This window comes from uncultured Dietzia sp. (assembly GCF_937873725.1).
Classification (GTDB): domain Bacteria; phylum Actinomycetota; class Actinomycetes; order Mycobacteriales; family Mycobacteriaceae; genus Dietzia.
The window spans coordinates 1-56,817 of record NZ_CALMYY010000088.1; the positions used below are offsets into that span (position 1 = coordinate 1).

50 protein-coding genes, 5 tRNA genes and 1 pseudogene (1 of these 56 only partly in view) are annotated in these 56,817 nt (G+C 71.5%); 20 read left to right on the forward strand and 36 right to left on the reverse strand.

Annotated features, from left to right (window positions below; translation table 11 throughout):
• From Q0444_RS08795 to Q0444_RS08830, 8 genes and pseudogenes are all read right to left on the reverse strand, one after another.
• Positions 1 to 368, reverse strand: a pseudogene (locus Q0444_RS08795) (ribonuclease E/G); the annotation flags it as partial.
• Between the two features lie 332 nt (positions 369 to 700).
• Complete coding sequence (gene ndk, locus Q0444_RS08800; protein WP_291081478.1) at positions 701 to 1,111, reverse strand: nucleoside-diphosphate kinase; 411 nt, start codon at positions 1,109 to 1,111, stop codon at positions 701 to 703.
• A 30-nt stretch (positions 1,112 to 1,141) separates the two neighbouring features.
• Positions 1,142 to 1,561 (reverse strand): DUF4233 domain-containing protein, encoded by a 420-nt coding sequence (locus Q0444_RS08805; RefSeq protein ID WP_291081476.1) that lies wholly within the window; start codon positions 1,559 to 1,561, stop codon positions 1,142 to 1,144.
• Positions 1,558 to 3,150: a folylpolyglutamate synthase/dihydrofolate synthase family protein gene (locus Q0444_RS08810; protein WP_299023017.1), complete on the reverse strand. Its 1,593-nt coding sequence runs from the start codon at positions 3,148 to 3,150 to the stop codon at positions 1,558 to 1,560. The genes Q0444_RS08805 and Q0444_RS08810 overlap by 4 nt, the downstream gene beginning before the upstream one ends.
• On the reverse strand, positions 3,147 to 5,858 hold the full coding sequence (locus tag Q0444_RS08815; protein WP_291081472.1) for a valine--tRNA ligase: 2,712 nt from the start codon (positions 5,856 to 5,858) through the stop codon (positions 3,147 to 3,149). The genes Q0444_RS08810 and Q0444_RS08815 overlap by 4 nt, the downstream gene beginning before the upstream one ends.
• A 63-nt stretch (positions 5,859 to 5,921) precedes the next feature.
• Complete coding sequence (locus Q0444_RS08820; protein ID WP_299023018.1) at positions 5,922 to 6,911, reverse strand: malate dehydrogenase; 990 nt, start codon at positions 6,909 to 6,911, stop codon at positions 5,922 to 5,924.
• A gap of 142 nt (positions 6,912 to 7,053) precedes the next feature.
• On the reverse strand, positions 7,054 to 7,683 hold the full coding sequence (locus tag Q0444_RS08825) for a 3-oxoacid CoA-transferase subunit B (RefSeq protein WP_291080789.1): 630 nt from the start codon (positions 7,681 to 7,683) through the stop codon (positions 7,054 to 7,056).
• A complete protein-coding gene (locus Q0444_RS08830; RefSeq protein WP_291080787.1) occupies positions 7,680 to 8,447 on the reverse strand; it encodes a CoA transferase subunit A in 768 nt (255 codons plus the stop codon). Before Q0444_RS08830 ends, Q0444_RS08825 begins: the two co-directional genes overlap by 4 nt.
• A 127-nt stretch (positions 8,448 to 8,574) precedes the next feature.
• Between Q0444_RS08830 and pcaD the strand changes: the two genes are divergently transcribed.
• The 3 genes from pcaD to Q0444_RS08845 all read left to right on the forward strand — a co-directional run bounded on the left by pcaD (position 8,575) and on the right by Q0444_RS08845 (position 11,470).
• Entirely contained in the window at positions 8,575 to 9,366 is a 792-nt protein-coding gene (gene pcaD, locus Q0444_RS08835) for a 3-oxoadipate enol-lactonase (RefSeq protein WP_291080785.1), read from the forward strand.
• Complete coding sequence (locus Q0444_RS08840; RefSeq protein WP_291080783.1) at positions 9,363 to 10,151, forward strand: IclR family transcriptional regulator; 789 nt, start codon at positions 9,363 to 9,365, stop codon at positions 10,149 to 10,151. Before pcaD ends, Q0444_RS08840 begins: the two co-directional genes overlap by 4 nt.
• A 107-nt stretch (positions 10,152 to 10,258) precedes the next feature.
• Positions 10,259 to 11,470 carry an acetyl-CoA C-acetyltransferase gene (locus Q0444_RS08845; protein ID WP_291080794.1) on the forward strand — a complete coding sequence of 404 codons (1,212 nt, stop codon included), beginning with the start codon at positions 10,259 to 10,261 and terminating at the stop codon, positions 11,468 to 11,470.
• Positions 11,471 to 11,776: 306 nt separating this feature from the next.
• Here the strand turns inward: Q0444_RS08845 and catC are convergent, their stop codons facing one another.
• The 3 genes from catC to catA form a co-directional block, all read right to left on the reverse strand.
• On the reverse strand, positions 11,777 to 12,058 hold the full coding sequence (gene catC / locus Q0444_RS08850; protein WP_291080781.1) for a muconolactone Delta-isomerase: 282 nt from the start codon (positions 12,056 to 12,058) through the stop codon (positions 11,777 to 11,779).
• Between the two features lie 34 nt (positions 12,059 to 12,092).
• The gene (locus tag Q0444_RS08855; RefSeq protein ID WP_291080779.1) at positions 12,093 to 13,214 is read right to left on the reverse strand and encodes a muconate/chloromuconate family cycloisomerase; all 1,122 of its coding nucleotides are present in this window, start codon (positions 13,212 to 13,214) and stop codon (positions 12,093 to 12,095) included.
• An 89-nt stretch (positions 13,215 to 13,303) separates the two neighbouring features.
• Positions 13,304 to 14,170: a catechol 1,2-dioxygenase gene (gene catA / locus Q0444_RS08860; protein WP_291080777.1), complete on the reverse strand. Its 867-nt coding sequence runs from the start codon at positions 14,168 to 14,170 to the stop codon at positions 13,304 to 13,306.
• 286 nt (positions 14,171 to 14,456) lie between these two features.
• On the opposite strand from catA, the gene Q0444_RS08865 reads away from it, so the two are divergent.
• Complete coding sequence (locus tag Q0444_RS08865) at positions 14,457 to 17,162, forward strand: LuxR family transcriptional regulator (RefSeq protein WP_299023021.1); 2,706 nt, start codon at positions 14,457 to 14,459, stop codon at positions 17,160 to 17,162.
• Between the two features lie 21 nt (positions 17,163 to 17,183).
• Here the strand turns inward: Q0444_RS08865 and clpX are convergent, their stop codons facing one another.
• The 5 genes from clpX to Q0444_RS08890 all read right to left on the reverse strand — a co-directional run bounded on the left by clpX (position 17,184) and on the right by Q0444_RS08890 (position 21,747).
• On the reverse strand, positions 17,184 to 18,452 hold the full coding sequence (gene clpX, locus Q0444_RS08870; protein WP_291080771.1) for an ATP-dependent Clp protease ATP-binding subunit ClpX: 1,269 nt from the start codon (positions 18,450 to 18,452) through the stop codon (positions 17,184 to 17,186).
• A 147-nt stretch (positions 18,453 to 18,599) separates the two neighbouring features.
• A complete protein-coding gene (locus Q0444_RS08875) occupies positions 18,600 to 19,223 on the reverse strand; it encodes an ATP-dependent Clp protease proteolytic subunit (protein WP_291080769.1) in 624 nt (207 codons plus the stop codon).
• Positions 19,224 to 19,294: 71 nt separating this feature from the next.
• Positions 19,295 to 19,915 carry an ATP-dependent Clp protease proteolytic subunit gene (locus tag Q0444_RS08880; protein WP_291080792.1) on the reverse strand — a complete coding sequence of 207 codons (621 nt, stop codon included), beginning with the start codon at positions 19,913 to 19,915 and terminating at the stop codon, positions 19,295 to 19,297.
• A gap of 307 nt (positions 19,916 to 20,222) precedes the next feature.
• Complete coding sequence (gene tig / locus Q0444_RS08885) at positions 20,223 to 21,617, reverse strand: trigger factor (protein WP_291080767.1); 1,395 nt, start codon at positions 21,615 to 21,617, stop codon at positions 20,223 to 20,225.
• Between the two features lie 53 nt (positions 21,618 to 21,670).
• Positions 21,671 to 21,747, reverse strand: a tRNA-Pro gene (locus Q0444_RS08890).
• Between the two features lie 199 nt (positions 21,748 to 21,946).
• Here Q0444_RS08890 and Q0444_RS08895 point away from each other — a divergent pair.
• A tRNA-Gly gene (locus Q0444_RS08895) sits at positions 21,947 to 22,020 on the forward strand.
• Between the two features lie 44 nt (positions 22,021 to 22,064).
• On the opposite strand, the gene Q0444_RS08900 is transcribed toward Q0444_RS08895, so the two are convergent.
• The 3 genes from Q0444_RS08900 to Q0444_RS08910 form a co-directional block, all read right to left on the reverse strand.
• Positions 22,065 to 22,889: an Fpg/Nei family DNA glycosylase gene (locus tag Q0444_RS08900; RefSeq protein ID WP_291080765.1), complete on the reverse strand. Its 825-nt coding sequence runs from the start codon at positions 22,887 to 22,889 to the stop codon at positions 22,065 to 22,067.
• A gap of 33 nt (positions 22,890 to 22,922) precedes the next feature.
• Positions 22,923 to 23,396 (reverse strand): ribose-5-phosphate isomerase, encoded by a 474-nt coding sequence (locus tag Q0444_RS08905; protein WP_291080763.1) that lies wholly within the window; start codon positions 23,394 to 23,396, stop codon positions 22,923 to 22,925.
• Positions 23,397 to 23,591: 195 nt separating this feature from the next.
• Positions 23,592 to 24,218 carry a DsbA family protein gene (locus Q0444_RS08910; RefSeq protein WP_299023024.1) on the reverse strand — a complete coding sequence of 209 codons (627 nt, stop codon included), beginning with the start codon at positions 24,216 to 24,218 and terminating at the stop codon, positions 23,592 to 23,594.
• Positions 24,219 to 24,312: 94 nt separating this feature from the next.
• On the opposite strand from Q0444_RS08910, the gene pepN reads away from it, so the two are divergent.
• Positions 24,313 to 26,925: an aminopeptidase N gene (gene pepN / locus Q0444_RS08915; protein ID WP_291080091.1), complete on the forward strand. Its 2,613-nt coding sequence runs from the start codon at positions 24,313 to 24,315 to the stop codon at positions 26,923 to 26,925.
• Between the two features lie 128 nt (positions 26,926 to 27,053).
• Complete coding sequence (locus Q0444_RS08920; RefSeq protein ID WP_291080089.1) at positions 27,054 to 28,490, forward strand: hypothetical protein; 1,437 nt, start codon at positions 27,054 to 27,056, stop codon at positions 28,488 to 28,490.
• A gap of 15 nt (positions 28,491 to 28,505) precedes the next feature.
• Here Q0444_RS08920 and Q0444_RS08925 read toward each other — a convergent pair whose 3' ends face one another.
• Positions 28,506 to 29,117, reverse strand: coding sequence for an HNH endonuclease (locus Q0444_RS08925; RefSeq protein ID WP_291080087.1), 612 nt, complete (start codon positions 29,115 to 29,117; stop codon positions 28,506 to 28,508).
• Positions 29,118 to 29,314: 197 nt separating this feature from the next.
• Here Q0444_RS08925 and Q0444_RS08930 point away from each other — a divergent pair, with 197 nt between their 5' ends.
• From Q0444_RS08930 to Q0444_RS08940, 3 genes are read left to right on the forward strand one after another with little or no spacing between them, the layout of a single operon-like run.
• A complete protein-coding gene (locus Q0444_RS08930) occupies positions 29,315 to 29,710 on the forward strand; it encodes a globin (protein WP_291080085.1) in 396 nt (131 codons plus the stop codon).
• 35 nt (positions 29,711 to 29,745) lie between these two features.
• Positions 29,746 to 31,311 (forward strand): glycoside hydrolase family 13 protein, encoded by a 1,566-nt coding sequence (locus Q0444_RS08935; protein ID WP_291080099.1) that lies wholly within the window; start codon positions 29,746 to 29,748, stop codon positions 31,309 to 31,311.
• Between the two features lie 15 nt (positions 31,312 to 31,326).
• Positions 31,327 to 32,070 carry an SDR family NAD(P)-dependent oxidoreductase gene (locus Q0444_RS08940; RefSeq protein WP_299023027.1) on the forward strand — a complete coding sequence of 248 codons (744 nt, stop codon included), beginning with the start codon at positions 31,327 to 31,329 and terminating at the stop codon, positions 32,068 to 32,070.
• On the opposite strand, the gene Q0444_RS08945 is transcribed toward Q0444_RS08940, so the two are convergent.
• From Q0444_RS08945 to Q0444_RS08980, 8 genes are all read right to left on the reverse strand, one after another.
• Positions 32,057 to 33,247: a site-specific DNA-methyltransferase gene (locus tag Q0444_RS08945; RefSeq protein WP_291080081.1), complete on the reverse strand. Its 1,191-nt coding sequence runs from the start codon at positions 33,245 to 33,247 to the stop codon at positions 32,057 to 32,059. The genes Q0444_RS08940 and Q0444_RS08945 overlap by 14 nt on opposite strands.
• A complete protein-coding gene (locus Q0444_RS08950) occupies positions 33,244 to 33,924 on the reverse strand; it encodes a hypothetical protein (RefSeq protein WP_291080079.1) in 681 nt (226 codons plus the stop codon). The genes Q0444_RS08945 and Q0444_RS08950 overlap by 4 nt, the downstream gene beginning before the upstream one ends.
• A complete protein-coding gene (locus Q0444_RS08955) occupies positions 33,921 to 34,406 on the reverse strand; it encodes a thioesterase family protein (RefSeq protein WP_291080077.1) in 486 nt (161 codons plus the stop codon). The genes Q0444_RS08950 and Q0444_RS08955 overlap by 4 nt, the downstream gene beginning before the upstream one ends.
• On the reverse strand, positions 34,403 to 34,864 hold the full coding sequence (locus Q0444_RS08960; RefSeq protein WP_291080075.1) for a thioesterase family protein: 462 nt from the start codon (positions 34,862 to 34,864) through the stop codon (positions 34,403 to 34,405). Before Q0444_RS08960 ends, Q0444_RS08955 begins: the two co-directional genes overlap by 4 nt.
• Positions 34,861 to 35,331 (reverse strand): thioesterase family protein, encoded by a 471-nt coding sequence (locus Q0444_RS08965; protein ID WP_291080073.1) that lies wholly within the window; start codon positions 35,329 to 35,331, stop codon positions 34,861 to 34,863. The genes Q0444_RS08960 and Q0444_RS08965 overlap by 4 nt, the downstream gene beginning before the upstream one ends.
• A gap of 6 nt (positions 35,332 to 35,337) precedes the next feature.
• Entirely contained in the window at positions 35,338 to 37,011 is a 1,674-nt protein-coding gene (gene ettA / locus Q0444_RS08970; protein WP_299023030.1) for an energy-dependent translational throttle protein EttA, read from the reverse strand.
• A gap of 129 nt (positions 37,012 to 37,140) precedes the next feature.
• A complete protein-coding gene (locus Q0444_RS08975; RefSeq protein WP_291080067.1) occupies positions 37,141 to 37,653 on the reverse strand; it encodes a single-stranded DNA-binding protein in 513 nt (170 codons plus the stop codon).
• Positions 37,654 to 37,819: 166 nt separating this feature from the next.
• Complete coding sequence (locus Q0444_RS08980; protein WP_299023031.1) at positions 37,820 to 39,850, reverse strand: cytochrome c oxidase assembly protein; 2,031 nt, start codon at positions 39,848 to 39,850, stop codon at positions 37,820 to 37,822.
• A gap of 107 nt (positions 39,851 to 39,957) precedes the next feature.
• Between Q0444_RS08980 and Q0444_RS08985 the strand changes: the two genes are divergently transcribed.
• Positions 39,958 to 40,030, forward strand: a tRNA-Arg gene (locus Q0444_RS08985).
• 240 nt (positions 40,031 to 40,270) lie between these two features.
• Positions 40,271 to 41,089 (forward strand): mycolate reductase, encoded by an 819-nt coding sequence (cmrA, locus tag Q0444_RS08990; protein ID WP_291080063.1) that lies wholly within the window; start codon positions 40,271 to 40,273, stop codon positions 41,087 to 41,089.
• Between the two features lie 4 nt (positions 41,090 to 41,093).
• Here the strand turns inward: cmrA and Q0444_RS08995 are convergent, their stop codons facing one another.
• The gene (locus Q0444_RS08995) at positions 41,094 to 42,689 is read right to left on the reverse strand and encodes a helicase HerA-like domain-containing protein (protein ID WP_291080061.1); all 1,596 of its coding nucleotides are present in this window, start codon (positions 42,687 to 42,689) and stop codon (positions 41,094 to 41,096) included.
• A 72-nt stretch (positions 42,690 to 42,761) separates the two neighbouring features.
• Between Q0444_RS08995 and orn the strand changes: the two genes are divergently transcribed.
• Both orn and Q0444_RS09005 read left to right on the forward strand, forming a co-directional pair.
• Entirely contained in the window at positions 42,762 to 43,418 is a 657-nt protein-coding gene (gene orn, locus Q0444_RS09000; RefSeq protein WP_291080059.1) for an oligoribonuclease, read from the forward strand.
• 84 nt (positions 43,419 to 43,502) lie between these two features.
• Positions 43,503 to 43,575, forward strand: a tRNA-His gene (locus tag Q0444_RS09005).
• A 123-nt stretch (positions 43,576 to 43,698) separates the two neighbouring features.
• On the opposite strand, the gene Q0444_RS09010 is transcribed toward Q0444_RS09005, so the two are convergent.
• From Q0444_RS09010 to Q0444_RS09020, 3 genes are all read right to left on the reverse strand, one after another.
• A complete protein-coding gene (locus Q0444_RS09010) occupies positions 43,699 to 43,824 on the reverse strand; it encodes a hypothetical protein (RefSeq protein WP_291080057.1) in 126 nt (41 codons plus the stop codon).
• Positions 43,825 to 43,882: 58 nt separating this feature from the next.
• Entirely contained in the window at positions 43,883 to 44,536 is a 654-nt protein-coding gene (locus Q0444_RS09015) for a hypothetical protein (RefSeq protein ID WP_291080055.1), read from the reverse strand.
• A gap of 135 nt (positions 44,537 to 44,671) precedes the next feature.
• Entirely contained in the window at positions 44,672 to 45,661 is a 990-nt protein-coding gene (locus Q0444_RS09020) for a DUF2804 domain-containing protein (protein ID WP_291080053.1), read from the reverse strand.
• A gap of 187 nt (positions 45,662 to 45,848) precedes the next feature.
• Between Q0444_RS09020 and efeU the strand changes: the two genes are divergently transcribed.
• The 3 genes from efeU to efeB are packed head-to-tail and all read left to right on the forward strand — an operon-like array spanning position 45,849 to position 49,259.
• Entirely contained in the window at positions 45,849 to 46,739 is an 891-nt protein-coding gene (gene efeU / locus Q0444_RS09025) for an iron uptake transporter permease EfeU (protein WP_299023032.1), read from the forward strand.
• On the forward strand, positions 46,736 to 47,926 hold the full coding sequence (gene efeO / locus Q0444_RS09030; protein WP_299023034.1) for an iron uptake system protein EfeO: 1,191 nt from the start codon (positions 46,736 to 46,738) through the stop codon (positions 47,924 to 47,926). The genes efeU and efeO overlap by 4 nt, the downstream gene beginning before the upstream one ends.
• A 1-nt stretch (position 47,927) precedes the next feature.
• Positions 47,928 to 49,259: an iron uptake transporter deferrochelatase/peroxidase subunit gene (efeB, locus tag Q0444_RS09035; protein ID WP_291080048.1), complete on the forward strand. Its 1,332-nt coding sequence runs from the start codon at positions 47,928 to 47,930 to the stop codon at positions 49,257 to 49,259.
• Position 49,260: 1 nt separating this feature from the next.
• On the opposite strand, the gene Q0444_RS09040 is transcribed toward efeB, so the two are convergent.
• A complete protein-coding gene (locus Q0444_RS09040; protein ID WP_291080095.1) occupies positions 49,261 to 50,376 on the reverse strand; it encodes an Ig-like domain-containing protein in 1,116 nt (371 codons plus the stop codon).
• A 317-nt stretch (positions 50,377 to 50,693) separates the two neighbouring features.
• Here Q0444_RS09040 and Q0444_RS09045 point away from each other — a divergent pair.
• Positions 50,694 to 50,766, forward strand: a tRNA-Lys gene (locus tag Q0444_RS09045).
• 66 nt (positions 50,767 to 50,832) lie between these two features.
• Here Q0444_RS09045 and Q0444_RS09050 read toward each other — a convergent pair.
• Entirely contained in the window at positions 50,833 to 51,105 is a 273-nt protein-coding gene (locus Q0444_RS09050) for a DUF3618 domain-containing protein (RefSeq protein WP_291082135.1), read from the reverse strand.
• 150 nt (positions 51,106 to 51,255) lie between these two features.
• On the opposite strand from Q0444_RS09050, the gene Q0444_RS09055 reads away from it, so the two are divergent.
• A complete protein-coding gene (locus Q0444_RS09055; RefSeq protein WP_291082137.1) occupies positions 51,256 to 51,762 on the forward strand; it encodes a peroxiredoxin in 507 nt (168 codons plus the stop codon).
• Positions 51,763 to 51,770: 8 nt separating this feature from the next.
• On the forward strand, positions 51,771 to 52,556 hold the full coding sequence (locus Q0444_RS09060; protein WP_299023036.1) for a TetR/AcrR family transcriptional regulator: 786 nt from the start codon (positions 51,771 to 51,773) through the stop codon (positions 52,554 to 52,556).
• Here Q0444_RS09060 and Q0444_RS09065 read toward each other — a convergent pair.
• Together Q0444_RS09065 and Q0444_RS09070 are read right to left on the reverse strand one after the other, a co-directional pair.
• Complete coding sequence (locus tag Q0444_RS09065; protein ID WP_291082141.1) at positions 52,510 to 53,034, reverse strand: holo-ACP synthase; 525 nt, start codon at positions 53,032 to 53,034, stop codon at positions 52,510 to 52,512. The genes Q0444_RS09060 and Q0444_RS09065 overlap by 47 nt on opposite strands.
• On the reverse strand, positions 53,031 to 56,817 hold the end of the coding sequence (locus Q0444_RS09070; RefSeq protein WP_299023037.1) for a type I polyketide synthase. It continues 5,570 nt past the right edge of the window; only the last 3,787 of its 9,357 coding nucleotides appear in the window; its start codon lies off the right edge, out of view; its stop codon occupies positions 53,031 to 53,033. The genes Q0444_RS09065 and Q0444_RS09070 overlap by 4 nt, the downstream gene beginning before the upstream one ends.

Consider the following 56,817-nt stretch of genomic DNA (forward strand, 5'->3'; position numbering starts at 1 on the left):
GCGGGGGCCTTCTTCTCGGCGGCGGTCTTCTCCGCGGGGGCCTTCTTCTCGGCGGTGGCCTTCTTCGCGGGGGCCTTCTTCTGCGTGGTCTTCTTGGCGGGGGCCTTCTTCGCCGGCGCCTTCTCGACGGGCTCCTCCGCGGCGGGCTCCTCCACGACGGTCGCCCCGCCGTCTCCGCGGCCGGCGAACCAGGTGAGCAGCACCTCGCGCGTCACCGCGGACTGGGCGCTCTTGACCTCCACGCCGATTCCGGCCATGGCGGCCAGGAACTCCTTGCTGGTCATGCCCACGGCCTTGGCCGCCGCGTGCGCGCGCATCTTCTCGGGAAGCGCATTGAGATCGTCGATGGTCAGGTTCGAATCCGACACGTGTCTCCTCTGGCCGGACTCCGGGCGCGATCACGTCACCGGGGATTCCGGTGACCCACGCCGCCGCACGGGGTCGGCATTTCTCTCTGGGCCCCACCTCGGGGTGGGGCTATGTCTTGTGTCCGCGATACCGGTTGTGATCCGGGCCGCGGGTGGCGGGCGCCCATCCCGGGGCGAACCGATGGTCCGTTCGCCCGGAAGGAGGGCTCCGGCCATTGTCCCACACCCGCGGGCGATCCGTCGCCGCGCGGCCGACGGAGGACGCAGAACACGCCCGCCGGTCCGGGGACCGACGGGCGTGCTGAGCGCGGTGTCTGCGGGGTTGGACCAGATCAGAGGGCGGGGAACCAGAGCGCGATCTCGCGCGCCGCGGACTCCTCGGAGTCCGAGCCGTGGACGAGGTTGAACTGGGTCTCAAGGCCGAAGTCGCCGCGGATCGAGCCCGGGGCGGCCTTCTCGACCGGGTCGGTGCCACCGGCGAGCTGGCGCCACGCGGCGATCGCGCGGGGCCCCTCGACGACGCCGGCCACGACCGGACCGGAGGTAATGAACTCGAGGAGGTCGCCGTAGAACGGGCGCTCGGAGTGCTCCGCGTAGTGCTCGGCCGCGGTCTCCTGCGGCACGTGGCGCATGTCCATGGCGACGAGCCTGAGGCCCTTCGCCTCGATTCGCGCCAGGATGGTCCCGGTGAGTCCGCGCTGGACGCCGTCGGGCTTGATGAGGAAGAAGGTTCTCTCGGTCACGGCGGTAATGCTACAAGCCCCCGACCGGAGCTAGTCGTGCTGGCTGGGCAGGTAGCCCCCGGCCATCCGCTGCCTCAGATCCCGTCGCAGGTACAAGATGTATCCCCACACCGCGGCAAAGAGGAGACCGCACACACCCATCGACCAGTGCACCGCCCAGCCCGCCACGGCCAGGCCCGCGAGGGTGAGATTCAGCGGGATCGCCCACGGGCGCCGCTGCAGACCGCTGGCCACGACCATCGCCACGGCGAGCAGGCTGACGAACCACACCTTCCAGGCCTGGAAATGGGCTCCGTCGTCGACCCGCGCGATCACCGTGAGCACCAGGCCGATCACGATCGCCTCGAGCACGAGCGTGCCGGCCATGATCCCGCGCAGGCCCTTCCACAGGTCCACGGAGGGTTCGTGCGCGCTGTCCAGCGGGCTTCTGACGGGGGTCGGGTCGGTCACTGCGCGTCCTTTCCGAACAGGTCCCGGGCGGCACCGGCGGTCACCACGGAGCCCGTGACGAGGACTCCGACGCCGGACACGTCGTCGTCGGCGGTGGGATCGGGGACCCCCACCAGGTCGAGCGCGGCACTCAGCGCCTCGGGGAGCGAGTCCACCACGTGGACCCGCTGGGCGGTGAACCGCTCCTCGGCGATGCGGGTGAGCTCGTCGAGGTCCATCGCCCGCGGCGACGCGGCGCGGGTGACCACGACCTCCTCCACCACCGGCTCCAGTGCGGCGAGGAAGGCGTCGGCGTCCTTGCCGTCGAGCATCGCGACCACGGCCACGAGCCGCTTGAAGTCGAACTCCGAGGTGATCGCCGCGGCCAGAGCCCGGCCACCGTGCCCGTTGTGCGCGGCGTCCACCAGCACGGTCGGGCTCGAGCTCAGGCGTTCGAGTCGGCCGGGACTGTCGACGGCGGCGAAGCCGGCGCGGATGAGCTCGGGATCCAGCGACCGCTCCGGCCCTGCCCCGAAGAACGCCTCGACCGCGGCGGGCGCGGTCGCCGCGTTCTCCGCGTGGTGCTCACCGACCAGCGGCAGGAAGCCCTCCGGGTGCTCGCCCCCCAGGCCGCGGAGGGTCAGCAACTGCCCGCCCACCGCGAGCCGCCGGTCCACCACGTCGAACTCCGATCCCAGGCGGGCCACCACCGCACCCACCTCGACGGCCCGGCGCAGGAGGACCTCCATCGCCTCGGGTTCCTGACGGCCGATCACGGCGATCGGGTCGCGGGGCAGCAGCTCGTCCTCGGTTCCGGGTTGGATGATCCCCGCCTTCTCCCCCGCGATCGCCGCCAGGTCCTCTCCGAGGTAGTCGGTGTGGTCCAGGCCGACGGGGGTGACGACGGCGACGGCCGGCCGCACCACGTTGGTCGCGTCCCAGGTCCCGCCCATCCCGGTCTCCACGACGGCCACGTCCACCGGCGCGTCGGCGAACGCCGCGAACGCCATCGCGGTCAGCACCTCGAAGTAGCTCATGCGGGGCCCACCGCCGGATTCCGACCGCTGGTCCACCAGCTCGAGGTAGGGCTGCAGCTCGCGGTAGGTGTCCACGAACAGCCGCGCCGTCACCGGCTCGCCGTCGAGCGCGATCCGCTCGGTCACACTCTGCAGGTGGGGGCTGGTGTTGCGACCGGTGCGCTGGTGCAGCGCCCGCAGCAGCGCGTCGATCATCCGGGTGACGGAGGTCTTGCCGTTGGTCCCGGCGACGTGGACCACGGGATAGGTGTGCTGGGGGTCGCCGAGGATGGACGCGAGTTCGGCGATGCGGTCGAGGCTCGGTTCGAGCCTGGACTCCGGCCAGCGGGTGGCCAGCTCCTCCTCGACCGCGGCGAGCTCGGCGGTGTCGGCCTGCCACTCGGGGCTTCCGATCTCGGGGATCGGGCGCGGCGGCTGATGATCGTCGCCGTCCTCGTCCCCGGGGAGCGGTCCGCCCAGCGACACCCCGGCCACGAGGCCCTCCTCGCCGAGCATCTCGGCGACGTCCTCCTCCGTCGGGGTGTCCCACCCCTCCGCCGGGTCGTGCGGCGGGAGCCACTGACGGCCGGTCATGCCGGGTCCCCCGCGGCGGGCAACGCCTCGAGGCGGGCGGCGATCCTGGCGACCTCGGCCTCCGCCAGGTCGCGGCGTCCGCGGATCTTGTCCACCACGTGATCGGGGGCCTTGCCCAGGAACGCCTCGTTGCCCAGCTTGGCCCCGGTGGTCTCGAGCTCCTTGCGGGCGGCCGCGAGGTCCTTCTCCAGCCGCCGTCGCTCGGCGGCGAGGTCGATCGTCCCGGAGGTGTCGATCTCGACCCCCACCGTGGACAGCCCCAGACGGACCTCGAGCGAGGCGGTGGCGGTGAACCCGTCGCCGGCGGGGGTGAGCCTAGCGAGCGAGGCGACCTGGTCGAGCAGGTCGGCGGGCAGATCCGCGGCGTCGACCCCGGTGATGCGGGCGGGGACCCGCTGGCCGGGCTTGAGACCCTGATCCGAGCGGAAACGCCGGATCTCGGTGACGAGGGTCTGGGCGTCGCGCACCCGGCGGACGGGCTCGGCGGCGTCGGCGGACGGGACCACGTCGGAGGGCCAGTCGGCCACCACCACGGACTCCCGGCCGGTCAGGGCCGTCCACAGCACCTCCGTGACAAAGGGGATGACCGGGTGCAGCATCCGCAACACCACGTCGAGGACGTGACCCAGCACCAGTCGTGTGTGCTCGGCCCGCGCGGAGGCGCGGGACTCGTCGTCGTGACCGAACTGGACCTTCGCCAGCTCGAGGTACCAGTCACACACCTCGTCCCAGGCGAAGTGGTACAGGGCCTCGCAAGCCTTGGAGAACTCGTAGTTCTCCAGCGCGTCGTCGACCGACACGCGGACCTGGCCGAGCCGGTGGAGGATCCACCGGTCGGCGTCGGTGAGCGCGGACGGCTCGGGCAGCTCCCCCACCGTCGCGCCGTTCATCAGCGCGAAGCGGGTGGCGTTGAACAGCTTGGTGGCGAAGTTGCGGGAGGCCTGGGCGGCGTCGTCGCCGACCGACAGGTCGCCGCCGGGGTTGGCGCCGCGCGCGAGCGTGAACCGGAGCGCGTCGGCGCCGAAGCGGTCCACCCAGTCGAGCGGGTCGATGCCGTTGCCCTTGGACTTGGACATCTTCTGGCCGTGCTCGTCGCGGACCAGGCCGTGGAGGAACACGTCGGTGAAGGGGACCTTGCCGGGGGCGGCGTTCCCGCCGGTGAGGGTGCGGCCGACGAAGGTGCCGAACATCATCATCCGGGCCACCCAGAAGAACAGGATGTCGTAGCCGGTGACGAGCACGGACGTGGGGTAGAACCGCTCGATGTCGGCGGTCCGGTCGGGCCAGCCCATGGTGGAGAACGGCCACAGCCCGGAGGAGAACCACGTGTCCAGGACGTCGGTCTCCTGGGTGTACCCGGCGGGCGGCTGCTCGTCCGCCCCCACGCAGACCACCTCGCCGTCCGGCCCGTACCAGATGGGGATGCGGTGGCCCCACCACAGCTGGCGGGAGATGCACCAGTCGTGCATGTCGTCGACCCAGTCGAACCAGCGCGGCTCCTGGCTCTTCGGGTGGATCACGGTGTCACCGTCGCGCACCGCGTCGCCGGCCATCCGGGCCAGCTCCTCGACCCTGACCCACCACTGCAGCGAGAGCCGCGGCTCGATCGGCTCGCCCGAGCGCTCGGAGTGGCCGACCGAGTGCAGGTACGGGCGCACCTCCTTGACGATCCGGCCCTGCGCGGCGAGGTCCTCGCGGACCGCCCGACGCGCCTCGAACCGGTCCATCCCGTCGTAACGGGTGCCCGTGTCGGCGATGTGGCCGGTGGCGTCCATGATCGTGGGCATGTCGAGCCCGTGACGCTGGCCGATCGCGAAGTCGTTGGGGTCGTGCGCGGGCGTGACCTTGACGGCGCCGGTGCCGAACTCCGGGTCCACGTAGTCGTCGGCCACCACGCGCATGGTCCATCCCTCGCGGAACGGGTGCGGGATCTCGGCGCCCACCAGGTGGGCGTAGCGCCCGTCCTCGGGGTGCACCGCGATGGCGGTGTCGCCGAGCATCGTCTCGAGCCGCGTCGTGGCCACCACCAGGTGCGGCTCCGAGTCGTCCATGGAGCCGTAGCGGAAGCTCACCAGCTCGCCCTCGACGTCCGAGTACTTGACCTCGATGTCCGAGATCGCGGTCTGCAGGGTCGGCGACCAGTTGACCAACCGCTCGGCGCGGTAGATCAGGCCCTGGTCGTAGAGCTCCTTGAAGATGGTCTGAACGGCCCGGGACAGGCCCTCGTCCAGGGTGAATCGCTCGCGGGACCAGTCCACCCCGTCGCCGAGGCGCCGCATCTGCTCGCCGATGGTGCCGCCCGACTCGCGCTTCCACTCCCAGACCTTCTCGATGAAGGCCTCCCGGCCGATCTCGTGCCGGTCGATCCCCTCCGCGGCGAGCTTGCGGTCCACCAGGGTCTGGGTGGCGATGCCGGCGTGGTCCATCCCCGGCAGCCAGAGCACCTCGTACCCCTGCATCCGCTTGCGGCGGGTGAGGACGTCCATGAGCGTGTGGTCGAGCGCGTGTCCCATGTGCAGGCTGCCCGTGACGTTGGGCGGCGGCAGCACCACCGAGTACGCGGGCTTGTCGCTGGAGGGGTCGGCCTCGAAGTACCCGGCGTCCACCCAGCGCCGATACAGCTCGGCCTCGACCTCACCGGGATTCCATGAGGCGGGGAGGGAGTCCGCACGGTCGGTGTCGTGGCCGGGAGCAGCTGGAGTCGTCACCCGACCATCCTAGGCCGTCGACCTCCGGACCCCGAACCGCCGTCGGGGGCCCACCCCGGGGGGTCAGTCGATCAGCCCGAGACCCCGGACGGCGTCGCGCTCCTCCACCAACTCCGCGACCGAGGCGTCGATCCGCGCCCGCTGGAACTCGTCCAGTTCCAGCCCGTCCACCACCTCCCAGTCTCCGCCCCGACTGCGGCAGGGCAGACCGGTGACGACGCCCGGAACGGTGCCGTACTGCCCCTCGGACGGAAGCGCGACCGTGGTCCAGCTGTCGCCGGGGGTGCCGAACACCCAGTCACGCATCTGGTCGACGGCGGCACCGGCGGCGGACGCCGCCGACGACGACCCCCGCACCGAGATGATCTCGGCGCCGCGGCCGGCGACCCGCGGGATGAAGGTGTCGACCAGCCACTCGTGGTCGAGGCCCGCGGTGACGGGCCGACCGGCGCGCGTGAGGTAGGAGACGTCGGGGAACTGGGTGGCGGAGTGGTTGCCCCACACCACCACACCGTCGAGCTCCGCCACGGGGGCGCCGAGGCGCGTCGCGAGCTGACTGAGCGCGCGGTTGTGGTCGAGCCGCATGAGGGCGGTGAAGCGGCCGGCAGGGACGTCCGGCGCGTGCCGGTGCGCGATGTAGGCGTTGGTGTTGGCGGGGTTGCCCACCACCACCACCCGGACGTCGTCCGCGGCGTGCTCGTTGATCGCCCGCCCCTGGTCGCGGAAGATCGCGCCGTTGGCGGTGAGCAGGTCGGCCCGCTCCATGCCCTTGCCGCGAGGCTTCGCGCCGACGAGGAACGCCGCGTTGGCGCCGTCGAACGCCGCGACCGGGTCGTCGGTGATGTCGATCCCGGCGACCAGGGGCAGCGCGCAGTCCTCGATCTCCATGGCCACGCCCTCGGCGGCGACCACGGCGGACGGGATGTCGAGAAGCCGCAGTCGGACCGGGGTGTCCGGGCCGAAGACCAGGCCCGAGGCGAGCCTGAACAGCAGCGAGTAGGCGATCTTGCCGGCGGCGCCGGTGACGGTGACGGTGACCGGGGTGGTGCTCATGCGCAGGGCCTTCCACAGACGACGACGGGGTCGGCCCCCACAGTAGTGAGGAACCGACCCCGGACCCGTCGCGGGCCGGGGTCGGGAGGCCGCGCCGGTCGAGGACAGCGTCAGTCGAGGACCGCGTCAGTCGAGGACCGCGTCAGTCGAGGACCGCGGCGCCCGTCTTCTCGCGGACCTCCCCGAGGGTGACCCCCGGCGCGAGCTCCACCAGGCGGAAGCCCTCCGGGGTGATGTCGAGGACGCAGAGGTCGGTGACCACCCGCTGGACGCAGTGGCGCCCGGTGTACGGCAGGGTGTTCTCCGCCAGGAGCTTGAGGTCGCCCTTGCGGGTGACGTGGTCCATCATCACGATCACCCTGCCGGCGCCGTGGACCAGGTCCATCGCGCCGCCCATCCCCTTGACCATGGCGCCGGGGATCATCCAGTTGGACAGGTCGCCGGCCTGCGACACCTGCATGGCCCCGAGCACGGCCACGTCGACGTTGCCGCCGCGGATCATGGCGAAGGACTCCGACGACGAGAAGAACGCCGCCCCCGCAGCCGCGGTGATGGTCTCCTTGCCGGCGTTGATCATCTCCGGGTCGAGCTGCTCGCGCGTGGGGTAGGGACCCACGCCGAGGATGCCGTTCTCCGAGTGCAGTGTCACCTCGACGCCCTCCGGGACGAAGTCCGGGATCAGGGTCGGCATCCCGATCCCCAGGTTGACGTACTGGCCGTCGACGAAGTCGGACGCGATCCGCGCCGCCATCTGCTCGTGGGTCCAGCTCATGACCTCTCCTCCCCGTTGGCGCTCAGCTTCTCGATCTCCACGCCGGTCTCCTGCCGCCCGACCTCGACGAGGCGGTGGACGAAGATCCCGGGCAGGTGGACGTCCGCGGGATCGATCCCGCCGGCCGGCACGATCTCCTCGGCCTGCACGATCGTGATGCGTCCGGCCATGGCGACGTCCGGGTTGAAGTTGCGGGCGGTCCCGTAGAACTGCAGGTTCCCCGCGGTGTCCGCCCGGTGGGCGTGGACGAGGGCGAAGTCGGTGACGATCGAGCGCTCCAACACGTACGGGATGCCGTCGAACTCGCGCACCTCCTTGGGCTCGGAGGCCAGGGCGACCCCGCCGTCACCGTCGTACCGCAGCGGCAGACCGCCGTCGGCGACCATCGTGCCCACGCCGGCCGGGGTGTAGAAGGCGGGGATGCCGGCGCCGCCGGCCCGCATGCGCTCGGCGAGCGTGCCCTGGGGGGTGAGCTCCACCTCGAGCTCACCGCCCAGGTACTGCCGGGCGAACTCCTTGTTCGCCCCGACGTAGGAGGCCGTGGTCCGCGTGATGCGGCGGGCCTCCAGGAGCTTGCCGAGCCCGAAGCCGTCGGTCCCGCAGTTGTTGCTCACGGTCTCGAGGTCGGTCGCTCCCTGCTCGAGGAGGGCGTCGATCAGGACGGCGGGGATGCCGACCAGGCCGAAGCCCCCCACGGCGAGGGAGGCGCCGTCGGGGATGTCCGCGACCGCCGCTGCGGCCGACGAGAAGATCTTGTTGGTCATGTCACACACGGTAGGCGACGTTCGCTAGATGCACAAGCGTTCGCCTTACGCACATCAAGGGGGTATCGTGGTCCACGTCACCGGGATCCGACCCGTTCCGGCCTCGACCCCACGGAAAGGACCGACCATGCCCGCCACCCTGTCTTACGAGGTCAGCGGCCCTCAGTCCGCCGACACCCCCGTCGTCGTCCTCCTCGGCTCCCTGGGGTCCGACCGATCGATGTGGGACGCCCAGGTCCGGGACCTCTCCCGCGACCACGACGTGGTCGCCGTCGACCACCGCGGCCACGGCGGTTCCGAGGTCGTGGCGGGGCCCTGCACCGTCGCCGACCTCGCCGGCGACGTCCTGGCCCTCCTCGACGCCCTCGGAGTGGACCGCTTCCACGTGGTGGGGCTCTCCCTCGGCGGCGCGGTGGCGCAGTGGCTCGCCGTGCACGAGTCCTCCCGGGTCCGGTCGGTGGCGCTGCTGTGCACGGCCGCGAAGTTCGGGGAACCCTCGGGGTGGACCGAGCGCGCGGCCGCGGTCCGCTCGGGGGGCACCGCGGCCGTGGCCGACGCGGTGGTGGCGCGGTGGCTCACCCCCGCCCGCGCCGGGTCCGACCCCGCCCTGGTGTCCCGGCTCCGCGACATGGTCCTGGCCACCAGCGCGGAGGGCTACGCCGCCGCCTGCGACGCGCTGTCCGGCTGGGACGGCCGCCCCGACCTCGGACGCATCTCCTGCCCCACCCTCGTGGTGGCCGGCGACGAGGACCCCTCCACCCCGCCGGAGGTGCTCCGCGAGATCGCCGACGGCGTCCCCGGCGCCGAGTTCGTGATCCTGTCCCCCGCCGCGCACGTGCCCACCGTGGAGCTGCCCGCTCGTGTCAGCGAGGTCCTCCGCGCGCACCTGACCTCGGCCGCCGCCGCGGATCCGGCGTGACCGCGGCACCGGAACGGTCGGCCTCCCCGGACTTCGTCCAGTCGCTCGCCCGAGGCCTGGCCGTCATCACCGCCTTCGACGCGGACCACCCCCGGCAGACCCTCAGCGACGTCGCCCGCACCACCGGCCTCACCCGCGCCACCGCCCGGCGATTCCTCCACACGCTGGTCGAGCTCGGTTACGTCGACACCGCCGGATCCGCGTTCTGGCTCACCCCGCGGGTGCTCGACCTGGGGTACAGCTACCTCTCCGCCATGCCGCTGTCCGACCTGGCGCAGCCGCACCTCGAGCGGCTGAGCGCCCGGCTGGACGAGTCGTCGTCCGTGGCCGTCCTGGACGGTAGCGACATCGTCTACGTCGGCCGGGTGCAGGTGCGCCGGATCATGAACATCGGGATCACCATCGGCACCCGCTTCCCCGCCTTCGCCACCTCGATGGGCAGGGTCCTGCTCGCCGCGCTGCCCCCGGAGGACCTCGACTCCTCCCTCTCCGGAACCGACCTCCGGGTGCTGACCCCCCACGGCCTCGCCGACGAGGCGGCGCTCCGCTCCGAACTGGCCGCGATCGCCGAGCGGGGGTGGGCGCTGGTCGACCAGGAGCTCGAGCCCGGGCTCCGCTCCCTCGCCGCCCCGGTCCGCGACCGTGACGGCCGGGTCGTGGCCGCCCTCAACGTCTCGACCCACGCCGCCCGGTACTCGGTCGAACAACTCCGGGACGAACTCGTCCCGGTGGTCGTGGACGCCGCCCGGGCGTTGTCCGCCGACCTGGCCACCGTCAACCGCTGACCCCACGCCACCCCACCGCGACACCCCAGCCCATCGACACCCAGCCCGACGACACCCAGCCCGACGACACCCAGCCCGACGACACCCAAGCCCAACGAGGAGACCTCATGCGCGACACCGTCATCTGCCAGCCCCTCCGCACCCCGGTCGGCCGCTTCGGCGGCGTGTTCCGCGAGCTCGACGCCAACACCCTGGCCACGTCCCTGCTCACGGCGCTCGTCGAGCGCACCGGCCTGACCGGAGCGGACGTCGACGACGTGATCCTGGGCCAGGGATCGCCCGGCGGCGAGGGCCCGGCCATCGGCCGGATCGCCGCCCTCGACTCCCCGCTCGGGATCGACGTGCCCGGGATGCAGCTCGACCGGCGCTGCGGTTCCGGCCTCCAGGCCGTCATCACCGGCGCGTTGCAGGTGGCCTCCGGCGGCGTCGACCTCGTCGTGGCCGGCGGCGTCGAGTCGATGAGTCAGGTGGAGTTCTACGCCACCCCCTCGCCCCGCTGGGGCATCAAGGGCGACGGGATCTCGCTCGTCGACCGCCTCGGCCGCGCCCGCACCACGGTCGGCGGCCGCTCCCACGTCATCGACGGCGGGATGATCGAGACCGCCGAGAACCTCCGCCGCGAGTACGGCATCACCCGCGAGGAGCAGGACCGGCTCGCCGCGCAGTCCCATCAGCGCGCGGTCGCCGCCCAGCAGTCCGGGGTGTTCGCCGAGGAGATCGTCCCCGTCACCGTCCCGCAGCGCAGGGGCGACCACGTCGTCGTCGACACCGACGAGCATCCCCGCGCCGACACGACGGTCGAGGCCCTGTCCGGGCTGCGCGCGATCATGGGTCGCACCGACCCCGAGGCGACCGTCACCGCCGGCAACGCGTCGGGGCAGAACGACGGCGCGGCGATGTGCATCGTCACCACGACGGACAAGGCGGCCTCCCTCGGGTTGACGCCGCTCGTGCGCCTGGCCTCGTGGGCCGTCGCGGGCGTGGCCCCCGAGACCATGGGCATCGGCCCGGTCCCCGCCACCGCCAAGGCGCTCGGCCGGCTCGGGATGACGCTGGCGGACATGGACGTGATCGAGCTGAACGAGGCCTTTGCCGCGCAGGCGCTGTCGGTCATGCGCGAGTGGGACATCGATCCCGCCTCCGAGCGTCTCAACCCGCACGGGTCCGGCATCTCGCTCGGCCACCCCGTGGGCGCGACCGGTGCCCGCATCCTCGCCACCCTCTCGCACGAGCTGGTGCGCCGCGACGCCCAGTGGGGCCTGGAGACCATGTGCATCGGCGGTGGGCAGGGCCTGGCCGCGGTGTTCGAGCGCGTCTGACCCACCTCGGCCGCGTGCCGGGGGGCGGTCGGGCCGCCGCTGCCCCCTGGATGCGCTGCGTCTCCGGCTTACGCTGCGTCTCCGCCGTACGCTGCCGCCGGGATGCGCTGCGTCTCCGGCTTACGCTGGCCCACTGGTCCGGTCGCCCAGCGCCACCCCGGGAATCCCGTGCAAACAGGCCGCACAGGCCGAAGAGCCAGCGCAAGTCCCGGGGTCGCGCTGCGGCTGTGCCCGCCGCTGTGGTGGGCGCCGCCGATCGGGTGCGCTCGCCCAGGGGAACAGCGTCCCACGCACCTCGACCGGGGATCAGTCGATGCGCGAGGGGTGGCGGGTCAGCGCCATCACCTCGATGTCCATGAACGGGAACAGCGGAAGGCCGGAGAGCAGCTCGTGAAGCTCGTCGGCCGACTCGACGTCGAAGATGCTGATGTTGGAGTACTGGCCCACGATGCGCCAGAGCTCACGCCACTTTCCGGAGCGCTGCAGCTCCTGGCTGTAGGCCTTCTCGCGGGCCAGGGTCTCGGCCCGTACCTGCGGGTCCAGGTCGTGCGGGAGGTGGACGTCCATGCGGACGTGGAACAGTGCCATCGTCTGACTCTCCTTGTGGGTCGGGGTGCCGCTGTCAGCGGCGGGTGAACTTCTCCACGGCGTCGTGGTCGATCTCCACGCCCAGGCCCGGCCCCTCCGGGAGGTGGACGCGGCCGGCCTCGTACCTGATCGGGGTGGTCACGTAGGTCTCGGCCAGCAGGAGCGGACCGAACAGCTCGGAGCCGTAGTTGAACCCCGGCTCCGCGCACGCCAGGTGCAGCGAGGCCATCGTCCCGATGGGGCCCTCCAGCGAGGTCGCGGCGTGGCACGCCACCCCGGCCGTGCGCGCGATCGCCACGACCTCCTTGCTGCGGGTCAGCCCCCCGAGCTTGGTGGTCTTCACCGCGATCACGCCGGCGGCGTCCCGACGGACCACCTCGAGGGCGTCGTGCGGGGACTGCACCGACTCGTCCGCCATGATGTGCACGGGCAGGGTGCGGTTGAGCTCGGCCAGGACCTCGATCTGTTCCGTGGGGGTCGGCTGCTCGATGAGCTCGATCCCCGCGTCCACCAGCGCCGGCAGGTGGGTGGTGGCGGTGAACCGGTCCCAGCGGGCGTTGATGTCCACCCGCAGCCCGGCGCGCCCGTCGAGCCGCCCGGCGAGCGCGGCGATGCGGGCGACGTCCTCGGCCGGATCCAGCGCGCCCATCTTGAGCTTGAAGGTGCGGTGCCGGTCGGTGGCGAGGAGCTCGTCGATCTCCTCGACCATCTCCTCGAGCGGCATGGCCCCCAGGGCCCACGTGCACTCGATGGAGTCGCGGACCGCGCCCCCGAGAAGGGACCGCACCGGCACGTCCAGGGTGCGCGCCCACGCATCGAACATCGCGATCTCGAGCGCTGCCTTGGCGAAGCGGCCCCGGGCCACCACCCCCTCCATGGCCTCGAGGACCGCGGGGATCTGGTCCACGCGGCGACCCACAGCCACCGGAGCGAGGTACTTCTCGACGAGCACCTGCATAGTCTCCGCCGATTCGCCGCCCCACCAGGGCCCTCCCGGGGTGACGCCCTCCCCGTGGCCGACCACCCCGTCGGCGGTGGTCACCGACACGAGCAGGATCGACTGCGCGGTCGCGGTGGTGGTCGCGAACTTGTGGGGACGGATGAGCGGGACGTCGAGGATGCGGGTCTCGACGGAGCGGATGGTCATGTCGGTCATGGTCGGTCCTCGTCTAGGTGGGGAGCACGGACGCCCCGGCCGCTCGTGGCGGCCGGGGCGGGCGGCGGCGATTCCGGAGAACGTGCCGGTCAGGCGACGTAGCGCGGCGCGGACACCGGGTCGAGCACGAAGTCGTAGACCACCTCGTCGACCCCGTCGGCGCCCGGCTTGGGGTCCAGGAGAAGCTCGGGCTTGACCGCCCCGGCCACGTCGTCCTCGACCCACTGGCCGCCCTGGAAGTAGAGCTGGGTGGTGATGAGTCGCTTGCCCGGTGCCGTCACCTTGAGGTGGAGGTGGGCGGGACGCCACGGGTGGCCGTCGTAGCTGGCGATGAACTCGCCGGTCGGCCCGTCGTGCGGGATCTGGTACGGCGCGGGCTGGATCGTGGTGATCTCGAAGCCGCCCTCGGCGTCGGTGGAGAAGGTGCCGCGCAGGTTCCACTCCGGGATGCCCAGGCCGTCGTCGAACTGCGAGTAGTAGCCGTCGGAGTCGGCGTGCCAGAGCTCGACGGTCGCGCCCTCGATGCCGGCACCGTCCAGGTCACGGACCTGGCCCTTGAACACCAGGTGGGTGCCCTTCTCGTCCTCACGCATCGGCATGGTGCCCCTGGCGCCGAGATTCGGGGCGCCGGGAACGTAGTACGGGCCCTCGATGGAGCCCTTGGTGCCGTCGAAGATCCGACTGTTGGAGTCCTCGATGAAGTGCTCGAGGAACACGTCGAGCCACAGCGGCCACTCGCCGCCCTCGCCCACGTCGATGAGCCACTGCTTGAGGACGCGGTACTCGTCGTAGGTCACCTCGTGCTGGTAGATGACCTCGGAGAGCTTGGTCAGCACGTCCTTGTAGATCGCGGCGGCGCGCTCGGGCGAGGTGTCGGAGGTGACCCGGTTGCCCTTGAACTTGTCGGTGGCGGCGTTGCCTGAGCCGGAGGCGGTGGGGACTGCGGTGGTGGACATGACGCTCCCTGGGTGAGTGGGGACTGGATCGGGCCGGGGGACCGTGGTCCCGGCGGAGTGGGTCCGCCAGCCGATGACCACCACCGTGCACCCCGGGATGCTGTGTCGTCAATCACTCACTTTACGGATGTAGTGACACAATTGTGCGCATCGCGAACCCCGGGTCCGGGTCGGTGCAGGTCACCGGCCGCCACCCGACGTGCCGTTCGCATGCCGAACCAACCACCCTGGGGCATGACTAGGGTTAACCCTGGCCCACCCGCGCGCCGCGCCCTACGCTGGACCGATGAGCCCCCAGCGTCGCGGCGAACTCCGCGGATCCCTCGACGGACTGCTCGACACCCATCGACTGGTGACGGACCGCGGGTCCCGGGTCGTCCTGGTGACCGCCCCGACCGGGGGCGGGAAGACACACACCCTCGACACGTTCCTCTCTTCGCTTCGCGGCGTCACGGTCGCGGCGGTCCGGGCGCTGCCCTGGGACCACCGACGACCGTGGTCGACGGCCGACCGGGCGCTCACCCGATTCCCCAGCGGCCCCACCCGACACCCGCTCCTCGCCTCATCGGAGACCACCGTCGCCGTGGCGCTGCGCTCCGCGCTCCGCGTGGCGGGCCCGGGGACGGTCGTGGCGCTCGACGACGCCGACCACGCCGACCCCGACTCGCTCCGGGGCATGGTCGACGCCGTCGAATCGGCCGATTCCGTTCTGCTCGTGCTGACCTCGTCGTCGTCGGATCCCGGCCCCTCCGCCGACCTGGTCGCCCGCGTCGCCGCGGTGACCCTCCGCCTGGATCGGCTCGACACCGTCTCGCTCCGCGAGCTGGTCACCGCGCGGACCGGGATCGAGCCCTCGGAGGGGTCGGTCCGGCGCCTGCTCGACCTCACCGGCGGCGACACCGCCACCGTCACGGCGATCACCGATCACGTGGGGCCGGACTGGTGGTCCGCCCCTCACGGCGCTCCCCGACTCCCTCCGACCCTCCGCGCCGACGTCGACGCCCGGCTCCGCGACCTGGCCCCCGCCCACCGGGAGGTCCTGGAGGCCGCCTCCGTCCAGATCCCGCCGGCGCCCCTCACGGAGCTGTCCGCGCTGCTGCCCGGGGCATCGGACGACGCGGTGCTCGCGGCCCTCGACGCGGGGCACCGCCTCGGACTGGTCGCGCTGACCCTCGCCCCGGGCCACGCGACCGTCGAGTTCACCAACCCGCTCCTGCGCGCGGCCGTGCAGGCGGCGGTGCCCCCGGCACGGCTGGTGGCGCTCCACACCGCCGCCGCCGGACTCGCCCGGGACCGCGACCCGGACGCCGCGCTGGCCCACCGCGCCGCGCTCGCGACGGGCCCGGATCCCGGGCTGGCGACGGAGTACCGCCGCCGCGCGGACGACCACGTGCGCGCGGGCCGGTGGGGCGCGGCGGGGGACGCGCTGCTCACCGCCGCGCGCCTCACGGACGACCCCGACCGGCGACTCGAGTGGACGACCTCCGGCATCGACGCGTTGATCGGCGCGGGTCGGATCTCGGAGGCCGGCGCCCTCACCCGGGGCCTCGACCGGGTCCGTCCCGACCCCCACCGGGACTCCGTGCTCGCGCTCCTGGCGCTGCACAGGGGGCACGCCACGGAGGCGGACACGCTGCTGGGCCTGGCCGCCCGCACGACCCCCACCCGCCCGGACGACCGGGTGGACCTGGCCCGGAAGATGGTCGTCCACGCGTTGTGCGGTTGGCGACCCGACGAGATCGCCCGCTGGACCTCCGAGGTCGTCGACGCGGCCGGGACCGGGTCCACCTCCCCCGCCGCCGCCGAGGCCCGCGCCGTCGCCATGCTGGGATCGGCCATCTCGGCACCGGGCGCGCCGGGCCCGCCCCCGCCGCCCGTGGACCCCGCCGATCCGGTGGCCCAGCGGTTCGAGATGGCGGCCGGGTGGATCGCCCTGGCCGGGGACGATCTCGAGACCGCGCGCGTCCGCCTCGAGGCCGCGATCCCCACGACCGAGGTCACCGGGTCCGCCCGCATCTCCCTGTGGTCGCAGGCCTGGCTGGCCCGCACCCTGCTGCTCCGGGGGGAATGGGACGACGCGCTGCGCGTGGTGGACACCGCGGCCCGCAGGATCGACGAGCTCGAGCTGGACCTGCTGGCCCCGGTCGTCCACTGGACGGGCGCCGTCATCCGCGCGATGCGCGGTGATCGACTCGGGGCCGCCACCCACACCCGGCACCTCACCACCAGGCCCGACGCGTACCCCGTCCAGATCCTGCCCTCGGCCATGGCCCGGATGCAGGTGGCCGCCGCCAACGGGGAGCACTCCGGCGCCCGGCGCGCGGCCGAACCGATCCTCGCCCTGGCCACCCGGCTGGACGTGGACCAGCCCGGATTCTGGCCGTGGCACGAGTTGTACGCCCACGCCCTGGTCCTGGACGGACGAACCGCGGGGGCGGAGGAGCTCATCACGCCGGTCGAGCGCCGGGCCCGCGAGATCGGCCACCGATCCACCCTCGCCCGGCTCGGGGCCGTGCGCGCCCGTATCCTCAACGCCCGTGGAGACGTGGAGGGCGCGGAGAGGCTGTTCCGCGACTCGCTCGACCACCTCGAGGGCCTGGGGATGCCGTTCCATTCCGCGCGCGTCCACCTGGCCAGAGGCCAGGCCCTCCGGCGATCGGGACGACGACGAGAGGCCCACCTCGCACTGGGTGCTGCCCGCGACCTGTACGAACAGCTCGGGGCGACCGTGTACGTCGACCGGTGCGACCGCGAACGCCGCGCGGGCGGGGTGGACGTGGCCCGCACGGTCGGACCGGTGGGCCTGACCCCTCAGGAGCGGGCGGTGGCGGACCTGGTGGCCGCGGGCCGGACCAACGCGCAGACCGCCGAGGCGCTGTTCCTCAGCGTCAAGACGGTGCAGTACCACCTCACCCGGATCTACGCCAGGCTCGGCCTGCGGGGCCGGACCGAGCTCGCCCTGTACGTGGAACGCACCGCCGGCGCCGACTGACCGCGCCCCGCGGGGCCGGGCTCAGGCCGACTTCTCCCGCGGCTCCTCCTCGGAGAACGAGACGATGGTCGGCAGGACGTTGTCCCGCACCGTCTCGCCGGCGATCACCACGCGGGCGACGTCGTCGCGACCGGGGATGTCGTACATCACCGGGAGGAGGACCTCCTCCATGATGGCGCGGAGCCCGCGGGCCCCGGTGCCGCGCAGGATGGCCTGGTCCGCCACGGCCTCCAGGGCGTCATCGGTGAACTCCAACTCCACCCCGTCCATCTCGAAGAGCCGGGAATACTGCTTGACCAGCGCGTTCTTGGGCTCGCTGAGGATGTTCACCAGCGCCTCGCGGTCCAGGCTCGTCACCGAGGCCACCACGGGGAGACGGCCGATGAACTCCGGGATCAGCCCGAACTTGACCAGGTCCTCCGGCATGACCTCCGAGAAGTTCTCGGTCGAGTGGAGATCGCTCTTGCTGGCCACCTCGGACCCGAAGCCCATGCCCTTCCGGCCGACGCGGTCGCCCACGATCTTCTCCAGACCCTGGAAGGCCCCGGCGACGATGAACAGCACGTTGGACGTGTCTATCTGGATGAACTCCTGGTGCGGGTGCTTCCGGCCGCCCTGCGGGGGCACGGATGCCTGGGTTCCCTCGAGGATCTTCAGCAGCGCCTGCTGCACGCCCTCCCCGGAGACGTCGCGGGTGATCGAGGGGTTCTCGGACTTGCGGGCGATCTTGTCGACCTCGTCGATGTAGATGATGCCCATCTCGGCGCGCTTGGTGTCGTAGTCCGCGGCCTGGATGAGCTTGAGGAGGATGTTCTCCACGTCCTCGCCCACGTACCCGGCCTCGGTCAGCGCGGTGGCGTCCGCGATGGCGAACGGCACGTTGAGCATCTTGGCCAGGGTCTGGGCGAGGTAGGTCTTCCCGCAGCCGGTCGGGCCCAGCATGAGGATGTTGGACTTGGCCAGCTCGACGCCGTCACCCCGGCCGATCGAGGCGCCCACCCGGATGCGCTTGTAGTGGTTGTAGACCGCGACGGCCAGCGTCCGCTTGGCGTCGTCCTGACCCACCACGTACTGGTCGAGGAAGGCGTGGATCTCCGACGGCTTGGGGAGTTCCTCGAGCGCCGAGTCCGAGGAGTCGTCGACCTCGGACTCGATGATCTCGTTGCACAGCTCGATGCACTCGTCACAGATGTAGACCCCGGGACCGGCGATCAGCTTCTTGACCTGCTTCTGGCTCTTCCCACAGAAGGAACACTTCAACAGGTCGCCGCTCTCACCCACACGTGCCATGAGTTCTACGTCCTCGCATTCCAGGGGACCGGAGTACCACCCCATAGTCGACGGTACGCGGGAGGGACCGGAAAGTCCGATCCCCGCGCGATCAGTTCATTGGACCCGACGGCGCGCCGCAACCCGCAGCGGCGCGCCGCCCGCTCGTCAGTTGGAGGTCGACAGCTTACGGTAGTCGAACACGGTGTCGATGATCCCGTAGTCCTTGGCCTCCGCGGCGGTGAGGATCTTGTCGCGATCGGTGTCCTCGCGGACCTGATCGGCGGTGCGCCCGGAGTGCTGCGCCAGGGTGGACTCCATGAGTCGGCGCATGCGCTCGATCTCGGCGGCCTGGATCTCCAGGTCGGAGACCTGGCCCTGGAAGCCCCCGGTGGACGGCTGATGGATGAGGATGCGGGCGTTGGGCAGCGCGGCCCGCTTGCCCTTGGTGCCGGCGGCGAGCAGGATCGCGGCGGCCGAGGCGGCCTGGCCCAGGCACACGGTCGACACGTCGGGGCGGACGTACTGCATGGTGTCGTAGATCGCCATGAGCGAGGTGAACGATCCGCCCGGCGAGTTGATGTACATGGTGATGTCGCGGTCGGGGTCCTGGCCCTCGAGCACGAGAAGCTGGGCCATGATGTCGTTCGCCGAGGCGTCGTCGACCTGGGTGCCCAGGAAGATGATCCGCTCCTCGAAGAGCTTGTTGTACGGGTTGGACTCCTTGACGCCGTAGCTCGAGTGCTCGACGAAGGACGGGAGGATGTAGCGCGAGGACGGCAGTGAGGTCATCGGTGACTCCGTGGTGGTGTTCGGGGCTGGGTGGGCTACGGGAGCGCTCCCGTGGGCGACGGGTTCGACGGTCACGACGGCGAGGTTCCGCCGCTCTGGGCGGCGCGCGCGATCACGTGGTCGACGAAGCCGTACTCCTTTGCCGCCTCCGCGGTGAACCACCGGTCGCGGTCCGAGTCCTCGGTGACCTGCTCGAAGGTCTGGCCGGTGTGCTGGGCGATGAGCTCGGCCATCTCCCGCTTGGTGGCGGCGTACTGCTCGGCCTGGATGGCGATGTCCGCGGCGGACCCACCGACACCGGCCGACGGCTGGTGCATCATGATCTTGGCGTGCGGCAGGGCGTAGCGCTTGCCCTTGGTGCCGGCGGTGAGCAGGAACTGGCCCATCGAGGCCGCCAGGCCCATGCCGTAGGTGGCCACGTCGCACTCGACGAACTGCATCGTGTCGTAGATCGCCATGCCGGCCGTCACCGAGCCGCCGGGCGAGTTGATGTACATCGCGATGTCGCGAGTGGGGTCCTCCGCCGCGAGCAGGAGGATCTGCGCGCAGAGCCGGTTGGAGATGTCGTCGTCCACCTGGGAGCCCAGGAAGATGATCCGCTCCTGCAGCAGGCGCTCGTAGACCGAGTCGCCCAGGGTCAGCCCGTGGGACCCGGGCGAGCTGAGAGCGGGCTGCGTCGAACTGGGCTGCATCGAACCGGGCTGCATGGAACCGAACTGAGCCACTGAACCGTTCTGGGCCACGGGGAACCTACCTTCGCTCATCGTCTCACCGCTCGCGCGGTGCCCGACCGTCCGGCGGCCGGGTATCCGTTACGTCAAACAGTAACCAACGCCCACGACGGAACCGTCCCGACGGGGCGGGTGTTCGCTCTCAGCGTCGGCGGGGCCACGCCCGCGGGCGACCACCGGCCCCGGATGGCCACGACGCCGGGGGGCCGGGGACCGCGTGCAGCGGTCCCCGGCCCCCCGGTGGAACAGTCGGATCAGGTCGCGACGATCAGGCGTCGGCGTCCTGCTCGTCAGTGCTGTCGTCCTCGGTCCCGGCCTCGGCGGAGTCGGCGTTCCGGTCCTCGCGCGAGCCGAAGAACTCGGTGGTGTCGACGGTGTTGCCGTCGGTGTCCTGGACCGTCACCTGGGAGATCACGTCGGCCAGGGCCTTGGAACGGCGGACGTCGGAGAACAGCGAACCGAGCTGGCCGGCCTGCTGGATCTGCTGGACGAACTGGTTCGGGTCCATGCCGTAGCGCTGAGCCTGGAACATGATGTGCTGGGTGAGCTCCTCCTGGGAGACCTCGGTCGAGGCCTCCTCGGCCACGGCGTCCAGCAGGAGCTGGCTGCGGATGGCGCGGGCGGCACCCTCGCGGGTCTCGGCCTCGAAGGTCTCGCGGTCGGTGCCCTCGGCGGCGAGCGCCTGGTCGAGGATCGACGGATCCCCGCCGAACTGGTCGATCAGCTGGTGCATCTGGGCGTGCGCCTCGGACTCGACCACGGACTCCGGGGTCGGGATGTCGGTCGCGTCGATGAGCGCGTCCAGGACCTTGTCCCGGATCTCGCCCGCGAGGCCGGCCCTGGCCTGCTGCGCGACCTTCTCCGCGAGGTCCGCCTTGAGCTCGTCCAGGGTGTCGAACTCGCTCGCCATCTGGGCGAAGTCGTCGTCGGCCTCGGGGAGCTCGCGCTCCTTCACGGACTGGACGGTCACGGTGATGATCGCCTCCTTGCCCGCGTGGTCTCCCGCGACGAGGGCGGAGGGGAACTCCTTGGACTCGCCGGCCTTGAGGCCGTCGACGGCGGCGTCGAGTCCGTCGACGAGCGTGCCCGATCCGAGCTCGTAGGACAGGCCCTCCGTCGAGGCCTCGTCGACGGGCTCACCGTCGACGGTGGCGGCCAGGTCCACGGAGAGGAAGTCGCCCTCCTTGGCACCGCGCTCGACGCCCTTGAGGGTGCCGAACCGGGCGCGGAGGTTGTCGAGCTCCGCGTCGACGGCGGCGTCGTCGGTGGCGGGGGCCTCGACGGTGACCGACAGGTCGGAGTAGGTCGGCAGGGTGATCTCGGGACGCACGTCCACCTCGGCGGTGAACTCCACCACGTCGCCGTCCTCGAGCCTGGTGACCTCGATGTCGGGCTGCGCGAGGACCTTGAGGTCGTGCTCGTCGACGGCCTGGCTGTACCGGGTCGGGATCATGTCGTTGACGACCTGCTCGAGCACGGCCGGGCGACCGATCCGCGCCTCGAGGAGCTTGGCCGGGGCCTTGCCGGGCCGGAATCCGGAGATGTTGACCTGGCCGGCGAGCGACTTGTACGCCTTGGCGAAGTCCGCCTCGAGCTCGGCGAACGGCACCTCCACCGTGACCTTGACCCGGGTCGGGTTCAGCTGCTCGACAGTGCTCTTCACGGTGATGATCTCCTAGGGAAGTCGTGTGGGGTTCGTGTGTGTTCGGGCTCCGCTGGTCGGGATGACAGGATTCGAACCTGCGACCCTCCGCTCCCAAAGCGGATGCGCTACCAAGCTGCGCCACATCCCGGTGAGTCGCGCGGCCGACCATCCCGCGCCGTGCGCGGGAAACCTGCCGGGCCGCCAAACCAACTCGCCCAGTGTACGACAGGGCCGGATCAGGACAGATTCCGCGTTCTCGCCCCGGGAGTTGGGGGCGCCGCGACGGTCCGGTAGTCTTGTCGAAGCGCGAGCGGGACGGGGAAGAACTCCCAGGTCACGCCGCTGATGCGGGTGTAGCTTAATGGTAAAGCCCCTGCCTTCCAAGCAGGCTACGCGGGTTCGATTCCCGTCACCCGCTCCATCCTCCCCGGGTCCCCGGCCGCGCCCCGGACCGCGGGACCCCCGTCACCCCGACTGACACGTCGGACACCAGAACAGGGTCCGCGCCTCCATCGTCTGCAGGCGGATGTCGTCACCGCACACCCGGCACGGCCACCCGTCGCGCTGGTAGACGTAGTTCCGTGGCCGGTCGGCGCCCCGCCGCGGGACGTCGCCGTGGTCGTGTTCCGGCCTGATCGTGACGATCCCGCCCGTCTCCGCCCCCACCGCCATCAGCGCCACGAGGTCGTCCCAGAGCCCACGGAACTCCCCCTCCCGCATCGTCGCGCCTGGCCGGAACGGCTCGAGGCCGCCCCGGAACAGCGCCTCGGCGCGGTAGACGTTGCCCACCCCCGCCAGCACCTTCTGGTCCATGAGCAGGGCACCGATCGGGCGGGAGCTGCGCCGGATCCGCTCCCAGGCCCGCCCGGGGTCGGCCGCCGGGTCAAGCGGGTCGGGCCCCAGGCGGTCGCGGACCTCGGCCACCGCCTCCTCCCCGAGCACCTCGCACCGGGTCGGGCCCCGGAGATCCACGTTGTGCGCCGGGCCGTTCCCGGTCGCCGATCCGACCCGCATGCGCACCTGCCCCACGGGGTCGGGCGGGTTCTGCCCCTCGGGCACGAGGTGGGAGTCGAAGAAGCCGTAGAGGCCGAGGTGCACGTGGACGGCCAGGCCACCCTCGTAGTGGTGGAACAGGTGCTTGCCGGTCGCGGTGGCCCGCTCGAAGTGGCGACCGTCGACCAGGACGTGGTCGGCGAACCGCCCCTGCGGGCTGGACACGCGGACGGGCCCGCCCGCGAAGTACCCGGTGTGCAGGCGGGCCAGTCGGTGGAGGGTGTGCCCCTCAGGCACGGACGGACTCGGGCACGGGCACTGTGGCTCCCGTCAGGCGCCGGGGACGGGCGGGGCCTGACGGGTGCGCTCGTACTCGGCGAGGATGTCGATGCGCCGCTGGTGGCGCTCGGCCTCGGACCACGCCTGGTCGAGGAACGCGTCGACGATCGCCAGCGCCTCCTCCTGCGAGTGCATGCGCCCGCCGATGCCGATCAGCTGGGCGTTGTTGTGCTCGCGGGCCAGCCGCGCGGTCTCGGGGCTCCACGCCAGCGCGCAGCGGGCGCCGGGCACCTTGTTCGCGGCGATCTGCTCGCCGTTCCCCGAGCCGCCCAACACGATGCCCAGGCTGCCGGGGTCCGCGACGGTCTTGGCCGCGGCGTCGATGCAGAAGGCCGGGTAGTCGTCCTCCGCGTCGTAGGTGTGGGCGCCACAGTCCACGACCTCGTGGCCCGCGGCCTTGAGGTGCTCGGCAATGACGTTCTTGGTCTCGAAGCCGGCGTGGTCCGCCCCCAGGTAGATGCGCATGGCGGCGATTCTGCCACGCGCGGTCGTCGAACCCGGTGCGGGTGGACCCGCGGATCACCCCGCCCCGGATGCGCCGCCTCCCGAGCCCCCCTGACTTGCGCTGGCCGACCGCCCGGAATCGGCCGACCTACGCTGCCGGAGAGGACCCGACACGCAGCGTAAGCCGGAAGGGCAGCGCAAGCCGGAAGGGCAGCGTCAGTCGAACCGGGGGGACTCGGTGCGGGACCGCTTGAGCTCGAAGAAGTACGGGTACCCGGCCAGCAGGGCGGCGCCGTCGAACACCCTCCCCGCGTCCTCGCCCCGCGGGATGCGGGTGAGGACGGGCCCGAAGAACGCGGCGCCGTCGACGTGGATCACCGGGGTCCCCACCTCGTCGCCCACCGGGTCCATGCCGCGGTGGTGGGAGGCGCGCAGCTCGTCGTCGTACTCGTCCGTCCCCGCGGCGGCGGCGAGGTCGGCGTCCAGGCCCGCCGCCTCGAGCGCCTCGGCGATCACGGTCGGGTCCTCGATCCCCCGCCCCTGGTCGTGGATGCGGGTCCAGAGCTCGGTGTACAGCGGACCCAGGGCCTCCTGGCCGTGACGCCGGGCGGCGGCGATCGCCACGCGGACCGGCCCCCAGCCACGCTCCATCAGCTCGAGGTACTCCTCGGGCAGGTCGCGGCCGTCGTTGAGGACCGACAGGCTCATGACGTTCCAGGTCAGCTCGATGTGGCGGACCTTCTCCACCTCGAGGATCCAGCGGCTGGTCACCCACGCGAACGGGCACAGCGGGTCAAACCAGAAGTCGACGGAACGGGCGGTGGACGGCGTGGTCGATGTCATGTCCCCCATCTTCCCGGTCGCGGACCCCCACCGCCACCACCGGGGCTGGTAGGACTGGAGCGGTAGCCCACCCCCAGAACCGAGGTCACCCACGATGCGCTCCCTCAATCTCACCCGCGCCGACGCCGCCGCCCGCTCGGAGGTGCTCGACGTGGAGTCGTACGACGTGGACATCGACCTCACCGACGGTGGCGGCGGCCCGGGGTCGGAGACGTTCCGGTCGCGGACCGTGGTGCGCTTCTCCTGCGCCCGTCCGGGCGCGGAGACGTTCATCGACCTGCGGTCGGCGCGGATCAGGTCCGCGACCCTGAACGGCCGGGAACTGGTCGCCGCCGGGGAGGACGAGCGGTACGACGACGAGGACGGGCTGACGCTCCCCGACCTCCAGTCGACCAACGAGCTCGTGGTGGACGCCGACCTGGCGTACACCACGACCGGCGAGGGCCTGCACCGGATGGTCGACCCGGTGGACGGGCAGGTGTACCTCTACTCGCAGTTCGAGACGGCGGACGCCAAGCGCGTCTTCGCCTGCTTCGACCAACCCGACCTCAAGGCCCGCTATGCGCTCACGGTGACCGCTCCCGAGTCGTGGGTGGTTGTGGCCAACACGCTGGCGCAGGAGTCGCCCGCCGCGGGTGGCGGGGTGGTGCACCGCTTCGCCCCCACCGAGATCATGTCGACGTACCTGGTCGCCCTCATCGCCGGCCCCTACCACGTGGTGGAGGACGCCTACACCGACGAGCACGGCACCATTCCACTACGGCTGTTGTGCCGGGCCTCGCTGGCCGAGCACCTGGACGCCGACCGCCTGTTCGCCGAGACCAAGGAGGGCTTCGGCTTCTACCACCGCGAGTTCGGGCTGCCGTACGCGTTCGGCAAGTACGACCAGATCTTCGTCCCCGAGTTCAACGCCGGGGCCATGGAGAACGCCGGCGCGGTGACCTTCCTCGAGGACTACGTCTTCCGGTCCCGGGTCACCGGCTACCGCTACGAGCGGCGCAACGAGACGATCCTGCACGAGATGGCCCACATGTGGTTCGGGGACCTGGTGACCATGCGGTGGTGGGACGACCTGTGGCTCAACGAGTCGTTCGCGACCTTCGCCTCCGTGCTCGCCCAGGTGGACGCCACCCGGTACACCGACGCGTGGACCACCTTCGCGAACGTGGAGAAGTCATGGGCCTACCGTCAGGATCAGCTGCCCTCCACCCACCCCGTGGCCGCGGACATGACGGACCTGGAGACGGTCGAGGCGAACTTCGACGGCATCACCTACGCCAAGGGCGCCTCCGTCCTCAAGCAGCTCGTGGCCTACGTCGGTCGCGAGCCGTTTCTCGCCGGGCTGCGCGCGTACTTCGCCGAGCACGCCTTCGGCAACGCCCAGTTCGACGACCTGCTGTCCGCCCTGGAGAAGTCCTCGGGCCGCGACCTGTCCGGCTGGGCCGACCAGTGGCTCCGGACCACCGGCATCAACCCGGTCGCGGTCGAGATCACGACGTCGGCCGGGGGCGGGGCCGCCGGAACCATCTCCGAGCTGACCGTGGTCCAGGGCCCGGCCGCCCCGGGCGCCGGGGAGCTGCGCACCCACCGATTGGGCGTCGGCCTCTACAGCCGTGATGCCTCGGGGGCGCTGGTGCGGACCGCGCGGTCCGAGCTGGACGTCCACGACGCGCGGACCCCGGTCCCCGACCTGGCCGGGCACCCCGTGCCCGAGCTGGTGCTGCCGAACGACGACGACCTCACCTACTGCTCGGTGCGGCTCGACGCGCACTCCCTGGACACCGTGCTGGCCTCCCTCGAGGACATCGCCGACCCCCTCGCTCGGACCCTGTGCTGGTCGGCGTTGTGGGAGATGACGAGGGAGGCGCGGCTGCCCGCCCGTCGATTCGTGGAGGTGGTCTCGCGGGCCGCTCCGCGCGAGTCGCACATCGGTGTGGTGCAGCGCGTCCTGGCGCAGGCGCAGACCGCGCTGGCGAGGTACGCCGACCCGGACTGGGCGGCGGCCACCGGGTGGCCGCGGTTCTCCTCGGCGATGCTCGCCGCGGCCCGCGACGCCGAGGCGGGATCGGATCACCAGCTCGCCTTCCTCACCGCGCTGTGCGCCTGCCCGATCGGCACCGACCAGGGGCGGGTGCTGGCGGCGCTCCTCGACGCGGGCGCCGACGAGGCGGGGCTGCCCGGCCTGGCCGTCGACACCGACCTGCGCTGGACCGTCCTCACCGCGCTGGTCGCGGCCGGCGCCGAGGCCGGCGACCGGATCGACGCCGAGTTGGCCGCCGACGACACCGCGGGCGGAGCCCGGCGGGCCGCCACCGCGCGCGCCGCCCGCCCCACCGTCGGCGCCAAGGAGGAGGCCGAGGCACTGCTCCTGCGGACCGGGCCGGACGCGCCGAGCAACGCGATCGTCCGCGCGACGCTCCTCGGGCTGGACCTGCCCGGCCACGAGCACCTGCTCACCGGCGTGGCCGAGCGCTACCTGGACGACGTGACCGCGCTCTGGGCCGCCCGCCCCGGCGACCTCGCCCAGACCGTGGCCGAGGGGATCTTCCCCTCGTGGGCCGTGGACCCCGGGAGTGTCGAGCGGTTCCGGGCCGTCGTCGCCGACGACTCCCACCCGGCGGCCCTGCGCCGGATCATCTCGGAGCAGACCGCGGACATGATCCGGGCGCTGGCCGCCCGCGCCGTCGACACCGCCGAATCCGGGTAGTCCGGGCCTGCCGGACACGGGGTGGCGATCCTCGGCGGATACGCGTCCGCCCCTCCGGCATCACGTGCCAGAATCACCGGTCAGGAGAGTCGGCGCGCCGCGCGGGCCCTGACCGGTCAGGAGAACCCGTGCCCAGCGCTCATTCCTCCGCACGCTCGCGGTGGTCCCGCCGCCCGGGAGCGGCCACCGCCGCTGCGGTGACCGCCCTGCTCCTGGTGGCGTCCGGCTGTGCGACGCCCTCCCCTGACGGGGGAGACCCGCCGGGGCCGGTGCCCGAGGCGGTCCTGGTGGGCGAGTCGCTCGACGCCCCGAGCGCGCTCTCCCTCCGGCCGGGGACCACCGAGCTCTGGGTGACCAACTCCGGCGACGACTCGCTCACCGTGATCGACCTCGCCGATCCGGCGGCCAGCCGGGGCCTGCGGGACGGGTACGGGGAGCATTTCACCGCCCGGCCGTCGGGGATCGCGTTCAACGAGGACGGGTCGTTCTTCGCCGTGTCGAACGACTCCACCAACGAGGTCCGCGACATGGAGTTCGTGCTCAACCCGGAGCGGGACGCCCACTTCCGCAACAACAACTTCATGGGGCCGACCCTGTTCTCCCCCGACACGTTCGCCCGGGCGGGACAGAACAAGGACTATCTGGACGACTGGCCCCAGCCGGGGCTCAGCCACGACCCCCCGGACGACATCCCCCGGCACCAGTGCCCGGTCGAGTACTGGTCCGAGTCCATCTCCCGCTGCGTCTGGCCGCGGCAGGGCAGCCACCTCGACATGCTGCACGGCAACCCGCTCAGCACGGGCATCGTCCACGACTCGGTCAACGGGTACTTCGTGCTGGACGGGTGCGGGGTCGGCGACACGGCGGGCGGGTGCAGCGGTCCGGGCCACGTGGCCCGGATCGATTTCAACCGCGACCACCAGGAGGGCAACGGCTTCCACGGGGACGGCACCACCAGGCGCTACATCGACCTGCCCTACGAGCGCGTGGACGGCGTCCCCAGCGGGATGATGACCCGCGGCGGGTGGGTGTACTACTCCGACACCGGCGCGGGCGTGGTCCGCCGGTTCCAGCCGGACAGCGGGCGCGCCGAGGTCATGGTCGCCAACTGGAACGACTCCCCCGCCGGCCACGGCGAGCACGGCCCCGGCGTGATCGACTGGAGCCACCTCGAGGACGGCCCCGGGGACGGCGACGACCCGGCCACCGTCCGGACCTGGGTCGCCGAGCACGGCGACCGTGCCGCGATCGACGCCGCCGGCGACCGGTGGATCATGCCGCGGGAGACCCTCGCCGAGTACTCGTACGTGTGGGAGTCCACCGTCGAGGACGTCGCGCCCGGGACCGCCGCGCGCCCGTCCGGCCTCGCCGCCGGCGACGACTCGTGGTTCGTCGCCGACAACGACTCCGGCCGGATCCTCGAGTTCGGCTGGGACGGGTCGCCCGGTCGCGTCCTCGAGACGGGCAGGACGGGCGTGACGGGGTTGGCCCTGTCCGAGGACGGACGCTCCCTGTACTTCGCCGACGCCGACTCGAACGGGGTCTACGTCGTGCCGCTGGGGTGACCGGCCGGCCGGGTGTCAGGCCGCGTCGAGGTAGAGGTAGTCCTCCCAGTGGGGGCCGATCTCGCGCAGCTGGGAGACCAGCCGCCACGTGCGGCCCCTCGGGGCGACCAGGGGCGCTCGCAGCTCCCAGCCGAGCTCCGAGAGCAGCTTGTCCGCCTTGCGGTGGTTGCAGGGGGCGCAGGAGGCCACGCAGTTCTCCCAGTCGTGGGACCCGCCGCGACTGCGGGGGACCACGTGGTCGACCGTCGTGGCCTTGGCGTTGCAGTACCCGCACCGGTGGGAGTCCCGGTACATGAGTGCGGCCCGCGTCATGGGCACCTGCGCGCGGTACGGGATCCGCACGTACTCCCGCAGCATGATCACCGAGGGGACGCGCACCGCCGTGCCCACGGAGCGGACCAGGACCTCGGTGGGATGGTCGTGGACGACGACGGCCTTCCCGCCCAGCAGCATCACCACCGCCCGTCGCGCGGGAAGAGCGGTGAGCGCCTCGTATCCCGCGTTGAGCAGCAGTACGCGGGGCGCGGAGGCCAGCGGAGCGGCCGGTCCGGGCACGCGCTCGAGTAGGGCCGGGGGCCGTGGACCCCGTTGTCGGCCCTCCGGGTTCTCGCGCACCGCTGTGCCCATGGATGGTCTCCGCTCGTCTTCTCCGAGCCCAGTGCACCATGCTCAACCGGGCCCGCAGTGAACCTCGCCTGCAACGATGATGCACCCTCGATGAACTCTTCGCGCGCCTAACGCGTGACGGAAACCCGGATGCCCGCGTCAGCCCCCGGTCGGCTCGGTCGGACATCCCACCCGGAGCGCACGGGCATGATGGGGGCATGACGAGCAGTACGTTCTACGACGAGATCGGCGGCGCGGCGACGTTCCGCACGATGGTCCGCGAGTTCTACCGACGGGTGGCCGACGACCCGGTGCTGCGGCCGATGTATCCCGAGGAGGACCTCGGCCCGGCCGAGGACCGCCTGCGGATGTTCCTGGAGCAGTACTGGGGCGGCCCGACCACCTACTCCGAGCAGCGCGGACACCCTCGACTGCGGATGCGGCACAACCCCTACGCGGTGGACCGCGCCGCCCACGACGCGTGGCTCACCCACATGCTCGCCGCGGTGGACACGATCGACAGCGGGACCCTGGATGACGAACACCGCGCCGCGATGGTCGACTACATGACCCGCGCCGCGGCGATGATGGTCAACACCGCGGAGGGCTCGTGAGGCCCCCGGCCCACGCGTCGCGGCCGTGGGAGGACATGGTCCTCTACCAGATCTATCCGCGCTCCTTCGCCGACTCCGACGGCGATGGCCGCGGCGACCTGCAGGGCGTGATCGACCGCGTCGGATACCTGGAACTGCTCGGGGTGGACGGCGTGTGGCTCTCCCCCGTCATGCTGTCGCCCGGCGCCGATCACGGCTACGACGTGTCGGACCCGCGGGAGGTGGACCCGCTGTTCGGTGACCTCGACTCGCTGCGCCGGCTGCTCGAGGAACTGCACGCCGCCCGCATGGTCCTCATCATGGACCTCGTCCCCAACCACACGAGCGTCGAGCACCCGTGGTTTGCGGCCGCGCTCGCCGCGGGGCCCGGTAGCCCCGAACGGGACCGCTATTTCTTCCGCGACGGGCGCGGCGAGGACGGCTCGCGGCCTCCCAACAACTGGCCCTCGGTGTTCGGCGGGCCCGCGTGGACCCGCGTGACGGAACCGGACGGCTCGCCCGGCCAGTGGTACCTCCACCTGTTCGCCGCCGAACAGCCTGACCTCGACTGGTCGCACCCCGACGTCGCCGACGATCTCGAGCGGACCCTACGGTTCTGGCTGGACCTGGGCGTGGACGGGTTCCGGATCGACGTGGCGCACGGCCTGGCCAAGCCGGACGACCTGGCGGATCTGCCCGACGACCTCGAGGTGGCCCAGCTCGTCGTCGACCCGCGCGACGCGCGCTGGGACCGGCCGGGCGTCCACGACATCCACCGACGGATCCGCTCGGTCGTCGACGAGTACCCGGGCGCCGTCACCTTCGGCGAGGTCTGGGTGGGACCCGTCGACCGGTTCGCGCGCTACCTCCGCGCCGACGAGCTGCACTTCGCGTTCCACTTCGCCCTCACCGGCGCGCCCTTCGACGCCGGCGCCGTCCGGGCGGCGGTGGAGTCGACGCTGGAGGCCTCTCGCATCTCCGGCTCGACGCCGACGTGGGCGCTGTCCAACCACGATGTGGTGCGGGAGGTGACCCGATACGGGAACGGCGCGCCGGGAACCGCGCGGGCCCGCGCCATGCTGCTGGTCGAGCTGGCACTCCCGGGGATCGCGTTCCTCTACAACGGCGCCGAGCTCGGCCTGCCGAGCGACTTCTCGATCCCCCACGACAGGCTGACCGATCCCACCTGGGAACGCTCCGGCCACGCGGAGATGGGCCGGGACCACTGTCGGGTCCCGATCCCGTGGGAGGGACCCGAACCCCCGTACGGGTTCTCGACCTCGCCCGACACCTGGCTACCGATGCCGGGGAACTGGGGCCGCCTCACCGTGGAGCCCCAGCTCGAGGACCCGGGGTCGATGCTCTCGCTGTACCGTGCCGCGATCGAGATCCGGCACGCGTGGTCCGGACCGGACACCGCCTCGGTCGACTGGTACGGCGCCCCGTCCGGGTGCCTGGCGTTCCGTCGCGGGGACGGCGTGGTGTGCGCGCTCAACGCCTCCACCCGCTCCGTGCCCCTCCCGGACGGCGACGTGGTGCTCGCCTCCGGCCCCCTCGCGTCGCACCCCCCGACCGGTGCTGTCCTGCCGCCGGACACCGCAGTATGGTTACGACCACACTAGGAACGGGGCTTAAACATGAGGTTGGCGGAGAAGACGGCGATCGTCACCGGCGGTGCCGGCGGGATCGGCAGGGGCATCACCCGCGCGTTCGTCAAGGAGGGCGCGTCGGTCCTCGCCGTGGACATCAACGACGAGGCCGGCGCGGCCCTGGTCGACGAACTGGGCGACGCGGTCCGCTTCCTCAACGCCGACATCTCGATCGAGGCCAACGCCATGAAGATCGTGGCCGCCGCGGTGGAGGCGTTCGGCGCGGTCGACGTGCTGGTCAACAATGCACACGCATCTCGCCAGGCGCCCCTGCTGGAGACCACGCAGGAGATGCTGGACCTGTCGTTCGGCACCGGCTTCTACCCCACCTTCTGGCTGATGAAGGCCGCCCACGCCCACCTGGCCGAGCGTGGGGGTTCGGTGATCAACTTCGCCTCCGGAGCCGGGATCAACGGCCACCCCACTCAGGGTTCGTACGCCGCCGCCAAAGAGGCGATCCGGGGCATCAGCCGAGTCGCGGCCAACGAGTGGGCCCTGGACGGCATCAACGTCAACATCATCTCGCCGCTCGCGCTGACCGAGGGCGTGGAGAACTACATCGAGGCCAACCCCGGCATCGAGAAGCGGTTGCTCGCCGGCACCCCGATGCGCCGGTTCGGCGACCCGGAGTCCGACATCGGCCGCGTGGCGGTGTTCCTGGCCTCGGAGGACGCCTCCTACATGACCGGGCAGACGCTCATGGTGGACGGCGGCAGCGTCATGCTCCGGTAGCCCGCAACCGGGGAACGAGGACCTCCCGGATCGTCTCGGGATTGCGCTCCACCACCACCCACCGGCGCCCCAGCGCGTGGGCCGCCACCGCGGTGGTCCCGGATCCGGCGAACAGGTCCACCACGAGGTCGTCCGGTCCGGTCGCCAGTTCCACGATCCGCCGCATCAGCGCCTCCGGCTTGGGGGTACGGAACCCGTCGACCCCCGCGTTCCGCAACTCCGCCCGGGCCGTGTCGGTCGACCCCACCTCCTGGGCCAGCCAGATGGACTTCAGCTTCTTGATCCGGCCCGCCTCGTGCCGGTCGCGCTGGTACACGTCGACCCGCGGACCCGACCTGCCCCGGACCGTCCGGCAGACCAGCTCGTCCACCCTCTCGGTGGCCCGGGCCCGGGACCACCGCCACACCGCGGGGGTGAGGTCGCCGAACACCGGCAGGATCTCGGACAGGCCGGGCGCGGGATCCACCGAGACGGCGCCGCTGCCCGGGTCCCCGTAGAGCGGGTAGGTCATGGTCGGCGTGGTGCGCGGGTTGAACCGCTTGTTGGTGTTGCGCAGCGGCAGCAGCCGGAAGTTGATCCCGTCCTCCCCCACGTGCGGGAAGTCTGCGGGGTCCACCGCGGACGCGACGCCACCGGCCAGGCGCACCCTGCCGGGGTCACGCGCGTAGACCATGAGCCGGTCGTGGGACCCGGCGAAGAACCTGTCGAGCTGGCGCCCCTTGGGGTTGCTCTCCACGGTGAGATCGGCGATGAAGGCATCCGTTCCAAAGACCTCGTCGAGCACGCACCGGACCCGGTGGGCCTCGGCATCGTCCAGGTGGACCCAGACGGTCCCCGTGTCCGCGAGGAGGTCGCGCGCCACCACCAGCCGCGCCTCGATGTAGCTCAGCCACGTCAGACGCGGCATGTTGTCGTGGTACCCGTCGAAGCGGCCGCCCCGGTTGAAGGGCGGGTCGAGGTAGACCAACTGCGCGGCCCCGGTCGGCCCCAGACCGACCTCCTCGAGGGCGGCCGAGGCCTCCGCGATCCGGGCCCCGTCCCCGTCGAGCACCGCTCCGGACGCCCGCCCGTCCGCGTCGCGGACCACCTCGACCAGCCTCGGCGCGGGCCCCTGCTCCCCCGGGACCTCCGGCTCGCCCCTCCCGGGCCAGGAGACCGAGAACCCCGGCGACGTCATCGCGGGTCGAGCGTCAGCGAGTCGGTGCGCCGGAACGCCGTGCCGTAGCGGGCGTCCAGCCGGAGCCACGCGCCGCGTTCGCTCACCCGGACCGGCTCGCCCTCCGGTGCCCGTCCCGCCCTGGCCGGCACGAAGCCGCACATCACCAGCGAGAACACGGTCCGCATGTCCACGCCCACCGGGTTCGGGCTCTCCGCGCGGACGGTGAGCGCCACCTGGTCGAGCAACGACGGTGGCAACCCGGCCGGACCCGCGTTCTCCCGGGCGGCGTCGCGGCCGGATTCGGTGAGGTCGAGCAGGACCTGCGCCGGGACGTCCTCCACGGGCTGGAACCCGTCGGCCGGCGGGAGCAGTCCCTGCCAGGACGAGGTGAGGGGCATCCCCGGGTCGAGTCGCCCCTCAGCGTCGCCGCGGGGAAGCAGGTCGAGTTCTGTGAGCAGATGGTCGGCACCGCACACCACGTCGCCTCCGGGGCAGTACCCACCCAGCCCGCGGACCACCAGCGCGCCGAACGGCGTCCGCGCCCACACCCGCATCCGGCCGACGTCGCCGCCGGTCAGCCGAACGACCGTCGCCTCGTCCAGCCGCACCAGGCGCCGCAGGAGAGTGCGCAGGTCGTCGCGGTCCGCGGGCTCGGGCACCGCGAGCATCTCCCCGCCGGCCCCGGGCAGGGTCACGTCGGATCCTCGTGGCGGTACCCCAGCAGGTGGTCGCGTTCGGCCCGGGTGAACCGCCGAGGGCGCTGGGTCGCGAGATCGAACGCGGCGATCGTCGCCGTGCAGTCGACGGCGGGGGGCGCCGAGTCCGGGGTGGTGCGCCCGCGGACCTCGTGGCGCGCCACGAACATGGCCCCACCGACCTTCTCGCACCACATGCGGATCCGGATCGGCCCGTCGGCGTACTTGATCTGGCCGCGGTACCTCACCGCGAGGTCGGTCATGACCGCGCCGGCGGCGAGGGTGAGCGTGGGTGTGCCCTCCTCGAAGAGCCACGGGATCCGGGCCTCCTCGATGAGGGTGATCATCCGCGCGTGATTGACGTGGTGGTAGAGATCCTGGTCGGACCAGCGGACCGGGATCGCGGCCGTGAACACGCGTCGCCCCGGCTCGCCCGACACCCCGAGCGGGCCACCGGTCTCCAGCACCAACCGTCCGGTCACCCGGTTGACCCGTGGTCGGTGATCGCCGTGCGGTGGTGGGCGGCGTCCAGCACGTTCCGCACCCCCAACGGGATCTCGACCGCCGTGGAGGTGGATGCGTCGTACGCCACCATCACCACGCGCAGCGCGGCACAGACCTCGCCCGCCGCGTCGAAGATGGTCTGCCGGATCTGATACGAGGTGGTCCCCACGTGCTCGACCTCGATCTCCACGTCCACGGACGTCGAGTCGCGGAGCACGGGACGGAGGTGGTCGATCTCCACGCGCCTCACGACCTGCGGGAGGTTGCCGAGGCCGAACGGGCCGAACCGGCTGCGGATGAAGAGGATCCGCGCCTCCTGCGCGTACTCGATGTACTTGACGTTGTTGACGTGCCCGTACTGGTCGAAGTCCGCCCACCGCACCTGCAGGGTGCAGCGGAAGGTGCCGCGGTCCACCGCGCCGCCTCGTGAACTCATACCGCCTCCTCCCGGTCACCGAGCAGCGCGGCGCGCTCCTCGGGGGTGATCTCCAGGGTCGTGATCTCGTCGTCAGCGGTCACCACCAACACGGTGTCGACCACCGCGCACGGCCCGGGGCCCGTCGGCTCGGAGCCGATCGAGGTGCGCATGGTAAACGAGGTTCGGCCCACCTTGAGCACCTCGACGTCCACCCACACCTCGGCCACCCCCATCCCGATGGTGCGACGGAAGTCGATCTCCATCCACCGCGCCAGCGCGATCGGCACCCGGGAGCCCGGCACGCCGAACCTCTCGCGGAACCAGATCAGGCGGGCGTCCTGCGAGAACTCCTGGAACCGCACGTTGTTGACGTGCATGCCCACGAAGTCGGAGATGCGCAACGGGATCCGGACCCGGTGCACGACCCCCGCCGGGGTGTCGTCCGCGGTCCGGGTGTCGGCGCTCCGGCCGGTCGGTGTGGCCATCTGCGGTCAGTCCCTGGTGAGCTTGCGGTGGGTGACCCGGTGCGGGCGGGCGGCGTCGGGGCCGAGCCGCTCGACCTTGTTCTGCTCGTAGCCCTCGAAGTTGCCCTCGTACCAGTACCACTGGCCCTCGGTGACGTTGCCCTCCCACGCGAGGATGTGGGTGCAGGTCCGGTCGAGGAACCAGCGGTCGTGGGAGATCACCACCGCACAACCGGGGAACTCCTCGAGGGCGTTCTCCAGGCTGCCGAGCGTCTCGGTGTCGAGGTCGTTCGTCGGCTCGTCCAGCAGGATCAGGTTGCCGCCCACCTTGAGGGTCAGCGCCAGGTTGAGGCGGTTGCGCTCACCACCGGACAGCGAGCCGGCCTTCTTCTGCTGGTCCGGACCCTTGAACCCGAAGGCGCTGACGTAGGCGCGCGAGGGCATCTCGTTCTGGCCGACCTCGATGAAGTCGTTGCCCTCGGAGACCACCTCCCACACCGACTTCTCCGGATCGATGTTCGCGCGGGTCTGGTCCACATAGCTGAGCTTGACCGTCTCGCCGACCTTCACCGACCCGGCGTCCGGCTCCTCGAGTCCCACGATGGTCTTGAACAGCGTGGTCTTGCCGACGCCGTTGGGACCGATCACGCCGACGATGCCGTTGCGCGGCAGCGTGAAGGACAGGTCCTTGATGAGGACCCTCCCGTCGAAGCCCTTCTCGAGCGCGTCCACCTCCACCACCACGTTGCCCAGTCGGGGCGGGGTGGGGATCTGGATCTCCTCGAAGTCGAGCTTCCTGTGCTTCTCCGCCTCGGCCGCCATCTCCTCGTACTTGGCCAGGCGGGCCTTGGACTTGGTCTGCCGGGCCTTGGCGCCGGAGCGCACCCACTCGAGCTCCGCCCGCAGGCGCTTCTGCAGCTTCTGGTCCTTCTTGCCCTGGACCTCCAGCCGCTCGGCCTTCTTCTCCAGGTAGGTGGAGTAGTTGCCCTCGTAGGGGTGGAGCTTGCCGCGGTCCACCTCGCAGATCCACTGGGCCACGTGGTCGAGGAAGTACCGATCGTGGGTCACGGCCAGGACGGCCCCCGGGTACGCGGCCAGGTGCTGCTCGAGCCACAGCACCGACTCGGCGTCGAGGTGGTTGGTGGGCTCGTCGAGCAGCAGCAGGTCCGGCTTGCTCAGCAGCAGCTTGCACAGCGCGACGCGGCGCATCTCACCGCCGGAGAGGTGGGTGACGGGCGAGTCGCCCGGCGGGCAGCGCAGTGCGTCCATCGCCTGCTCGATCTGCGAGTCCACGTCCCAGGCGTCCACCGCGTCGAGCTGCTCCTGCAACCTGCCCATCTCCTCCATGAGCTCCTCGGTGTAGTCGGTCGCCATCTCCTCGGCGACGGCGTTGTACCGCCGGAGCTGCACCATGGTCTCGCCGAGGCCGTCCTCGACGTTCTCCTTGACCGTCTTGGACTCGTCGAGCACGGGCTCCTGCATGAGGATGCCGACCGTGGCCTCCGGGTCGAGGAACGCCTCGCCGTTGGACGGCTGGTCGAGGCCCGCCATGATCTTGAGGATGGAGGACTTACCGGCGCCGTTGGGCCCCACGACGCCGATCTTCGCACCGGGGTAGAAGGACATCGTCACGTCGTCGAGGATCACCTTGTCCCCGTGCGCCTTGCGAACCTTCTTCATCGTGTAAATAAACTCGGCCACTTCTGCCCTCTCACCTGCGCAAATCGTCCATATCGCCGCGGGCCTGCCGCGGGCACGACCCCCATGTTACGTGGCCACCCGCGGGGCCGGTGCCCACGGCGGACACCGGCCCCTCGCCCTCCCGCGGCATCAGACCGAGGCCGCCTCCGCGAAGTCCGCGGCCTCGTCCGGATCACCCTCCGGATCATCGCCGTCGACGGATCCGATCGCCATCACCTCGTCCGGGTCGGACGGGGCGTCCGCCGCCTCACGCTGCCCGCCACCGACGTCGAGCGCCGGGTCCGACGTCGCGGCCCTCCGTACGGTCACGTCCATGCGGGACAGGTCGGGCCCGAGGGCGGTCACCCGCATCTCCAGATCGCGGTTGAGCCGACCATCGCGCTCGTACTCGTTGGTTAGCAGACGGCCGTGGACGATGATCCCGTCACCCTTGCAGACCGAACCCGGCGCCCTCTGCGCGAGCCGTCCCCAGCAGTTGGCCGAGAAGTACAGGGTGCCGCCCGTCTTCCACTCCCCCGTGTTGCGGTCCTGGTAGCGGATGTTGCTGGCCACCCGGAAGGTGAACACCTGGTCGTCGCCGACCCGCCGGGTGGTGGGGTCTGTGATCACGGTTCCGCGGACGGTCGTCAGGGTCTCGTTCATGGGTTCACTCCTGTCACACTCGGACCGACCGTGCGTCGGCCTCGTGACCTGAGGGTGCCCCACCTCGTCGTCGTCGCCCCTCGTCCCCGCGCCCCCGGCGCCCGGCCTGTGGAGGGACGCCGGGCTGTGGAGAGTCCGCCGGACGACGACGACGAGCGTCGCGGACTCAGGGCCGGCGGTCGGCCTCGGACATCTCGCGGAGCATCTCGTTATAGGCCTTGAGCTCGGCGTCGTCGTCGCGCTCGGCCTGCCGTTCCCCGCGCCGCGCCTCGCGCATGTCGGTCTGGTACCACTGCCAGGCCAGGGCGAGCATGACGATGAACAGGGGGATCTCCCCCGCCGCCCACGCCACGCCACCGCCGACCTGCTGGCTCTGCAACAGGTCCGGGACCCACGGCAGCCCGATCCCCGCGTACCAGCTCTGGGCCAGCACGGTCTTGTAGTTCATGAGCATGATGCCGAAGAAGGCGTGGAACGGGAGCGACCCGAGTAGCACCATGAGCTTGTACATCGGGGAGAACTGCCGGGGTGCGGCGTCCACCCCGATGATCACCCAGTAGAACAGGTACCCGCTGATGAGGAAGTGCACGTTCATGAACACGTGGCCCATGTGCTGCGACGCGAGCGCCTCGTAGAACCCGCCGAAGTACACCAGGTAGAAGCCGGCCACGAACTGCACCGACGCCACGACGGGGTGGGTGAGGAACCGGGAGAGCGGGTTGTTGATGAACTCCACCAGCCATTCCCGCGGGCCCGGCGGGTTGGCGCGCCCCGCCGCCGGGAGCGCGCGCAGGGCCAGCGTGAACGGGCCGCCCAGGGCGAGCAGGACCGGCACCAGCATGGAGATGAGCATGTGCCCGACCATGTGGCTGGCGAAGTCGGCCATCATGTACATCCCCATGCCGGAGCTCGAGGTGAGGAACAGCAGCACGCAGCCCACGACCCAGGACACCGTCCGCCCCGCCGGCCACGAGTCCCCGCGCCGGTGCAGGTGCACCACGCCCCAGACGTACAGCGCCAGCAGGATCACCGCGGCGAGCCCCAGCACCAGATCGAAGCGCCACAGCCCGAACACCGTGCCGAAGGAGAACGGCCCCGGCAGCTCGAAGCCCAGCAGCGCCTCCTGGCGGGTCGGGATGTACAGCGGGGCCGGCGGCGGGGTGCGGCCGAGCGAGACCGACAGTCCGAGCGTGCCCGCCATGACCACGGCCTCGACCAACACGATCCGGAGCAGGGTGCCGCGGTCGACCGGCGCGTTGGCGTTGGTGGACTCGATCTTGGCGATGATCCGGCGACGGACGGCCACCCCGAACAGGGTCAGCAGGCACAGGGCCAACGCCTTGGACACCACCAGAAGCCCGTAGGTCGAGGACAGCAGGTCGCCCGGGTGGAGACGCACGAGCGCGTTGATCACGCCCGTGAACCCGAGCGCCACGATGGCGACCGTGGCCACCACCGAGTAGCGGCGGAGGGCCAACGCGACCCGCGAGCCGCCGCGCATGGTGTGGGCGATCACCGCGACGAGTCCGCCGATGTAGAACGCGGCGGCGAGCAGGTGGATGATCAGCGAGTTGGTGGCGATGTCGTGGGCGGTGTTCCCCGAGGCGTGGCCCGTGGCCGCCACCGGCAGGAGCGAGAGGACGGACACGCCCAGCCAGATCACCGACCATCGCCAGCTCAGGGTGAGCCGCTGCCCGACGCCGGCGATCAGGGCGATCACCGCGGCCCACCGCCACGACGACGCCGCATCGATCTGGGAGATCGCGACCAGCCACTGATCCGGCGGCAGAGACTGCCACACCGTACGGCCGGACACGTCGGACAGGGTGAGCGGGATGAGCAGCGCCGCGGCCACCGCCCAGGCGAGGTTCGCCCAGGAGGACAGGCGCTGCGCGCGGTAGCCGTCCACGTCCAGCGTCCTGTCCTTCTGCGGCGGGGGGAAGAATGCCGCGAACAGCGCCGATCCCACGGCCACCGACGCGAGCAGCTCGCCGATCGCCCGGACCGCCGGCAGTCCGGCGGTGGTCAGCACTCCCGGGTCCGGCACTCCCACCAGCTCGAGAGCGATCTCCGTGGACATCCCGGACAGCGGCACGACCACCGCCGCGGTGACCACCGCGAGCAGGATCACCACCGGCACCACGCTGCGGGTCCTGAGCGGTCCGGTGGCGGCGGGTGCCGACTTCTGCGACGTCATGCGCTCCATCGTAGGAACCCGACCGCCCCCGGGCCGATTCGCGCCTGCTCGACACACCCCCGCATCGGCTACGATTCTCCCGGCGACGCCTGATGGGCGCGCTGCAGGCCTCCGTAGCTCAGTGGATAGAGCATCCGGTTTCTACCCGGCTGGTCAGGGGTTCGAATCCTCTCGGGGGCGCCGACTCTCCCCTCTCGCCAGGCTTGCGCTGCCCCCGTGGTCCCTTCCTCCAGCGCGGCCAGGCCTTTGTCGGGCGAAGGGGCAGCGCAAGCCGGTGGGGGGCGGCGCAAGCCGGTGGGGGGCAGCGCAAGCCGGTGGGGTGGGGCGTGGACCTCGCCCGGGTGCGCACCCCGCGGGTAAGGTCGGCGCTGCCGTGCCCGCCGTCCTCGGCGGGCCGAGTGCCGGACCTCGAGGAGCCCCATGTCCCTTCCCCCGCCCACCGTGTCGACCCGCGCCGTCGTGACCGGCGCCTCCTCCGGGATCGGAATGGCTCTGGCCACCGAACTCGCCCGGCGCGGGCACTCGCTGATCGTGGTGGCGCGGCGCGGCGAGGTGCTGCAGGAACTCAAGGAGCGGCTCGAACGGGACTTCCGGGTGACGGTGGAGGTGCGGGCCTGCGACCTGGCGGACCCCGCGGCGCGGCAGCCGCTGCTGGACGAGCTGGCCGGCCGCGAGATCTCGATCCTGTGCAACAACGCCGGGATCGCGACGTTCGGCCCGATCGCCTCGCTCGACCCGGACTACGAGAAGACCCAGGTCCAGCTCAACGCCGTGGCCTGCCACGACCTGATCCTCGCGGTGCTGCCCGGGATGGTCTCGCGACGCTCGGGGGCGATCCTCAACGTGGGCTCGGCGGCCGGCAACATGCCCATCCCCAACAACGCCACCTACGCCGCGTCCAAGGCGTTCCTCAACACGTTCTCCGAGTCGCTGCGGGGCGAGGTCAAGGACGCCGGCATCCACGTGACGCTGCTGGCCCCCGGCCCGGTGCGGACCGAGGAGATCGCGGACGAGGACAAGACCTTTGTCGACCGTCTGGTCCCCGACCGCCTCTGGGTGGACACCGAGTACACCGCGCGGGTCTCGCTGGACGCCCTGGCGCGGAACAAGATGCGCGTGGTCCCCGGGCCGCTGAGCCAGGCCATGTCCGTGGCCGGCAACTACACCCCGCGCGCGATCATGGCGCCGATCGTCGGCCGCTTCTACGCCAAGCTCGGCGAGGGGCAGCAGGACGGCTGACCGGTCACCTGCGGCGGCGGGTGCGGGTGCCGAAGATGTTCCGGCTGATCTCCCGCCCCGCCGCCGAGGCGGCCGAGCGCAGGAACGAGCGGACCGCCGGATTGGCCATGGCCCGCTCCACGAACGACTCGTCGCCGCCCCCGCCCGCCCCGTCGCCGGCCTGAGCCTGCTCCTGCGCCTCGACTCTCGCCTGCTCCCGGGCCCGCTCCGCCTGCTGCGCCGCGGCCTCGGCGTCGAGGGCCGCCCGATCCGCGGCGTCGGCCTGGGCCCGGAGCTTCTCGAACGCCGACAGGGGGTCCACGGTGGCCCCGTACCGGGCGTACAGCCCGGAGGCCCGGGCCTTCTCCGTGATCGCCGGGGCTCCGATCGTGTCCATGAGCGAGCGGGGCGGGGCCATGAGCGTCCACGCCACCGGCGTGGGCGCGCCCCGCTCGGACAACACGGTGACGATCGCCTCACCGGTTCCGAGCGAGGTCAGCGCCGTGGCGATGTCGTACACCTCCGACCTCGGATAGGTCTTGACCGTCTTGGCCAACGCCGCCTGGTCCTCGGGCGTGAACGCGCGCAGGGCGTGCTGGATCCGCGCCCCGAGCTGGGAGAGCACGTCCCTGGGGATGTCCGTGGGCTGCTGCGAGCAGAAGTACACCCCCACGCCCTTGGAGCGGATGAGCTTGACGGTCTGCACGACCTGCTCGAGGAACGCCTTGGAGGCGTCGGCGAAGAGCAGGTGGGCCTCGTCGAAGATGAACACGAGCTCCGGCTTGTCCGCGTCGCCCTTCTCCGGCAGCGTCTGGAACAGCTCGGCCAGGATCCACATGAGGAACGTCGAGAACAGCGCCGGCCGGGCGGCCTGGTCCCCCAGCTCGATCGCGGTCACCACGCCCCGGCCGTCCTCGGTGCGCATGAGGTCGGCGGGGTCGAGCTCCGGGTCGCCGAAGAACGTGTCGCCGCCCGCGGCCTCGAGGTTGACCAGGGCGCGCAGGATCACGCCGGCCGTCGCGGTGGACACCCCGCCGATCCCCTTGAGGTCGGCCTTACCCTGGTCGCCGGTGAGGTACTGGATCACCGAGCGGAGGTCCTTGAGGTCGTACAGTTCGAGGCCCTGTTGGTCGGCCCAGTGGAAGATCAGTCCGAGAGTCGACTCCTGGGTGGCGTTGAGCCCCAGCACCTTGGACAGCAGGATCGGCCCGAAGCCGGAGATCGTCGCGCGGATCGGGACCCCGATCCCCCCGGTCCCCAGCGAGACGAACTGCACCGGGAACGCCTCGGGCGTCCAGTCGGCGCCCGCGCGCGCCGCGCGATCGGAGATCGCCGCGGACGCCTCCCCGGGCGCGGCCAGGCCGGACAGGTCACCCTTGATATCGGCGACGACGACGGGGACGCCATTCGCCGACAGTTGTTCGACGAACAACTGGACCGTCTTGGTCTTACCCGTCCCGGTGGCCCCGGCGATGAGCCCGTGGCGGTTGACCATGGACAGCGGCAGCGCCACCGTCGCGGCGGGGTCGGCGACGCCGTCCACCACCACGGAACCGAGGGTGACCGCCCCTCCCTCCGTCGTGTATCCGGAGGCGATCTGGCGGGCGGCGGTGTCGGTCATCTGTCAGGCTCCTCGGGCTGCGGGGCGTCACGGGACGTCGGCCGCCCACGGCGACGGCGATATAGTCGAATGATGCCAGAGCCGACCATCGCAGCCGCGTCCGCGCCGACGCCCCACCAGGAGTCCAAGAACGACCGGATCGTCTGGATCGACTGCGAGATGACCGGCCTCGACATCTCCCACGACGTCCTGGTGGAGATCGCGGCCCTGGTCACCGACTCCGAGCTCAACGTCCTCGGCGAGGGCGTGGACATCGTCATCCACACCACCGAGGCCAAGCTCGACGCGATGCTGCCCGTCGTCCGGGACATGCACGCCTCCTCGGGCCTGACCGAGGAGATCCGCGAGTCGACGGTCACCCTCGCCGAGGCCGAGAAGCTGGTCCTGGACTACATCCGCACCTGGGTGCCGGTGGCCGGGACCGCCCCCCTGGCCGGCAACTCGATCGGCACCGACCGCGGGTTCCTCGCCCGCGACATGCCGGATCTCAACGGCTACCTGCACTACCGGATGATCGACGTCAGCTCGATCAAGGAGCTGTCCCGGCGCTGGTACCCGCGCATCTACTTCGGCCAGCCGGAGAAGGGCATGGCCCACCGCGCCCTGGCGGACATCAAGGAATCGATCCGCGAGCTGCAGTACTACCGGGCGACCGCATTTGTGCCGCAGCCCGGGCCGACCTCGGAGGACGTCCGGGCGGCTGCGGCGGCCCTGCCCCCGGTGGTCTGACCCGCCGGGAGCACCACCAGGGGATTTCCCGCCCCGGGTGTCGACCGGGTAACATCGTGGGCGCTGTCCGCGAGGGCGGCGATGGTGGCTGTAGTTCAGTTGGTAGAGCACCAGGTTGTGATCCTGGCTGTCGCGGGTTCGAGTCCCGTCAGCCACCCCGACGCGCAGGGCCCGGACCTTCTGGTCTGGGCCCTGCTCTCGTTCACCGAGACGACCGCGCTCTCCGTGCCCGCACCCCGTCGTGTGGACGCCGGCGGTCAGGGCGTCACACAGCACCGGGTCACACGCTCATGAGCTTGGTCGACTCGAGCGAGGCGTTCAGATCGTCGTTGAAGTTCTTCACGGCCAGGCGCAGAACCAGTCCGATGAACAGGAACGGCAGCGTGAACACCAGTAGCCATCCCACGGCCTGCCAGTAGTCGCCGTCGTAGATTCCCGCGATGGCCGCTCGTACGGCGGTCGCCTCACCGATCGCCAGGACGAGCGTGTAGGCGATGACGCCGACGAAGAGGATCGTGCTCTGCAGCAGGGCGAGCCCGCCGAAGATCGCGAAGTGCCCGAAGTACTCCTGTCACGGCGTGAGCGGGCCGGCGAGCGGCGGGAGTGCGTCCTCGTCGATCTCGGTGCGGATGAGCACCGCGAGCAGAAGTGCACCCACCCAGCGACAGAGCACAGTGTACAAACCCCCCGAGCGCGTCCTTCGTCGACGTCACGGCGACCGCGCCCTGACGGATCGCACCGGTGGCGTCTCCGCCGGCCTGGGACGACGACGAGGCGAGCGAGCCGCCGCTCGTCAGGAGGCTGTCGCCGGACGAGAGGACCGCCGCGACCATCTCGGCGGTCCCCGCTGCGGAGATCAACTGCACGGAGATCCCGCCGGCCCCGGTGCCGAGCCGATAGACGGCCTTTTTCGCCTCGGAGTCGTCGAGGTGTGTGGCCAGCGACGACACCAGAGCCAGGCCGACCTCGTCGAGAGTCCGCGTGAAGCTCGTGTTGATCTGCGTCGAGACGTCAGTCGCGGCCTCTCCGGTGGTCAGCGACGAGAGCGCGTTCCTCTTCTGGTTGACGTAGAAGTCGATCTCGACCGGCTTCGCGCCGGGGGCGAGGAAGGTCATCATCTTCTGACTGGAATCCGGGGGCAGCACGATCGTCGCGTGGTACTCCTCGGGTTTGGTGCCCTCGATCGCATGGACTCGGTGATGCGTCTGACGTCGGCGCTGCAGTAGCGCCCGCGCTGCGGGCGAACGCGGCGCCTACCAGCGGTTGCGCGACTCCTCCGCCCAGCCCACCAGCCCATCCAGTGACACGGTGGTGCCGTCGTCCAGCACCCCGATGCCGTGCCAGACGCCGAACGCCTGCCACGTCTTGACCGCCAGCACCCCCAACTCGGTGATGTCTCGACGCTGATGGAACGGCGTGAGAGTGGCGTCCAGACGCTCTCCCCGCACCCGCCACCGCCCGGCCGGGTCGGCCACGTCGTAGGACCAGCGGAGGTCATCGCCGAGCTTGTGCATCCGCCCGTCCACGAGGATCCCGTTCTCGGTGACGCCGGTGCCGTCGGTCCATCTGCCGCCCACCTGGATCGCGCGGGTGGAACCGTCCACGACTCCACTGCCCGCGCCCCAGTTCCAGACGTTCGAGTAGCGCCAGCGGCCCCGCCCGCGGTCGAGTACGGCCCAGCCCTCCCCCAGCACGTGGGTCTCGCCGTCGATCGTCACCGTGCCGGTGACCGGATTGGCCAGATCCTTGAGCGTGTACTGGAAGCGCGTCGCGCCCCACGGCACCACCACCGCGAGACTGTCATGCCTCGGGCGGGAGACCTCCAAGCTCAGCTGCAGCCCACGAGCCCGCACACCGAGGGAGGTGGAGACCTCGTCGTCGTCGATCTCGATCGTCACCCGCGTCGACCCGAACCCCGCGGCGGCGTGAATCGTGCCGTCGCCCGGCACGTCGCTGAAGCCCGGCGCATGCAGCGGCGTGATTCCGCTGCGCACCGTCTCCACGCCCGTCCTCCGGTCCAGGACGTAGACGGCGCAGTTGGCCAGATAGTCGAGGCCGGCGACGGTGAGTCCCACCACGAACCGGTCGGAGACGATCCCCCAGTACTCCCACCGCTTGGTGCGGCCCCAGCCGCCGATGTGCGTGCGGTGCAGGGGCTTACGCGACCAGCCCACGGCGGCCGGGTCGAGCCGAACGCCGTGGGCGAGGTCCGTGATCTCGGTGATTTCGCGCTCCGCAGTCATGGAGACACTCTGTCATCCGAGGCGGGCGGCTCCGACCCGACTCCACCGGCCGCGGCGGGGCTGTTGCGTTCGGCGCTCCCGAGGGGTAGAACTTTCTGCGCGAGGCAACCAAGGGTAGCCATTCCTAAGTTCCTCGACCCGGGCCGTCCATCGCGACCCGGATCCCGATCAGAATCCAGGCCACTCCATGTTCCTCGCCAACTTCCTCATCGCCTTGCGCGAAGGGCTCGAAGCCGCCCTCGTGGTGGGCATCCTCGTGGCCTATCTGGTCAAGATCGGCCGCCGAGACCTCCTCCCCCGGCTCTGGGCGGGCGTCGCCGTCGCCTCCCTCGTCCCCCTGGCCGCGGGCGCGTACATGACGTGGGGCCCCTACACGATGACTTTCGCCGCCCAGGAGATCCTCGGCGGCACCCTCAGTCTTCTCGCCGTAGCCCTGATCACCTGGATGATCCTCTGGATGGGCACCCACGCGGCCGGCCAGAAGGCGGGGCTGGAGACCTCGCTCGCCGGTGCGGTGGACAGGGGCGGCCGCGGGATCGTGTGGATCGCACTCCTCGCCGTGGGTCGGGAGTCGCTCGAGACCGCGATGTTCGTCTGGGCCACCACCCAGTCCACCATGAACACCTCGGCCGTCGTCCCCGCCATCGCGGTGGTGTGCGGCCTCGCCACCGCCGCGGCCCTGGGGGTCCTCATCTACGCCCGCGCCATGCGGATCGACATCGGTGCGTTCTTCCGATGGAGCGGGATCTTCCTCATCGTGGTGGCCGCCGGCATCGTCTCCTACGGCATCGGCGACCTCCAGGAGGCCTCCGTCCTGCCCGGCTGGGGTAACTGGGCGTTCGATCTGTCCCACCTGGTCCCCACCTCCGGCATCGGAGTCGTGCCCTACACGCTGGCCGTGGCCGTGGTGAACCTGAACTTCATGCCCACCTGGCTCCAGGTGTTCGGATGGGTCGCGTACCTCGTCGTCGTGGTCCCGCTCTTCCTCCGCGCCACGCGCCGCCGACCCCGGCCGGCCGGCGGGACCACCACCCCGGCCACACCGGCCCCCACCGACAAGAAAGCCACCACACTGTGAATCGCGCCATCCTCCGCCAGCCCGTCCTCGCGTACCCGGTCGGACTCGCCGCCACCCTGGCCGTGCTCGCGGGGTGCACCGCCAACACCCCGACCCCCGCGACCGGGGGCTCCGAGCCTCTCGAGGTGACGATCAACGGCGCCGACTGCCCGGTCTCGGCCACCGAGACCCCCTCGGGAACCGCCCGCTTCACGCTCGTCAACGCCGGTGGCGAGTCCAACGAGTTCGAGATCCTCGCCGAGGACAAGCTCCGGATCGTGGGCGAGCGCGAGAACCTCGGACCCGGCACGACCACCGACTTCACCATCGTGCTCGAACCCGGCACGTACTACACGGCGTGCAAGCCCAACATGGTCGGCGAGATCACGGGACTCACCGAGTTCACGGTGACCGACTCCGGTGAGGAGATCACGGTCTCCGAGGACGAGCAGGCCCTGCGCGACGCGGCCGTGGTGAGCTACACCGCCTACGTCAGAGATCAGGCCGGGGCGCTGCTCACCGGGACCCGGGAGTTCACGACCGCCTACCTCGCCGGCGACCGCGACCTGGCCCGGGAGCTGTACCCCCGGGTGCGGATGCACTACGAGCGCATCGAGCCCACGGCCGAGGCGTTCGGGGACATCGACCCGGCGCTCGACCTGCGTGAGGCCGACTCGCAGGAACTGGGCGAGCCGTGGACCGGGTGGCACGTGCTGGAGAAGGACCTGTGGCTGCCCGCCGGCCAGCCCGCGCTCACCGCGGATCAGCGACGCGAGATGGCGGACGCCCTCGACCGCGACACCCGGACGCTCTACGACCTGGTCAGCGCCGACGACTTCACGATCGGCCTGGATGAGATCTCCAACGGCGCCATCGCGCTGCTCGAGGAGGTGGCGACCACCAAGATCACCGGCGAGGAGGAGATCTTCTCGCACACCGACCTCTACGACATCCAGGCCAACCTCGAGGGCGCCTCGGTGGCGTTCGGGACGGTCCGCGACCTCGCAGAACTCAAGGACGCCGAGCTGGTCGACGAGATCGACGCGCGCATCGCCTCCCTCAGCTCGACGCTGGACGGCTACCGCACCGGCGAGGACGGGTTCGTCCCGTTCACCGAGCTCGACGCCGCCGAGCGCAAGCAGCTCTCCGACTCCGTCAACGCCCTGCGGCGGCCACTGGCCACCCTGACCGAGGTCATCGTCGGCTGACATGGACCCGCAGACGATCGGCCCGCGACAGCCCGCAGACGCGGAACCCCCGGCGCACACCACCGACACCGGGGTCACCCGGCGGGTGGTGCTCGCGGGCGCTCTTGCCGGCGGGGTGGGCGCCGTGGCGGGATTCGCCGGGGGGCGGGCCTCCGCCGGAGGCGGCGCCGCCCCCGGGATCGGCGAACTCAGCTACCCGTTCCGCGGCGAGCACCAGCAGGGCGTCACCACCCCGGCACAGCAGCAGATGCACCTCACGGCGTTCGACGTGACGGCCCGGGACCGGGATTCCCTGATCGACCTGCTCACCGCGTGGACCCGCGCCGCCGAGAACCTCACGCAGGGGTTGCCGGTCGACTCGATGCGGGTGTCCAAATCCGCACCCCCCGACGACACCGGCGAGGCCTTCGACCTCCCGGCCGCCGGCCTCACCATCACCTTTGGCTTCGGGCGGACCCTGTTCCGGGACCAGCAGGGCCGCGACCGCTTCGGCCTGGGCGACCGGCTGCCCGCCGCGCTCGCCGAGGACATCCCGCGGATGGCGGCGGAGAAGATCGATCCCGGTCGGAGCGGCGGGGACCTGGTGGTGCAGGCCTGTGCCGAGGACCCGCTCGTGGCGCTGCACGCCGTCCACAACCTCACGCGGATCGCGTTCGGGTGGGCCACCGTCCGGTGGACGCAGCTCGGTTACGGGCGGACCTCCTCCACGGGGGCCGGCCAGGTCACCCCGCGCAACCTCTTCGGCTTCAAGGACGGGACAGCGTCGCTGCGCGGGAACCAGGACGAACTGCTGCGGGACTTCGTCTGGGTGGCCGAGGGCGACGGAGGCGGCGCCGCGGACTGGATGGCCGGCGGGACCTACCTCTGCGCCCGCAAGATCCGCATGACCATGGAGGTGTGGGACGAGCTGCCCCTGCGGGACCAGGAGAACGCGGTGGGCCGGGACAAGATCTCCGGCGCTCCCCTGTCGGGCGGCGACGAGTCCAGCGCGCCGGACTTCACCGCACGAACCCCGGGCGGTTCCCCCGTGATCCCCGAGGCGAGTCACGTGGCACTGATGCACCCGACCCGGAACGCCGGCGTCCAGATGCTCCGCCGCGGCTACAACTACACGGACGGCTCGGACGAGCTGGGCCGGTTGGACGCCGGCCTGTTCTTCATCGCGTTCGTCCGCGACCCGCGTCAACACTTCACTCCGCTGTTGGCCCGGATGCAGTTCGACCTGCTCACCCAGTACCTGCAGCACCTCACGAACTCGGTGTTCGCGATCCCGCCGGGCCTGGCGGAGGGGCAGATCTACGTGGGGCAGGGACTCTTCGAGGACCCCGTCTAGCTCAGGACGACCCCTCGTCGGCGTTCCCTGCCTTCCAGGTGGCCCACGGGATGTTCCAGTCTCCCAGGCCGTCCCACCCGGGCAGGGTCGGGCCCACCGTTCCGGAGACCTCGACGATGTCGCCGCGCTTGGAGTTCTCGTAGAACCACGCCGCGTCCGAGGTGGAGACGTTGAGGCAGCCATGGCTGGTGTTCTGGCTTCCCTGGGCCCACACGGACCACGGCGCCGCGTGGACGAAGATGCCGCTGTAGGACATGCGGGTCGCGTACTGGACCGGGGTGCGATACCCCTCCGCCGAGTTGACCGGCACCCCGTAGGTGGACGAGTCCATCACCAGCGACGCGTGCTTCTCGCCGATGATGTACGTGCCGTTGGGGGTCGGGGCCGAGGACTTGCCCATCGAGGTGGGCATGGTCTTGACCACCTCGCCGTTGCGCTCGACCACGATCTGCTTGGTGGAGTCGTCCACCCTGGAGATGACCGCGTCACCGATCTCGAAGTTGCTGAACGCGTCCTCCTGGCCGTACATGCCCCCGCCCAGGTCCTCGCCGTAGATGTCCACGTGCACGTCGATCTTGGTTCCGGGGGCCCAGTACTCGGCCGGCCGCCAGCGGACCTCCTGGTCGGACACCCAGTAGAAGGCTCCCTCGACAGCGGGGTCGGTGGTGATGACGATCTTGTCCTGGGCGGCCCGGCGATCCGCGATCGGCTCGTCGAACATCACGGCCACGGGCTGTCCGATCCCGACCGTGGACCCCTCACCCGTGGTGAGGTACGCCGCGGTCATGATGCGGGGCGTGAGGGTGCTGAACGTCGCGTTCTTCCGCGCGACCAGGCCGGCCTCGTCCGTGGCCGAGGACTCAAGCGTGTACTGGCGGCCGTACCCGAGCTCCTCGGTGCTCCGCCATTCCGTGAAGTCGGCGTTGAACTCCCCCGCGACCTGCACGCCCTCCGGGTTGCGCAGGACCACCGAGTCGAGGCGACCGTCGCTCGCGGTGAGCACGACCGGTTGGGCGGGGTTGGCGTCGAGCGCACCGTCTCCGACGGACAGGTCCATCACCACGGCCGGACCCGCGGGGGCCTCCGCGACCTGGGATCCCCCGCCGCCCTCGCCGATCGTGCAGCCCGTGAGGACGAGCGTCGTGGTGAGAACCGCGGCCAGCGCGATGCGGCTCCTCGACCGGACGCGTGCGCCCGTTCGTCTGGCCGGTGTCGTCCTGCGCTGAGTCACTAAGAGCCCCTTCCGAACATCCCCCGCCCCCGCGGACACGCCTCGGCCGCGGGGAACTCAACCCCAGTATGCCTGGGAAGATGCACGCCTTCCATATCGAAATGATTAAGGATGCCTCGTCAACATCCGAGACACCCCCGCCCTGACCAGCCGATTTCGCGTTCCCGACGGCGTCCTGTTACTGTTTCTCTCGCACCACGCAGGCGCCATTAGCTCAATTGGCAGAGCAGCTGACTCTTAATCAGCGGGTTCGGGGTTCGAGTCCCTGATGGCGCACAAGACAACGAGAGGCCCTCCCCCGCGGGGAGGGCCTCTCGTCGTCAGAGGGGTCCGGGCCGGGGCTCAGGCCCCCCGGGCCGCCAGGTAGGCCTCGATGCGCTGGCGTTCCTTGCGCTTGTTGACCACCGAGACGGTGATGCCGCCGACGACCAGGGCGGCGATCCCCCCGAGAACAGCCAGGACGCGAGGGTCCCTCAGCGCGGCCGTGGCCTTCTCCTTGCCCTCGGCGGCGAGGTTCTTGGGATTGACCCGGTCGATGATCTCGTCCAACGTGGTCGCGAGATCGTCACGCGCCTTGGCGATGTCGCCTTCGATGCTGTCGTAACTCCTGGACACGAGACCTCCGTCGATCGCTCGTCACGCGGCGTGCCGCGGGTTCTGGACTCCGCCCACGCTACTGCACCCGGCGACGATCCGCGCCCGCGCGCCGACGCATCGGATAGGTTGGGAGGGTCAGACGCCCCGACCCCGACTCCAGGAGCACCGGTGAGTACACCACGGCTCGAGGTGGGCCAGACCGCCCCCGACTTCACGCTCCCCGACGCCGACGGGACTCCGACGTCGCTTGCGGACCTGCTCGGCACGCACGGCCGCGTTCTGGTCTACGTCTATCCCGCCGCACTGACGCCGGGCTGCACCACGGAGACCGTGGACTTCGAGACCGCGCTCCACGCGCTGCAGGAGGCCGGGATCGGCGTCGTCGGCGTCTCCCCCGATCCCCCGGCCAAGCTGACGCGCTTCCGTGACAAGCACCAGATCACCTTCCCTCTGCTGTCCGATCAGGACAAGACCATGCTCACGGAGTGGGGCGCGTTCGGGGAGAAGAAGAACTACGGCAAGACCGTCATGGGAGTGATCCGCTCCACGTTCGTGGTGGAGCACGACGGAACGCTCTCCCTCGCCCGGTACAACGTCCGGGCAAAGGGGCACGTGGCGATGGTCGCCGGTCTCCTCGGCGTGGAGTTGCCCGAGCCCGAGCCCGTGGAGGGCTGAGTCCACACATGAGCGTCGACCCCTCCGATCGCACGCCGGACCCGACCCGGGTTCCCGCGGACGACGCCGTCCAGGACGAGCTCAACATCCTGGTCCCCCGTCGCCGTCCGATCCAGGAACGCAGCCGCCGGAAGTTCCAGGCCCTGCTGTCCTCGGCCCGCGAGGTGCTCGTCGAGGTGGGCTTCGATTCCTTCACGTGCGAGGAGGTCGCCTCCCGCGCGGGGGTCCCCATCGGCACGCTGTACCAGTTCTTCGCTAACAAGTACGTGCTGGTGTGCGAACTGGACCGTCAGGACGCGCACGGCGTGATCGAGGAGGTGGAGCGCTTCGCGCAGAAGATCCCCGCGCTCGATTGGCCGGAGTTGCTCAACGACTTCCTCGACCACTTGGCCGACCTGTGGTTGCGCGACCCGTCGAGGCGCGCGGTGTGGCTGGCGACGCAGGCCACCCCGGCCACCCGGGCCACGGCCGCGGTGAACGAGCGTGAGATCGCCCGGATGATCGCCAGCGTGCTCGCCCCCCTCATGCCCGCCACCGAGCGGGAGCGCCGCGCGTTCATGGCCGAGGTGCTGGTGCACGTGGCCTACTCGATGCTCAACTTCTCCGTCAGTACGGGCAACGCCACCTCGGCCTCCGCCGGTGCAGGCACGATCGCTGCAGGCACGGTCGCTGGGGGCACGGTGAGTGCGGGATCCGCCGTCGGCGAGGACATCCACGACGCCACCGTCACCGAGCTCAAGCGCATGCTCACCGCGTATCTGTGGCTCGCGGAGAAGGAAGCCCAGGCAGGCTGATCTCCTCGGGCCCGCCGCCGGCCGGGGTCTCGAGCACCACGAACGCCACCGCCGAGCCGCCGTCGTGGCTGAGCGAGACGTGCCAGCGGGCGTCGGGCCCCACCGTGGCGGCGACCTGGCGGGCCACCTCTCCGCCGAGTCGCACCGATGGCCGGCCCCACGCGTCGCAGACGGTCTCGATCTCGGCCCAGCGCAGCAGGTCGGGCGGGATCGGAGGCGGCGACCCGTACAGGGCGGCCGACCACGCCTTGACCACGGCCTCCTTGACGGCCCACCGCCCGGCCAGGTGACGGGACAACCTGTCGTCGGGGACGGCGGGGGTCGCCGACGCCCCGCGGGCCTCGGCGCGTTCGCGGCACTGCCTCCGCTCGGTGGCCGAGAACGCCCTGGCCATCCGGGTCCCCGGCTCGGCCAGGGATGCGGCGAAGGCGCCGAGGTCGACAGTGTCGACCCCGACGCCCCGCACCCCGGACGTCACCGCCCGGCGTTCTCCGCGGTCGCGGCGGCCGCAAGCACGCCGTCGGCGTCGATCCGCGCGGCCGGGTCCAGCAGCACCGCGGCCTCGCGCTCCTTGACCTCATCGGCCGACCCCTCGCCCAGCCGGCGCGACTCCGGACGGCTGTAGAGGGACTCGCCGCCGTAGATGCCGCTGGTCCGGAGGCGGGTGCCCGCCCGCTCCCGCTCGACCGCGGCCAGGCGGATCCGCTCCGACTCCTGTTCGCCGAGGGACGCCGCTACCGCGCGGTGGAACGCCTCTGGGTGCGTCACGGCGATGAGGCCGGACACGTGGCCGAAGCCGAGCGAGGTGAGCAGGCCTGCCCTGAGCGGGAACTCCCCGCCCAGCTGCAGCGCCTCCCGCAGCCACACCAGGTGGCGGTGCCGGTCGAGGACGTCGTCGACGCAGTCCAGGGCCCGGTTCGGGGGCAGGGTCCCCGAGCGCAGCATCTGGGTGAGGCCGATGAGCTGGAACGCGGCCGCCCCGCCCTTCGCGTGCCCGGTGAGCGACTTCTGCGACACCACGAACAGCGGGTTGCCGTCCGAGCGGCCGATGGCCGCCGCGAGCCGCTCGTGCAGGTCCGACTCGTTGGGGTCGTTGGCCTTGGTCGAGGTGTCGTGCTTGCTCACCACGGCCAGGTCGTCGGCCGTCAGCCCGAGCTCGGCCAGGCCGCGGGCCAGCGGCGACCGCCTGCCGCCGCGGCCGGCCCCGAGCGCGCCGAGCCCCGGTGCGGGGATGGAGGTGTGCGCGCCGTCGGCGTACGAGCCCGCCCAGGCCACCACGCCGTGGACCGGCAGCCCCATGCGGGCCGCGACGTCGCCGCGGGCCAGCAGGATGGTGCCGCCGCCCTGCGACTCGACGAACCCGCCGCGCCGCCGGTCGTTGGCCCGGCTGTAGTGCCGCTCGTCGATCCCCTTGGCCGCCATCGCCGCGGAGTCGGCCGTGGCGGACATGTCGGCGAAGCCCTGGATGCCCTCCGTGGACAGATCGTCGAACCCGCCGGCCACCACGAACTCGGCCTTGCCGGCGCGGATCTTGTCGAAGCCCTCCTCGACGCTCACCGCGGTGGTGGCGCAGGCCGCCACCGGGTGGACCATCGAGCCGTAACCGCCGACGTAGGACTGCATGACATGCGCGGCCACCACGTTGGGCAGGGCCTCCTGCAGCGTGTCGTTGGCGCGGCTGCGGCCGAGGATGCCGTCGATGTACAGCGACCTCATGCTGGTCATGCCGCCCATGCCGGTGCCCTGCGTGTTGGCGACGTCGGCCGGGTGCACGTGGGCCAGCAGCTCGGCCGGGGTGAATCCGGAGGAGATGAACGCGTCGACGGTGGCCACGAGGTTCCACGCCGCCACCCTGTCGATCCCGGAGACCATGTCCGCGGGGATGCCCCACGCGGTCGGGTCGAAGCCGGTGGGGATCTGCCCACCGACCACGCGGGTGAGCGCGGCGCGGCGCGGCACCCGGATCTCGGTGCCGGCCTTGCGGGTGACGGTCCACTCGCCGTCGTCGCTCCGGGTGACCACGGTGTTCTCCGGGTCGTCCGCGAGGTAGCCGCGAGCCTGGGCCTCGTCGTCCACCACGAAGGACAGGTCCTCCGGCAGGAACACCGAGGTGAGCTGCGGAGCGGTGTTGCCGATCATCTCGGCGCGGGCGTCGTCGGCGTACGTGCGCACGCCCACCCGGGCCAGGACCTCGTCTCCGAAGCGCTCCGCGATGTCGGCCTCGTCGATCGGGTCACCGGTCCCGGCGACCACCCAGCCGGCGCGCGGCGAGTCCTCCCACTCGATGAGCCCGGTCGACCAGGCCAGCTCGACCACTCCGGCGGCGCTGAGCTCGCCGGTGGTCTCCACCTCGAAGCGGGTGCGGGCGCTGCCGTAGGGGCCGACCTCGCCGGCGCCGACGATCACGACCATGTCCTCGAGGTCCTGCGTGACCTCGCCCCACTCCGGGCGCTCGTCCGCGGTGACGGTCTGCAGCGACGGCAGCGCGGCGATGGTCCCGTCGGCGTCCTCTGTACCGGTCTCGGTCGACGCGGCCGGCCGGTCCGCCGCGAGGGCGGCCATGTCCAGGTTCGCGGTGCCGAGCCCGCCGGTGAGGTCGACGGTGACGGGGGCGTCACCGGCGGCCTTCCGGACGGACGGCGTGCACGAGTGCAGCAACTCGGCGGCGATCCCGGCGGTGGACCAGGTGGTCACGCCCGCGGCCTCGACGGCCTCGACGAGCGGGTCGTTGTGGCCCATGAGCCCGGTGCCCCGGACCCAGCCGATGATCGCGTGGACGAACGTCACGCGCTCGGACCAGGACTTCTCGGAGCCCCACTTGGCCATCACGGCGTCGAGCGCGGCCTTGGCCTCGCCGTACGCGCCGTCGCCGCCGAAGATGCCCCGGTTGGGCGAGCCCGGCAGGACCACGTGCAGTCGGGAGTCGACGTCGGTGTCGGCGCCGATCGCGCCGAGCCCGGCGACGAGCTTCTCCACGCCCCACAGCAGGACACGCATCTCGGTCTCGGCCCGCGGGCCGGCGTCGGCCATCGAGCCCTGGACCCGGGGTGCGGCAAACGGGAAGAGCAGCGTCGGGGTGAGCGCCGGCTTGAGCACGGTGGTCTGGCCACCGGCCGACTCGGCGTGCTCGGATCCGACCCACTCCACGAGAGCGTCGACGTCCGAGTACGAGGTGAGGTTGGCCGGCAGGACCCACAGCGCGGCGCCGCCGCGGGCGTGGGAGCGGTAGAGGTCCTTGAAGAAGGCCAGCTTGGCCTGGTCCAGGGTGGAGGTGGTGGCCACCACGGTGGCCCCGCCCGCCAGGAGGCGCGCGGTGACGGCGGCGGCGATGGAGCCCTTGCCGGCGCCGGTGACGACGGCGACGTCGCCCGCGTACTCGCCGACGAACTCCTCGGCGGCGACCTCGGAGATCTCCCGGTAGGCGCTCGCCAGGGCGTCGCGGCGGGCGCCGGTCGCCCGGGCCGCCCACCAGCGCGCCTGCTCGGCGACGATCTCGCCGGCGCCGCGGAAGGACTCCGCGGAGTCGGTCGGGACGTCGGTTCGCGTCCACAGGCGGGCCAGGTCCTCCCGCGCCGAGGCCCAGCGGTCGTCCATGAGGACGGCGCGGGCGGCGTCGAAGGCCGGTGCCACCACGCGGCGCCAGTCGGTGCCGAGCTCGGCGGCCACGAGGTCGGCGAGCTCGGAGTCGGGGTCGGCCTCGGCCAGCAGGTCGACCGCGTCCGGCTCGAGGTGCCCGAGGCGGGTGAGCAGGCCGCGGGCGGCCTCCGCGAGGACACCGTCCGGGCCGGTGAGGCCGTCGGCGAGCTCGGTCAGCGCCGCGGAGTCCACGACCCCGCCGCCGCCGGCTCCCGAGGACGGCATGGCCACGGCCACGCCGTTGGCCGCGCCGACGGACCGGACGGCCGCGTCGATGAGCGCGTCCAGACCGGACGCGTCCTTGACGCCGACGGCGTCGAGGGTGGCCAGGTCGCCGCCCCGGACCGAGGCCCCGTCACGGGTGCCGAGGGCGATCTCGGCGGTGACGTGCTGCGCCCAGCCGGTGCCGAGCTCCCAGGGGCCGGTCACCCGCTCGGTGATGTAGGCGGCCCGCTTGCCGGTCCGGCCGAGGACCGCGCGCAGCGCCTCGCCGACCGCGTCGGACAGGACGGGTCCGAAGGGGGCGTACCCGCGGGCCAGTCGCGAGACCTGGTCCGCCAGGGTCGGGAAGTCCGCCTCCGCCGCGCCGTCGATGGCGCCCAGGCTCAGTTCGGTGCCCAGGTCC

What these genes read in the sequence shown, in the direction of transcription:
- Q0444_RS08810 (WP_299023017.1), bottom strand. Translation starts at nt 3,150, where the DNA reads ATGACCGGCCGTCAGTGGCTCCCGCCGCACGACCCGGCGGAGGGGTGG.
- Q0444_RS08960 (WP_291080075.1), bottom strand. Translation starts at nt 34,864, where the DNA reads ATGAGTTCACGAGGCGGCGCGGTGGACCGCGGCACCTTCCGCTGCACC.
- Q0444_RS08825 (WP_291080789.1), bottom strand. Translation starts at nt 7,683, where the DNA reads ATGAGCTGGACCCACGAGCAGATGGCGGCGCGGATCGCGTCCGACTTC.
- Q0444_RS08910 (WP_299023024.1), bottom strand. Translation starts at nt 24,218, where the DNA reads ATGACATCGACCACGCCGTCCACCGCCCGTTCCGTCGACTTCTGGTTT.
- efeB (WP_291080048.1), top strand. Translation starts at nt 47,928, where the DNA reads ATGGACCCGCAGACGATCGGCCCGCGACAGCCCGCAGACGCGGAACCC.
- Q0444_RS08980 (WP_299023031.1), bottom strand. Translation starts at nt 39,850, where the DNA reads ATGACGTCGCAGAAGTCGGCACCCGCCGCCACCGGACCGCTCAGGACC.
- Q0444_RS09015 (WP_291080055.1), bottom strand. Translation starts at nt 44,536, where the DNA reads ATGATGACCTTCCTCGCCCCCGGCGCGAAGCCGGTCGAGATCGACTTC.
- Q0444_RS08945 (WP_291080081.1), bottom strand. Translation starts at nt 33,247, where the DNA reads ATGACGTCGCCGGGGTTCTCGGTCTCCTGGCCCGGGAGGGGCGAGCCG.
- Q0444_RS08845 (WP_291080794.1), top strand. Translation starts at nt 10,259, where the DNA reads ATGCGCGACACCGTCATCTGCCAGCCCCTCCGCACCCCGGTCGGCCGC.
- Q0444_RS08995 (WP_291080061.1), bottom strand. Translation starts at nt 42,689, where the DNA reads ATGACCGACACCGCCGCCCGCCAGATCGCCTCCGGATACACGACGGAG.
- Q0444_RS09020 (WP_291080053.1), bottom strand. Translation starts at nt 45,661, where the DNA reads ATGACTGCGGAGCGCGAAATCACCGAGATCACGGACCTCGCCCACGGC.
- Q0444_RS08855 (WP_291080779.1), bottom strand. Translation starts at nt 13,214, where the DNA reads ATGACCGACATGACCATCCGCTCCGTCGAGACCCGCATCCTCGACGTC.
- cmrA (WP_291080063.1), top strand. Translation starts at nt 40,271, where the DNA reads ATGTCCCTTCCCCCGCCCACCGTGTCGACCCGCGCCGTCGTGACCGGC.
- Q0444_RS08965 (WP_291080073.1), bottom strand. Translation starts at nt 35,331, where the DNA reads ATGGCCACACCGACCGGCCGGAGCGCCGACACCCGGACCGCGGACGAC.
- Q0444_RS08880 (WP_291080792.1), bottom strand. Translation starts at nt 19,915, where the DNA reads ATGCAGCCCAGTTCGACGCAGCCCGCTCTCAGCTCGCCCGGGTCCCAC.
- Q0444_RS08820 (WP_299023018.1), bottom strand. Translation starts at nt 6,911, where the DNA reads ATGAGCACCACCCCGGTCACCGTCACCGTCACCGGCGCCGCCGGCAAG.
- Q0444_RS08875 (WP_291080769.1), bottom strand. Translation starts at nt 19,223, where the DNA reads ATGACCTCACTGCCGTCCTCGCGCTACATCCTCCCGTCCTTCGTCGAG.
- Q0444_RS08905 (WP_291080763.1), bottom strand. Translation starts at nt 23,396, where the DNA reads ATGCGCATCTACCTGGGGGCGGACCACGCCGGCTTCGAGACCAAGAAC.
- Q0444_RS08975 (WP_291080067.1), bottom strand. Translation starts at nt 37,653, where the DNA reads ATGAACGAGACCCTGACGACCGTCCGCGGAACCGTGATCACAGACCCC.
- pcaD (WP_291080785.1), top strand. Translation starts at nt 8,575, where the DNA reads ATGCCCGCCACCCTGTCTTACGAGGTCAGCGGCCCTCAGTCCGCCGAC.
- Q0444_RS08935 (WP_291080099.1), top strand. Translation starts at nt 29,746, where the DNA reads ATGGTCCTCTACCAGATCTATCCGCGCTCCTTCGCCGACTCCGACGGC.
- Q0444_RS08865 (WP_299023021.1), top strand. Translation starts at nt 14,457, where the DNA reads ATGAGCCCCCAGCGTCGCGGCGAACTCCGCGGATCCCTCGACGGACTG.
- orn (WP_291080059.1), top strand. Translation starts at nt 42,762, where the DNA reads ATGCCAGAGCCGACCATCGCAGCCGCGTCCGCGCCGACGCCCCACCAG.
- efeU (WP_299023032.1), top strand. Translation starts at nt 45,849, where the DNA reads ATGTTCCTCGCCAACTTCCTCATCGCCTTGCGCGAAGGGCTCGAAGCC.
- catC (WP_291080781.1), bottom strand. Translation starts at nt 12,058, where the DNA reads ATGGCACTGTTCCACGTCCGCATGGACGTCCACCTCCCGCACGACCTG.
- Q0444_RS08925 (WP_291080087.1), bottom strand. Translation starts at nt 29,117, where the DNA reads ATGGGCACAGCGGTGCGCGAGAACCCGGAGGGCCGACAACGGGGTCCA.
- Q0444_RS08930 (WP_291080085.1), top strand. Translation starts at nt 29,315, where the DNA reads ATGACGAGCAGTACGTTCTACGACGAGATCGGCGGCGCGGCGACGTTC.
- pepN (WP_291080091.1), top strand. Translation starts at nt 24,313, where the DNA reads ATGCGCTCCCTCAATCTCACCCGCGCCGACGCCGCCGCCCGCTCGGAG.
- catA (WP_291080777.1), bottom strand. Translation starts at nt 14,170, where the DNA reads ATGTCCACCACCGCAGTCCCCACCGCCTCCGGCTCAGGCAACGCCGCC.
- Q0444_RS09060 (WP_299023036.1), top strand. Translation starts at nt 51,771, where the DNA reads ATGAGCGTCGACCCCTCCGATCGCACGCCGGACCCGACCCGGGTTCCC.
- Q0444_RS08940 (WP_299023027.1), top strand. Translation starts at nt 31,327, where the DNA reads ATGAGGTTGGCGGAGAAGACGGCGATCGTCACCGGCGGTGCCGGCGGG.
- Q0444_RS08830 (WP_291080787.1), bottom strand. Translation starts at nt 8,447, where the DNA reads ATGACCAACAAGATCTTCTCGTCGGCCGCAGCGGCGGTCGCGGACATC.
- clpX (WP_291080771.1), bottom strand. Translation starts at nt 18,452, where the DNA reads ATGGCACGTGTGGGTGAGAGCGGCGACCTGTTGAAGTGTTCCTTCTGT.